Genomic DNA, 57,671 nt, shown 5'->3' on the forward strand with positions numbered 1-57,671 from the left:
AAGGTTGGGCTACTTTGCTCGACTAAGTGACACCGGGCCCGCAACTATTTTGCGATGCCACTAAAAAACGCCAGCATGCTGGCGTTTTTTAGTGCCTGTGTTTTAGTCAGCACTCTCGGCGGGCGGGTTCAACCCGACACGCCGGCTCAATGCCTGGGCATAGCGCTGCCATTCGCCCAGAAGCTTTAGCTGGGCCGGCGTGGCACTGCGCGACAGCTCATCTGCTGCCTGCATAAAGCTGTCCAGGGTCAAAGGCGCACCCATGGCCGGATCCGACAAACGCTGCTGGCAGAAGATATGCCAACGCTGCTGTTCTTGTTCACTCAGGGTATGTGGAAAGTTTCGGGCGCGGTATCGAAACAATAATTCGGGCAAGCGCTCATCATCAAATGGCCATGTATCTTTGGCCAATTGCTCCGGGTCACTGTGCCTGACCTGCTCACACAGTCGACGGTCTCGATCGCCAATAAACCCGTCATACAATTGCTGCTCCGGATCTTCACTGGGGGTAAAGTCTTCGCGGGCATAAATGGCCGACAACTTTTCCTGCCAAACTTGCTGAGCCTCAACAAGGCTCCGGGCTCGCGCGTGATAGAGGTCCATGTCCAGTTGCAATCGCTGTTGGTCCTGGGCACGCACTACATTCAAGGGGGCGACCACCGGGCAACGATTAACTTGAATCAGCTTTAGCCCAATGGGTAATTGACCGTCGGGTAAATCTTCACGCCGGGTATAGAGCATCTTGCGCAACGCTGCGGCGTCCATCTCCAGTAAAGGCTGAGGGTCTAAGTGCAGGTCGTAGACAATCAGAGCATTACGATTCTTTGGGTGCCAACCCAGCGGCAAGACCACACCGGCATAATGTCTGGCCGCGGAAAAACGCCCCGAGATATGCAGCATGGGCTGCAATAGCCGAATTTGATCAAGCACACGTTGTTTGCTGCGCAACTGGAATAACCAGTCATATAACTTGGGTTGTTTGTCACGAATCAGCCGGGCCAGCGCAATGGTTGCCCGCACATCGGACAACGCATCGTGGGCCTGGCCATGATCAATCCCGTTAGCCGCCGTCAACCGTTCAAGCTTGAGCGTCACCCGCCCCTCTTCCTCTGGCCAGACGATGCCTTCAGGCCGCAGGGCATAGGCTGTTCGCACCACATCAATGAGGTCCCAGCGACTGTTGCCACCCTGCCATTCACGCGCATAAGGGTCGAAGAAGTTTCGGTAGAGACTGTAGCGCGTTACCTCATCATCAAAGCGCAACGAGTTGTAGCCCGCCCCGCAAGTGCCGGGCAGTGCCAGCTGGGCATGGGTGCGAGTCATGAACTCGGCTTCGCCCAGGCCCTTGTCTTCGAGACGAGCGGGCGTGATGCCGGTGATCAGGCAGGCCATGGGATGAGGGAGGATATCGTCGCTTGGCTGACAATAGAGGTTGACCGGCTGATCAATCTCGTTGAGTTCAAGGTCGGTGCGGATGCCGGCCACTTGCACCGCCCGGTCGCAGCGCGGGTTGATACCGGTGGTTTCGTAGTCGTACCAGAAGATAGAGGTCACGGGGTGTTCCTGAGCAGTAGACCCGGACAGTCTAGGCGCTCAAACCCGGGCAAGACCAGCCCCGGGGCTATGCAGAGGCTTGCAGGGGCTGGAAGCTGAAGTAGCGCTGCAAGGCACTGATCAAACCGCTGTACTCGGCGGGTGGCTGATACAGGATAAACCCGGAATCGTAATAATGCGGCGTTAGATCCTCACGGCACCACAGGCAACGCGCTGTCAGGTCGATAAACTGCACTTCCCCATCGGCACCGGGAAGCTTGATCCGAAACTCGAAATTGGCGTCGACCAACATCGGTAACTGGCTGATCAGCATCAACCCGCCATCAGACACATTGCCCAGATAGCCAATAGGCTTGTCCGTGAACCGATTGAACACTTTCAGGAAAAACGTCAGTTGGTGCCGCTGGATAAGCCGTTCGATAACCATGTTCAACTTCACTATAGAGAGGCCATTCAGCATGGCCGCGCTGGCGTCTCGAAACGCCCTGTCCCCCACATCCGGGCCAACAGTCACGTGCAGATCTGCCCGCCATCTTCACCTGAAGCTCGACATATCAAGCAGCGACAGAGCGAGCAATCCGTTTGAGTACCAAGAGAAACAAAAAACAGTCGAACGAATTTGATATTAGCCAACCGGGCACAAATGACCAGTTTAAATTTCGCCCATCATGGAATGCTTACAGGCACTGCCTGGGCAGTAGTGCCGGGGCCCGGGATGAACCTGAGAATGCGCAATGTCTCGATCCGAGCCTTGGCCCGGTAGGCGTACTCGCTCTTGGGAAATTCGTTGATGATGTACTGGTAGGTCTGGGACGCATCCAGGTAAAACTTCGTACGCTCAAGACACAGTCCACGGAGCATAGCTGTTTGTGGCCAAATGTACGGGCGACTACGACTGTCGCGATCAACCTCGGACAACTCAAGCATTACCGTTTCACAATTGCCCCGGTCGTAAGCACGATAGGCATTGTTCAAATGATGGTTCATCGACCAACGGGTACAGCCGGTCGCACTGGCGACCAAGATTAAAACGAGCACGATTCGCATGGGGCATCTCCTGTTCATAACAGTGTATCGACCCCACGGCCAGATTCTTCAGACAACAGACCCGATGCACCACAACTTAAGCAGAAAGTAGTGCAGAGGAACAATGACTACAGCCAAAGACCATAGTAGCCTTTGGCAGCGCTTGAACTCAGGAGTCTTTGCATGTCTGTTCGTCGAACCAAAATTGTTGCCACACTTGGCCCTGCCAGCAATTCACCGGAAATGCTGGAACAGCTGATCCTCGCTGGCCTGGACGTTGCCCGTCTGAACTTTTCCCACGGCACCCCCGACGAGCACAAGGCTCGCGCCAAGCTGGTACGTGACATCGCTGCCAAGCACGGTCGTTTCGTAGCCCTGCTGGGTGACCTGCAAGGCCCGAAAATTCGTATCGCCAAATTTGCCAACAAAAAGATCGAGCTGAAGATCGGTGATCAATTCACCTTCTCCACCAGCCATCCGTTGACCGAAGGCAACCAGCAAGTGGTCGGCATCGACTACCCGGACCTGGTTAAAGACTGCGGCGTCGGCGACGAGCTGCTGCTCGATGACGGCCGTGTGGTCATGCGTGTAGACACTGCCACCGACGACGCCCTGCACTGCACCGTGCTGATCGGCGGCCCACTGTCCGACCACAAAGGCATCAACCGTCGCGGTGGTGGCCTGACCGCACCGGCCCTGACGGAAAAAGACAAGGCCGACATCAAGCTGGCTGCCGAAATGCAAGTCGACTACCTGGCCGTGTCGTTCCCGCGTGACGCTGCCGACATGGAATACGCCCGCCAACTGCGCGACGAAGCCGGCGGTACTGCCTGGCTGGTAGCGAAGATTGAACGCGCCGAAGCCGTAGCCGATGACGAAACCCTCGACGGCCTGATCAAGGCCAGCGACGCGGTGATGGTTGCCCGTGGCGACCTCGGTGTTGAAATCGGCGATGCCGAGCTGGTGGGCATCCAGAAGAAAATCATTCTGCACGCACGTCGCCACAATAAAGCGGTGATCGTGGCAACCCAGATGATGGAGTCGATGATCCAGAACCCGATGCCAACTCGTGCCGAAGTGTCCGACGTTGCCAACGCCGTTCTCGACTACACCGACGCCGTGATGCTCTCGGCTGAAAGTGCTGCCGGCGCCTACCCGCTGGAAGCCGTGCAGGCTATGGCGCGCATCTGTGTCGGCGCTGAAAAGCACCCGACCAGCAAAACGTCCAGCCACCGTATCGGTAAAACCTTCGAAAGCTGCGACCAGAGCATTGCGCTGGCGGCCATGTACACCGCCAACCACTTCCCGGGTGTCAAAGCGATCATCGCCCTGACTGAAAGCGGCTACACCCCGCTGATCATGTCGCGCATCCGCTCCTCGGTGCCGATCTACGCCTACTCCCCGCACCGTGAAACCCAGGCGCGCGCGGCAATGTTCCGTGGCGTCTACACCGTACCGTTCGACCCGGCATCGCTGCCGCCAGAACAGGTCAGCCAGGCTGCCATCGACGAGCTGCTCAAGCGTGGCGTTGTGGAAAAAGGCGACTGGGTCATCCTGACCAAGGGCGACAGCTACCACACCATCGGCGGCACCAACGGCATGAAGATCCTGCATGTCGGCGACAAAATGGTTTAAGCCTGCAAGGTTTGAATCCCAAGCCCCGCCTGAGTGATCAGGCGGGGCTTTTTTGTGCGCCTAGCTGCGGGTCAAAAAGGCATCGGCCAACAGCTGATTACGCGGCAAGCCCGCCAGAAACAAACGTTTGGCAAAGGCATCGACCGTATCCGGGTGACCGCAGACCAAGGCACGGGTCTGGCGCGAGACAACCCCCATCTGTAACAGGTAGTCGGGCAACTGAGGGCGTTCAAGGTACTCGACCACAAACCCTGGACAAGCCGCCGACAGGGCCAGCAGTTCGCTCTGGAGGTAATGCTCAGCCTTGTCGCGGGCCACATGCACCAGCCGTATCGGGCCTTGATGATCCTGACGCAAGGCCTCGCGCAATACGCCATACAAAGGCCCCAGGCCGGTACCGGATGCCAGCAGCCAGAGCGGTTGCTCCTGCCAGTCCGGATCATAACGCAGTGCGCCGCCGCGCAACTCGCCCAGCCGTACAACGTCACCGACCTTGAACTGGCGGGCCGCGTCGACAAACTCACCGGGGTGCGCACAATCGAGGTGAAACTCCAGAAAGCGGTCTTCTTCGGGCAGGCTGGCCAACGAATACGGCCGCGCCACATCGCCGGCCCACAGCACCAGATGCTGGCCTGCGCGATAACGCAAAGCCCGCTGCGGCGTGAGGCGCAAGCGCAACACCGTCGGACTGAGCCAGTCGAGCCCTGCCACTTGGGCCGGCACACCGTCGCGCAGCGGGTCAAAGGCTTCAATCTGCAGGTCTTCGACAATCTGACACTGACAGGCAAGGCGCCAGCCCTGCTCATGCTGGTCCCGACTCAATGCCTCGGGCTTGAGATCGGCGGGCTCACCACGCACGCAGCGCACCAGGCAGGCATGGCAACTGCCCGCCCGGCAACTGTAGGGCACCGACACGCCAACCTGATTCAAGGCATCGAGCAGGTTGGTGTTCGGGGCAACTGACCAGTGCTGGTCAGCGACGTGTAACTGGGGCACTGCTGGCCTCCGCAGGGTAAGCCTGTGGGAGCTGGATTGCTCTCGATGCAGGCGGCGCGGTTTTTTTGAATGACCGCGGTGATGCAATCGCGAGCAAGCCCGCTCCCACAGTTGATCTTCATATATTTCGTGGTTTTACAGTTTAACTTATCACCCCTCGTCCACCCCCTACTTTCGTTTGCACCTCTACGGGTGTATCAGTGAGAGTACCGGGTTATACTGCCGCGCCGTTTTTGTACCGGTCATGCGTGTCCGGTATGCCAAGCAAAGATGTTTTCGACAGACCGATGCACCAAGGTCGCAAACACCTTATTGATTGTATGTTCCCGTCTTATAGAGGAGCGCGACCCATGACCGTGATCAAGCAAGACGACCTGATTCAGAGCGTTGCTGACGCCCTGCAATTCATTTCCTACTACCACCCCGTGGACTTCATCCAGGCCATGCACGAAGCCTACCTGCGCGAAGAATCGCCAGCGGCCCGTGACTCGATGGCGCAAATCCTGATCAACTCGCGCATGTGTGCCACCGGCCACCGTCCGATCTGCCAGGACACCGGCATCGTCACCGTATTCGTACGCGTCGGCATGGACGTGCGCTGGGATGGTGCCACCATGGGCCTGGACGACATGATCAACGAAGGCGTGCGTCGCGCTTACAACCTGCCGGAAAACGTCCTGCGTGCTTCGATCCTGGCCGACCCGGCCGGTGCCCGTCGCAACACCAAGGACAACACCCCTGCAGTGATCCACTACTCCATCGTTCCGGGCAACACCGTGGAAGTGGACGTGGCAGCCAAGGGCGGCGGTTCCGAGAACAAGTCGAAAATGGCCATGCTCAACCCGTCCGACTCGATCGTTGACTGGGTGCTCAAGACCGTTCCGACCATGGGCGCGGGCTGGTGCCCACCGGGCATGCTGGGTATCGGCATCGGCGGCACCGCGGAAAAAGCCGCAGTGATGGCCAAGGAAGTGTTGATGGAATCCATCGACATTCACGACCTGATCAAGCGTGGCCCGAGCAACCGTATCGAAGAGATGCGCATCGAGCTGTTCGAGAAGGTCAACCAGCTGGGCATCGGCGCCCAGGGCCTGGGCGGCCTGACTACCGTGCTCGACGTAAAAATCATGGACTACCCGACCCACGCAGCGTCCCTGCCGGTGTGCATGATCCCGAACTGCGCGGCCACCCGTCACGCCCACTTCGTGCTGGACGGCTCCGGCCCGGCAGCCCTCGAAGCGCCACCGCTGGATGCCTACCCGGAAATCGTCTGGGAAGCCGGCCCGTCGGCCCGCCGTGTCAACCTTGACACCCTGACCCCGGAAGACGTGCAGAGCTGGAAGCCGGGCGAGACCGTCCTGCTCAACGGCAAAATGCTCACCGGTCGCGACGCGGCGCACAAGCGCATGGTCGAAATGCTGAACAAGGGTGAAACCTTGCCGGTAGACCTCAAGGGTCGCTTTATCTACTACGTTGGCCCGGTTGATCCGGTGCGTGACGAAGTGGTTGGCCCTGCAGGCCCGACCACCGCTACGCGAATGGACAAGTTCACTCGTCAGATCCTTGATCAGACCGGCTTGCTGGGCATGATCGGCAAGTCCGAGCGCGGCCCTACCGCCATTGAAGCGATCAAGGAACACAAAGCCGTGTATCTGATGGCTGTGGGCGGTGCTGCTTACCTGGTCGCCCAGGCGATCAAAAAGTCCCGTGTAGTGGCCTTTGCCGAACTGGGCATGGAAGCGATCTACGAGTTCGATGTCAAAGACATGCCGGTTACGGTGGCAGTCGACAGTAAAGGCGAGTCGGTGCACATCACCGGCCCGGCGATCTGGCAGAAGAAAATCAGCGACAGCCTGGCTGTAGAAGTGCAATAAGCGCTTTTTAGCCAGAAATAAAAAGGCCGGGTTATTAACCCGGCCTTTTTTATGCCTGTCCAAAAGCCCCCTCACCCTGGCCCTCTCCCGGAGGGAGAGGGTTGGGGTGAGGGCAAGCCGTTAAAACGCGTTACGGAAGATCTCTTCAATCTGCCCCTGATCGGCTTTGCGCGGGTTGGTAAAACCACAGGCATCTTTCAAGGCGTTGGTGGCCAGAATCGGGATGTCATCCAGCTTGGCGCCCAAATCCCGTAGCCCGGCTGGAATCTCAACATCCTTGGCCAGAGTACGAATCGCCGCAATGGCCGCTTGCGCGCCCTCTTCCGGGCTCAAACCGCGCACATCGGCACCCAGTGCATGGGCCACATCGGTCAGGCGGGCTGCACACACACTGGCATTGAACGTCTGCACATGGGGCAACAACACCGCGTTGCATACACCGTGGGGCAAATCATAGAAGCCGCCCAACTGGTGCGCCATCGCATGCACAAAGCCCAGCGAGGCATTGTTGAAGGCCATGCCCGCGAGGAACTGTGCGTAAGCCATATTCTCCCGCGCCGTCAGATTCTTGCCGTCGCTTACCGCCTGACGCAGGTTCTGGCTGATCAGTTCCATCGCCTTGATCGCGCAGGCATCGGTAATGGGGTTGGCCGCCGTGGACACATATGCCTCGATGGCGTGGGTCAACGCGTCCATGCCCGTGGCGGCAGTCAGGCCCTTGGGCATCGCCACCATCAACTCAGGGTCGTTAACCGACAGCAGCGGCGTCACGTTGCGGTCAACAATGGCCATTTTCACATGGCGCTCTTCGTCGGTGATGATACAAAACCGCGTCATCTCACTGGCCGTGCCGGCCGTGGTATTGATCGACACCAGCGGCAACTGCGGCTTGGCCGAGCGATCAACGCCTTCGTAATCACGGATATGCCCGCCATTGGTGGCACACAGCGCTATACCCTTGGCGCAGTCATGGGGCGAGCCGCCACCCAGCGACACAATAAAGTCGCACTGATGCTCCTTGAGCACCTTCAAGCCCGCCTCGACGTTGGCAATGCTCGGGTTCGGCTTGGCGCCGTCGAAAATCACCGAATCAATATCCTGCAACGCGAGCTTCTCGGCGATCAACGTCGCAACCCCCGCCTTGGCCAACCCCGCGTCGGTCACAATCAAGGCCTTGCGAAAACCATAATTGCGAATCGCAGTCATGGCTTCATCCAGGCAACCGTTACCCATAATGTTTACAGCAGGAATAAAGAAAGTGCTGGTCATGTCGAGTCCTCTTCGCGGGTCATTGGCTAATTCGGTCTCCACAGCTTCCTCCAATCACAAAGCAGCAATGTTGATCTGGCTCAACACTTGAGCGTGATAAAGTCCGCTACCGCCCACGCCTTGAGACGATATTTGCGATGACCCCCTTCCAGGAATTTGATGCCCAACTAGAAGACTGGAACCAGTTACGCACCAGCACCCCGTGCAGCGGACTGCTGATTGGCAACGGCGCCAGCATGGCCGTGTGGCATGATTTCTATTACGACTCGCTGTTTGAAAAAGCCAAAAGCGTGGCCGAAAAACCGCTGAGCCAGACCGAACTCAGCGTGTTCGAGGCCCTCGGCACGCGCAATTTCGAACATGTGCTCAGCGCCCTGAAAACCGCAAGCAAGGTCAACAAGGCACTGGCCATCAACTCGGCCTCGCCGCGCAAACGCTACTACGCAATCAAGGAAGCCCTGATCAACTGCACCCAGGACGTGCACATCCCCTGGCGCCTGATGCAGCCCGAAACCCTGGCCTGCTGGAACGAAGAACTGGCGCGCTACGCCACGGTGTACTGCGCCAACTATGACCTGCTGGCACCCTGGGCCGTGATGCACGCACCCAAAGGTTTCAACGACCTGTTCGGTACCCCGCAGGCAACCTTTGAGCCTGCCGCGGCACTGGCCAAAAGCAGGACTACACGTGTGCTGTACCTGCACGGCGCGCTGCACCTGGTGAAAAACCAGGAAGGCAAGGCGCGCAAGCTGGCAGCCAACCAACCCACATTGCTAAGCAACTTTGCGATCAACCACTCCATCAGCGCCCTGGACGACGTACCGCTGTTTGTCAGCGAAACCGGCAGCGAAGACAAGCGAAAATCCATTCGCCAGTCCGATTACCTGTCTTTTTGTCATGAGCAGTTGCTGACCCAGAAAGACGCGCTGTGCATCTTCGGCCACAGCCTGGGTGAGCAGGACCAGCACCTGATCGATGCCTTGCGCCAGGCACCGTTGAAAACCCTGTGCATCTCGATTTACCCGCGCAGCGAAGCCTTTATTCGCTTTCAGAAAAACCACTACACAGCGTTGTTTGCCGACAAGAAGCTTGAACTGCGCTTCTTTGATTCAAAAACCCATCCGTTGGGCGATACCAGGCACTCAGTACCTGTGGAACGGTAAACCTGTAGCCGCTGACGAGCAGCGGCAACAGGAAAAACTGCCACTGTGGGAGCGAGCCTGCTCGCGAAGGTCGTTCGCGAGCAGGCTCGCTCCCACAATAGGGTTTGATCTACAACAGAGTATCTACAGGGTTACAAGAGCACACATTCAGGTATCAAAATTTCTCTTTGATCACCGTGGTCGGGCCATTGTGCTTGACGCTGGCAATGCCCTTGTCCCGCGCGGCCTCCGAGGAGTACAGCTCGCTGGTGCCGATGATCTGGTGATTGGCCGCCTTCAGGTTGAAGTATGGCTTGCCGTCCTTGGCCACTTTCTTCTCGTAGCGCTCATCCAGCGGGCTGTTGACCTGCACCGAGGCGATCCCGCCCTTGGCCGCCGCCAGCGTGGTGTATTGCTCGCTGACCAGAATGGTTTCGGCATTCGCCGCCTTCAGTACAAAACGGAACTGCCCGCTGCTGGTCTTGCTCAACTCATACCAACCCGACATAGCCTTTCTCCCGAAATTAAAGGTTCCTGCACTTATTCAGTAAAGACCCCATGGGCTATTTATCCATTTATCGACCGGAATGAAGGAAACAGGAAATTTCAACGAGACAAATAGCAATGGTTATCGATACCATTCGCAGCTTATTTGCATCGCTGTGTCTATAAGGATCTTCATGTCTGGCCTTAAACCCGATCCGCCCGCGGCCGATCACTTTCGCGAGTTCTATACGCAAATTTTGCACTTTCTGCGCAAGCGTACCGACAACACCAGCGATGCAGCCGACATGACCCAGGATGTTTTCACCCAATGGCTGGGCTATCAGGACCGAGGCAAAATCGAACAGCCCCGGGCGTTTTTGTTCCAGATGGCGCGCAATCTGTTGCGCGATCACTGGCGTCGACAGCAAGTGCGACACGCCGCTCACGGCGAGCACAGTGAAAGTGAGGCCGAGCCCTTGAGCGATGACAGGGATGATCCGATGGTCGCAGCCCTGCGCCTGCAACGCCTTGAACAACTTAAAAGGGTAGTTGCAGAACTCTCGCCCAGGCGTCGAGAAGCCCTTATGCTGCACCGTTTTGAAGGCTTGAGTCAGGCACAGATTGCCGAACGCATGGGGATATCCGTGAGCATGGTTGAAAAGCACATTGCCCAGGCCTTGCTGCACTGCAAGCGACATCTACAGCGGGACAGCGGCAAGGAGCAGACACAATGAGCCCTTTTCACACGGCCGGTGACGACAGCATCGATGAACAGGCCGCCAATTGGTTTGCACGCAACCGCAATACCCGCAACCAAGGCAGCTGCGAACAATTCAACGCCTGGCATGCCAACCCGAGTCATGCCCGGGCCTATACCGAATTTGAATCGTTGTGGGCCGATCTGGGAGAACTTGAACAGATCAACTCGCCGGTCCCCCTCCCTGCCAAGCCCCGGCGCGCACACTTTGCGCTGGCCACTGCTGCCGCCGTGCTCTGCGCCGTCTTTGCACTGAACCTGGGCGCCCCGGTGGCGCTGCATCAACAGCAGGTCAGCACACTGGCCCAAGGCGCCCGCACGATATTGCTACCCGACGGCAGCACCCTGAACGTGAATGCCAACACGCGCCTGAGCCTGGACTTCAGCGCCCACCAGCGTGACATCTATCTGGACCAGGGCCAGCTTTACATCGAGGTCGCGGCCAACAAGGAGCAGCCGTTGGTGGTGCATGCCGGGGAGGCGCGCATACGGGTGGTCGGCACGGGGTTCGATGTACGCCGCAGTTCGCGCCAATTGGTGGTCAGCGTGGCCCACGGCGAGGTTGCGTTCATCCCAGACCCCAGGTCAGCAATGCTGCTGGGTGCACAACAACGCGCCACCTGGGACTACAACAGGGGAGCACTCATAGAACAGACGTTGAGTACGGGCGAAGTGGCGGGCTGGCGCAGCGGCCATCTGTCCTTTCGCAATCGCGAACTGGCCAGCCTGGTGGATGAACTGGACCTCTACCGCCCGGGCCTGATTCAGTTGGCCGACGGCCCGCTGACTGGCTACAAGGTTTCAGGCAACCTGGATGTCAGCGATCCACTGGCACTGGTCAAAGCCCTGCCCGCCCTGATCCCGGTAAAAACCGTGCTGCTGGACAGCGGTAAAATCCGTATCGAACCACGCTAAAAAAACATATGCGAATATTTTCCATTCGCATATGTGGTTTTTTCATTTTGCTGCGTCTTCCTCCGGTCTGCGTTGCTAACGCATGTCTTTTTGGCCTTTGTTGCCACACCGGGGGATTTCATGTTTCGCGCACCACATTGCTTCTCGCATTTGTACACCCGCCCGACACTGCTGGCGGCTTGCCTGGCGATCAGCCTGCAAGCCCACGCGGAGTCGATCCAACTGCAACTGCCAGCACAATCGCTGGCCAGTTCGCTGAGCGAGGTGGCACAGCAGGCAAAAATCCAGCTGCTGTTCGACGAAGCCCTGTTACGCAACGTGAAAGCCCCGGCACTCAGTGGCACCTTCGAGCCACAGGAAGCCATCCAGCGCCTGCTCAAAGACACCGACTTCAGCCTTGTGCAGATCGATCGCACCTACGTCGTGCGGCCCCGGGAGTCCGGCACCACCACCAGCAACAGCCTGGAGCTGGGCGCAGTCAGCGTGGTGGGCAACGGTAGCGAGGTCGACTCCAGCAACGTCGGCAAGTCGACCATGACCCAGGAGCAAATCAACCGCTATCAGGCCAATAACATTCCCAGCCTGCTCGCCACCCTGCCAGGCATCAACCTCGGCGGCTCGCTCAAGCCCGGTGGCCAGACCATCAATATCTGGGGCATGGGAGAAGCCGAAGACGTACAAATGACCGTCGATGGCGCGACCAAAAGCGGCTTTGAACGCTACAAACAGGGCACGATTTTTATCGAACCCGAGCTGATCAAACGCCTGGAAGTCGAAAAAGGCCCCCACGATATCCACACCGGCAATGGCGGTTTTGCCGGTGTTGTGCACATGGAAACCAAGGACGCGACCGACTTGCTCGAAGAGGGCAAGAACACCGGCGCCATGCTCAAATACGGCTACAGCAGCAACGACCATCAACAGGTCTACAGCGGCGCTGTTTACGGTCGCACCGAAGATGGTCGCGCCGACGCCCTGTTTTACTACACCAGACGCGACGGCGACGACATGAAGCTGGCCGGTAAAATGCCCAACCCCGGCAATGTCTACCCGGTTAACCCGCAGCGTCTGCCCAATACGGCCCAGGACCTGGACGGACAACTGCTCAAGCTCAACTTGCACCTCAATGACGAACACAGTGTGGGCATGTCTTACTCGCGCTCGAACAACTATTTGTGGGTGCCCTTCTCGGCCGTCAGTTACCCAGCGCCACCCAGCCAGGCCAACATCGACAAATATGGCTACGACATAGCAGCGCGGCGCTACCTGTCCAACCGCTCGACGATCGACACCACCTGGTCGGCCAAATACAAATACGAACCCCTGGACAACCCGCTGGTGGATCTGGAGGTCAAGTACTCGCACTCCAACACCGAGCAAACCGACAAGCGCGATGCCCAGGCCTTTACCCAGCCCACCAGCGGCGGGCGCAAGATGGAAACCGGCTACACCGATGACATGCTCCAGGTCGAGAACATCAGCCTGTTTGCCAGCGGCCCGCTGGACCATGCAGTGACCACCGGCGTGCAACTTCGCAAGCACCAGCGTGATGTGGACATGTGGATGCCGGGCGGTATCTACGACGTCGAAAAGTACAACTACGGCCACTACCAGCCCAACTTCATGCCCCGGGGCAAGGTCGACACCAACAGCTTCTATATTCAGGACGCCATCACTTGGGGTGACTTCACCCTCACGCCGTCCATGCGCTACGACCACGTACGCAATCGCGGCCAGGAAAACGACGCGCCGTACTATAACCACCCGGAGTTGGGTCACGACTACAGCGACAAAACCTACACCGGCTGGTCGCCTCGCCTGTCGGCCTTCTGGAAAATCACCCCGAAAACCGCCCTGTTCCTGGACTACAGCAAAACCTGGCGTGCCCCGGTGATTGACGAGCAGTACGAAGTACAAGGCGTCGGCAGCCGCACCTCCAGCAGCCTGGGCCTTGATCCGGAGCGCATCACCGGCTGGCGCGGTGGCAACATCACCACCTTCGACCAGATTTTTGGCGACAACGACCACGCCCTGGTGCGTACCACCCTGTTCCGCAACACCGTCGACGACGAGATTTTCAAGGCCACGGGCGTCGGCTGCGCCGCGCAAACCCCTACGGTCAGCATGAGCGATGCGTGCGGGCCCAACATGCCCAATTACCGCAACATTGGCAGCGTGACCATCAAGGGCTTCGAAATTGAGAGCTTCTACGAATCCACCTACGTGTTCGGATCCCTGTCATACGCATGGATGACCGGCAAACACCAAGGCGCCTACACCAACCCTTGGGGTCCCAACGTCTGGGCGCGTGACATACCCGCGCCCAAGTGGATTGCCGTACTGGGTACCAAGATCCCGAGCCTGGATGCCCGGATTGGCTGGAAGGGAGAATTCGTACGCAAGACCGACCGCTTGCCGAGCGACAACTACTACAGCAGCCCGATCAGTGCGCTGGGCGACCGCTACTGGGACCAGTTCCCCAACGACAGCTACAACGTGCAGGGCCTGTTTGCCAACTGGAAGCCGCAGCAGCCGTACCTCAAGGGCACCGAAGTCAACTTCACCCTGGACAACATGTTCAATAAAAACTATCAGCCGATGCTCAGTGGCGAAAACGCCTACAGCCAGGGCCGCAATGCCAAGATCAGCGTGACGCGGTTCTTCTGAGCTGGCTGATCCGGCAAACCCTCTGTGGGAGCGGGCTTGCTCGCGATTCCGCCGGCACGGTGTATCTGGCCGACCGCGCCGACGCCATCGCGGGCAAGCCCGGCTCCCACAGGTGTGTACCGCTCACACCCGCAAGCGCTATTGCGGGAGCGCGCGGCTACTGTGACGTGCTACCACACTCAACTCCGGCGCCTGCACCCGGCGCTGGCTCAAGTAGCGGGTGCAGCTCACGCGCAGGAACGAGGCAAAGTTGACTACTTCGCCGCGATAATCCATCACCTCTTCATAGAGCTTGGCCACCAACTGGTTGGTGGTCATGCCATCTGTTTCGGCGATTTCGCTGAGGATGTCCCAGAACTGGTTTTCCAGGCGCAAAGTGGTGACCACACCGCAAATACGCAACGAGCGCGAACGTGACTCGTAAAGAATCGGGTCGGCTTTTACATACAGTTCACACATGGTCACGCCCTCTGCCTACAAAGTGATTTGGGTACCCAGCAAACCCAGGAATGCCGCCAGCCACGCCGGATGTGCCGGCCACGCAGGGGCTGTGGCCAGGTTGCCTTGCACATGGGCCTTGGTCACATCGATATCGATATAAGTCCCCCCCGCCAGCCGCACTTCCGGTGCACACGCCGGGTAAGCACTGCACTCACGGCCTTCCAGCGTGCCCGCAGCGGCTAGCAGTTGCGCACCATGGCACACTGCTGCAATTGGCTTGGCCGCCTTGTCGAAGTCACGCACTAGCTCCAGCACCTTTTCGTTCAGACGCAGGTATTCCGGCGCACGACCGCCCGGCACCAGCAGTGCGTCGTAATCGCTGGCTTTCACCTTGTCAAAGTCGAAATTCAGGGCAAACAAGTGCCCGGGCTTTTCGCTGTAAGTTTGGTCGCCTTCGAAGTCGTGGATGGCAGTGCGTACGGTCTGGCCTGCGGTTTTTCCCGGGCATACCGCATGAACCTGATGGCCGACCATCAACAGTGCCTGAAACGGCACCATCACTTCATAGTCTTCGACGTAATCGCCAACCAGCATCAGAATTTTTTTCGCTGCCATGGTGCGTGCTCCTGTGGGGTAAGACCTTGGGCCAGTAAGAGTAGCCAAGGTAACCCCTGAGCGCGCGGGCGGGTAATAGCCATGTACTACGTTCCCGCCGGAGCTGCTTACAGGCTTACTTGAGCAAACCGTCTGCCTGAAGCAGGGTTTCGAGGCAGTGTTCCTGAATGTTGTAGAACGCCTTGAGTTCCTGGATTTTCACCAACAACTGCGCCGGATCGGAAGGTCCGGCACGTTTGACCGCGAGGATCATCTTGTTTTTATTGGTATGTTCCAGCGAGATAAACTCGAACACCTTGGTGTCATAGCCGCAGGCTTCGAGGTACAGCGCGCGCAGGCTGTCGGTGACCATTTCGGCCTGCTGGCCCAGGTGCAGGCCGTATTGCAGCATCGGCTTGAGCAGCGCCGGGCTCTGGATTTGCAGGCGGATCTGTTTGTGGCAGCACGGCGAGCACATGATGATTGCCGCCCCGGAGCGAATGCCCATATGAATCGCATAGTCGGTGGCAATATCACAGGCATGCAGGGCGATCATCACATCGATCGGGGTGGGTGCAAAACTGCGCACATCGCCGTGCTGGAAGGTCAGGCCCGGGTGCTCCAGACGCTGGGCGGCGTTATTGCACAGCGTGACCATGTCTTCACGCAGCTCAACCCCGGTCACCAGGCCTTCGGCTTGCAGGCTGTGACGCAGGTAATCGTGAATGGCAAACGTCAGGTAACCCTTGCCCGAACCGAAATCCACCACCTTGACCGGCTGATCGAGCTTGAGCGGTGAGCTGCTCAGGGCGTGGGAAAACACCTCGATAAACTTGTTGATCTGCTTCCACTTGCGCGACATCGCCGGGATCAGTTCTTGCTGCTTGTTGGTCACACCCAGGTCCGCCAGAAACGGCCGGGTCAGATCCAGAAAGCGATTTTTCTCACGATTGTGCTCAGCCGACGGCACTTCGCGCTCTTGCTGGCTTTTGCCTTTGAACAGCGAGCTTTTACCCTTTTTGCTGTATTCAAGCTGCACTTCGTCGGTCAGGGTCAGCAGGTGGGCATTCTTGAACGCTTCGGGCAGCAGGCCGGCAATGATCGCCACGCCTTCGTCCAGCGGGAAATTCTTGGTGATATCGCGGGTTTTATAGCGATATACAAAGGACAGGCAAGGCTGCTCCTTGACTGTTACCTGCTTGATGATCACCCGCTGCAATTCAGCCTCGGGGCCCACGTATTTGGCCAGCACCAGCTTGATAAAGGAATTCTGGGCCAGACCGGTTTCCAGCAGGTTCAAAAATTGCGCACGATGATCCGGCACAGACGCGGCGGTGGTAGCAGTCACTGACATTGAAAAAGGTGCCTCGGGGGTGCAGGAGGGAAAATCAGAAAACGAATGGCAGGTATTTTAGGCGTGTTGGGCGCTCAGGGCACGGGGTAATTTCATACGGGCACGGACAGTGGCGGGTATGCAGACCTTGCCAACAATTATAAATGGTTTGTGATGTGAAAAATAATTGCAGCTCATATGAGTAGAACAGTAAGAATGCCGGCCGACATGTGAAGATCATTAACTTACACAGCACAACATGAACATTTAATAATCTAACCTTTAAAAAACCAACCAAAGTTACCAGCCTAAAAAATCACTTATGATAACTATCCCCCAGATATTTATCCCCTCCCCCATAAATATCACCACCAAATTCAAGACTAATATCCACGCGTCCAGCACCATAACCAGACAACTCGGAAGCAGAAGATCCGAAGGGTATATATGTGCCACCGAGCACCATTTCTCCTCCTCCTCCTCCTCCTCCTCCTCCTCCTCCTATCACGACACTATTACTTTCATTGCTCACAACCACCGAAGAAGGCAACAACTCACCCGTCGTCGCCACCCAATCACAAGAAAAAATCTTATTGGCATAAGCCGTTCTTAGCGTGTTCCGATCTACGATGCGCATATCTGGCGCGCACATATAATCAAGATAACTATCACCTCTATTATTTCTAAAGAAATCGTCAGCAGCAGCCATCACATTCCCGAAAATATCTGAGTGGTAAATTGACAACAAACCTGTCGCAATAGCAGCTACAGCTAAAGACCCAACAAAAAAAGCCCCCGCACCGGACAAAACAACAAATGTTCCAACAACCCCAACTCCATTACCCAGTAGACTATACAGCTCACCCTTTTTAACTTCACGCCCAGCCTTCACATCCATCCCCACCTTCAGGAATGTAATAGTTCCCGCGATAATATTCCCTGGCAGACTAATTATTGGCACGTAGGGGCCCGCCAGTTTAGTCACCGAAGTAACACTCGCCACAACCGCACCTGTCTGGGCTGACTGAGTCAGTAGTGCTGCCCCCTCATTATTGGTTACAAGCTGATCTGATACGGCAACCGCTCCCGAGCCCACGATAACACCATCATCAATAACACCTATTATTATTTCAATTTTACCTGCCATCAGCTATTCCTCAATTATTGTTTTAAATGCCAGGGTCATCCTGACTTGATCACATGTATTTGAAGGTGATCGTGCGGCATGGGGGATTCGCCCGTCGAACACCACCATACGCCTTGGTTTCGGCAATACCGCCTTGATAATATGCTCTTTAGTGTCATTGTAAAAAACCAGTTCACCACCCCAAGAGGTCGGCCAGTGCTCATTACAAAATACAACAATCGTTAATCCGGGATGTACTTTATTGTCTCGATGAATGATCGTATCTTGACCAAACGTCTGTCCGTTCGCATAAACGCCTAACAAAGTAATTTTAAAATCATGCAATGCCAGAAATCGCTCCCACACATGGGTTAAAAAACTCCAAGGCTTATTCCCCCTCAACTCCTCAAGGCTTGACTGAACTAGCGGGCGACCCTTACCTGCAATAAACACGTGCCAGCAGGGCCTCACAGAGGACGAATTTTCATAGCTTGGCCAGTTATAGCGCCACACTTCACCCTTAAGCTGAATAGCGATCGCCTTCTCTTCAGCTTCAGTCAAGAAATCATCAACTACATAAATACCTCCCTCAACCTCCCCTATTGCCATCAACCATACTCCTGCAACAATACCGATTCCAAATACCACACCTGAACATGAAAAAACCGCAATAACTTAAAGCCAGGCACGACAACACAATCGCAAGGTAATTACCACCATTGTTATATCGCACCCACCACTCAATCTGCTTACGACTCACCATCAATCGAAGTTCATCATCATACACAGCCCATACAAATTCACTCTCACCACTAGCATCTACAGCCACCCACAACTTTTTATGCTTCTGAACATCCAACAACCTTGCATCCTCACTGGAGAACTCAACCCTGTACTTATAACCCCCTTCATCTTGCCCCACAGTAAAATACAAAAAAGCTGACGACTTCGACCGATCCAAAGGATGGGTAACATATGCGCTGCGCAGCACCAACTTTTTCGGTTCCGGCGGCACTTCCACCCTCGCATCCCACATCATCACACCAAGCCCCAGCATAAACAGGCAACTCAACGCCATCACAACCAAATCCACACGGGTCGCCACATAATCAAGCGGTATATATAAAGACAGCTTTTTCATCCTCACCTCTTGCGCACTTGATCTAAAAATAAACTTCAACACCTGACATAGCAACCCTACCGATGTAGGGGGCCCGCAAGCCCATATTAACCTTCACCCATACGGCCAATCTCCACTACTAACTCCATACGACTTCCGACACTGTACTTGCGCAGCAATGAAGACACATGATCCCGTACCGTAAAACCACTTATACGTAACTGTTGCGCTATCTTCTTGTTCGTGCGCCCCTGCAAAAGCAAATCAAGCACTTCTTTCTCCCTGTGCGTAAGCTTCAACCCTTTTCTCCCAAACCATTTAATTTCTCACGGAAAAGCACCCAACAAAAACGCTCAAACACAACCTAGCCATCATTCAAAAAAATGACAACACAGTTTTTCACAACAATGAAAATTATAATCAGAAGAAATTTATATCACGACCCAGCAAGAACTTACTTACGGACAGACAAGAATAAAACCATAAAGATAACTTTACAAAAGCCCGACACTTCTCATCAAAGTGTCGGAAATATCAAAGCCACTAAGAAAATGATTACAACATCACCAACCGATTCGGCAGTTGGTTGCGCGCTTGGGTTTTGGGTATGTGCTGTGCGAGCACTTCAGCGCAGGCATCGATGCAAGTGATAAAACCTTCTGCCGTATGCCCCAACGCCACGCGGCGTACGAAATCGCTGACGATAGTGCCCCAGTCACTGTCGTCCAGATGGCGGGATATCCCTTCATCCACCAGTATTTCGACATAACGTTCAGCTTCACTGACAAAAATCAGTACACCCGTGCGCCCAGCAGTGTGGTGCAGTTTTTGTTCGAGAAACTGGCGCCGGGCCAGGTTACTGGCACGCCAATGCCGCACGCGGGGCGGAATCAGGCGCGTGGTTATGGCCGGGATGCGAAAGATCAGGCTAAGAAAGACAAAGCTGGCCCATTGCAGCATCAGCAGAGTGTAAGTCGCCAGGCCGCTGTTCAAGAAGTGCACCACGGCGGGCAGCACCAAGGCAATCAGGCTGGCCCATAGCAAGGGGATGTAGCTGTAGTCATCGGCACGGGGAGCCAGCACGGTGACGATTTCGGCGTCGGTGTGCTGTTCGGCACGGGTAACCGCGTCTTCGACCTGCCGTTGTTGCTCGGGGGTTAATAAAGCCATAAGTCTCGTACTCGTTAAAAAGTGAATTACCAGCCACCAGAGGCTCCGCCGCCGCCGAAGCTGCCACCACCGCCGCGAAAACCGCCACCACCGCCTCCGCCGAACCCGCCACCGCCAAAACCACCGGAGCGCGAACCGCCACTGCCACCCGAATTGCAGATGCCATAGAACTGACAGGCGGCAACCACCAGTACAAACAGGATAAATAGCAGCATCACCCCCCCGGGGTGCTCGGCCATAAAGTCGCTGCCGTCACCCTGGCTGCTGGCGTAGGCCGGTTCGGCCAGGGGCGTGCCGCCCAATACTTGCAGGATGGCACCCACACCGTCGCTGATACCTTGGTTGTAGTCCCCGGTTTTAAAGGCCGGGGTGATGATCTGGTTGATAATCACCGAGGCCTGGGCATCGGTGAGGCGATCCTCAAGGCCATAGCCGACCTCGATGCGCAACTTGCGGTCGTCGCGGGCCACGATCAGCAAGGCGCCGTTATTTTTGTCCTTTTGCCCGATACCCCAGGCACGGCCCAGTTGGTAGCCGTAGTCTTCGATGGGCATGCCCTGCAGGTCAGGCACGGTGACCACCACCACTTGCTCGCCGGTGGCCTTTTCGTGAGCCTGCAGGCTTTGCGTCAATTGCTCGCGGGTGGCGGGCGTGAGCATTTGCCCCTCGTCCACTACCCGCCCGCTGAGCGCGGGAAAGGTCAGCGCCTGGGCCGTGGCTATAAATAGCCACAGCAACAGGCCCAACCCCAGTCTTGATACGCGCATCGCTACCTCGAACGTTTGTTATCCATTGTGGGAGCGGGCTTGCTCGCGATGCATGCGGCGCGGTCTGTCAGGCAAATCGCGTTGATTCCATCGCGAGCAAGCCCGCTCCCACAACAAGCTCGCTCCCACAGGGGGGGGAACGGTATAAGGCCGTTAAAACTTCACTTCCGGCGCTTTGTCGGCGTCCGGGGTGGTGGCTTCGAATGTGGAGCGCACCGGCAGGTCGCTGTACATCACCGCATGCCACAAACGCCCCGGGAAGGTACGGATCTCGGTGTTGTAGCGTTCAACCGCGAGGATAAAGTCGCGCCGCGCCACGCTGATGCGGTTTTCCGTGCCTTCCAGCTGTGATTGCAACGCCAGAAAGTTCTGGTTGGATTTAAGGTCAGGGTAGCGCTCGGACACCACCATCAACCGGCTCAATGCTCCGGTCAGCTGGTTCTGCGCGTCCTGGAACTGCTTGAGTTTTTCCGGGTTGTTCAGCGTGCTGGCATCAACCTGGATCGAGGTGGCCTTGGCCCGCGCTTCAATCACCGCGGTCAGGGTGGCCTGCTCCTGCTTGGCTGCACCCTTGACCGTTTCGACCAGATTGGGGATCAAGTCAGAACGACGCTGATACTGGTTCTGCACCTGGGACCAGGCCGCCTTGACCTGTTCGTCGAGGGTGGGAATGGTGTTGATCCCGCACCCCGCCAGCAGACTGCTCAAGGCCAGAAGGGCGAGGGCTTTCCAGCCCGCTGCTTTAAAACTTTGTATGCCCATGCTTGCAACGCTCCGAAATAACAACATTGGGTTTATTGACCACACACCACGCCTAATAACTCCCGGCAATACTGGATTGCTCGCGGCGAATCAGCTAAAAGACTGCCTGCCATGCAGGAATACTCCGTTCTAAAGGTAGGTCAAATCTTTGATTCGAGTACTCCTGATACCTCCCCAGAACAATATCGCTGCACGAGCGTGGGTCTCCCTCGCTTCAAGTGAGCGGCTGCGCAGAAGAATCCAATGAGAAATATGTGTTTGCTGGGCATCGTCATCAGCCTGGCCAGTCACACCGCCTGGGCTCAAACCCCGGCCGCCCCGCTCCCCCCCAAAGACGTGTTCGTCGCTGAGCTGCTGAAAAAGATGAGCGTCGATGAAAAGATCGGCCAACTGCGCCTCATCAGTATCGGCCCGGAAATGCCCCGCGAGATGATCCGCAAGGAAATCGCTGCGGGCCGCATCGGCGGTACGTTCAACTCCATCAGCCGCGACGAAAACCGCCCGATGCAAGACGCCGCCATGCGCAGTCGCTTGCAGATTCCGATGTTTTTCGCGTACGACGTGATCCACGGCCACCGAACGATTTTCCCGATCAGCCTGGCCCTGGCCTCCAGCTGGGACATGGACGCCATCGGCCTGAGCGGCCGCATCGCCGCCAGGGAGGCCAGCGCCGACAGTATCGACCTGACCTTCGCGCCGATGGTCGACATCGCCCGTGACCCGCGCTGGGGCCGTACCTCCGAGGGCTTTGGCGAAGACACCTACCTGGTCTCGCGCATCGCCAAGGTGATGGTGCAGGCCTATCAGGGCGCATCCCCGGCCCTGCCCGGCAATATCATGGCCAGCGTCAAGCACTTCGCCCTGTATGGCGCGGTGGAAGGCGGCCGGGACTACAACACTGTGGACATGAGCCCGACACGCATGTTTCAGGACTATCTGCCGCCTTACCACGCCGCTATTGAGGCAGGCGCGGGCAGCGTGATGGTGGCCCTTAACTCGATCAATGGCGTGCCGGCCACTTCGAACATGTGGCTGATGCAGGATTTGCTGCGCAAGGACTGGGGCTTCAAAGGCGTGGCAGTCAGCGACCACGGCGCGATTAACGAGCTGATCAAACACGGCGTGGCCAAGGACAGCCGCGAGGCCGCCAAGCTGGCGATCAAGGCCGGTATCGACATGAGCATGAACGACAAGGCCTACGGTGAAGAGCTGCCCGGCCTGCTCAAGTCCGGCGAAGTGCCGCAGAGCGATCTGGACAATGCCGTACGTGAAGTGCTCGGAGCCAAATACGACATGGGCCTGTTTGCCGACCCGTACCTGCGTATCGGCAAGGCCGAAGATGACCCGGCCGACACCAAGGCCGACAGCCGCCTGCATCGTGCCGAAGCCCGTGAAGTGGCACGCAAGAGCCTGGTATTGCTGAAAAACCAGAACGATACCCTGCCCCTCAACAAGCAGGCGCGCATTGCCCTGGTTGGCCCGCTGGCCAAAGCCCCGATTGATATTATGGGCAGCTGGGCCGCAGCCGGTCAGCCTGCGCAATCGGTGACCGTATTTGACGGCATGCGCAATGCCATCGCCCAACAGGACAACCTGATCTACGCCCGTGGTGCCAATATCACGGACGATCAAAGCGTCGTCGACTACCTCAACTTCCTCAATTTTGATGCACCCGAAGTGGTCAACGACCCGCGCCCGGCGCAGGTCATGATCGACGAAGCCGTCAAGGCTGCGCAGCAGGCCGACGTGGTGGTTGCTGTGGTAGGTGAGTCGCGGGGCATGTCCCACGAGTCGTCGAGCCGCACCAATCTGGACATTCCTGCCAGCCAGCGCGCCCTGATTACGGCCCTCAAAGCCACCGGCAAGCCGTTGGTGCTGGTATTGATGAACGGCCGCCCGTTGTCGATCGATGTGCAACAGCAGCAGGCCGATGCCGTGCTGGAAACCTGGTTCAGCGGCACCGAAGGCGGCAACGCCATTGCCGACGTGCTATTTGGCGACTACAACCCCTCCGGCAAGTTGCCGATCACTTTCCCACGCTCCGTTGGCCAGATCCCGACCTACTACAGCCATCTGAGCATTGGCCGTCCCTTCACGCCGGGCAAACCGGGCAACTACACCTCGCAGTACTTTGATGAGGGCGACAGCCCGCTGTACCCGTTTGGCTATGGTTTGAGCTACACCGACTTCAGCCTTTCAGATGTCCGCCTGTCGGCCAAAACCCTGAAGCCGGGCGCAACCCTGACGGCCAGCGTCACCGTAACAAACACCGGCAAGCGTGCTGGCGCAACGGTGGTTCAGCTGTATATCCAGGACGTTACTGCGTCCATGAGCCGAGCGGTTAAAGAGCTGAAGAACTTCGAGAAGGTCATGCTCAACCCCGGCGAGCAGAAAGTCGTGCAGTTCACCCTCAGCGAGAACGACCTGAAGTTCTACAACGCGCAGTTACAGCATGTCGCCGAACCTGGCGAATTCAACGTACAAATTGGCCTGGACTCGCAAAACGTCCAGCAAAACAGCTTCCAGTTGCAGTAATTTCGCGTAATTGCCGGGAAGGCTCCACGCCGCCTTCCCGGCCCTTCCCCGCAACAATCCGTGCTTGACCTTTCCTATCTTTGCACCCGCCTGAAAATGCGTTCGGACAGCGCTGTTTTTTGTGGTAGGGTTCGCGCCCTCAAAATCCGGCACACAGGATTTGTCCCGGCTAAATCCGGTGACAAACGGCTAAATGCCGGTGCAGTGCGGCCTACGTGGATCTCCAAGCTTTCACACACAATTTACACACAGGGTTATCCACAGGCAGTACGTTGCACAACCCCTATAAAACGCATATCTTGTATCAGCTTCGCCAAAAAACCCCATATGTAGGGTTTTAGGCCAAAAACCCAACACAACTCAGACGAGAATTTCAAGCCCTTTTCTCGCGCCTGTCGGGTTAAACCAAACGCAGCTTTCAAAGTCCAAACCGCTTATGCGGATGGCAACCGTTTTCCAGCCCAAAGGTCGGAAAGCGGCCCGGGTGTTGCAGTAAAAATACTGTCATCCAACAGGAATACGGTTTCACGCGGTCTGCGTGAATCAAGACTTCGGCACGGAAGCGGCTTAACCCCCCCTTCTGTACGTCCCGAAGTTGTTATGCCCGGTTCATTACCGGTTGTAGTGCTTCAGGACGGAACGGTGGGCACCCAAAAGGCGCCCAAACAAACATAGAGAATGTGGAGACACCCCCATGCAAACCGATACAACTCGCGAGAACTCGCAGGGTACCGATTCAAATCTGGATCTGTCTGCGACCGCGCCAGGCCAGCTGCGCGTGATCAAACGTAACGGGGCTGTGGTTCCTTACACCGATGACAAGATCACCGTTGCCATCACCAAGGCGTTTCTCGCAGTTGAAGGCGGCAATGCTGCCGCTTCGTCGCGCATTCACGACACCGTTGCGCGCCTGACCGAACAGGTCACCGCAACTTTCAAGCGTCGCATGCCATCGGGTGGCACCATCCACATCGAAGAAATCCAGGACCAGGTAGAACTGGCCCTGATGCGCGCCGGCGAGCAAAAAGTGGCCCGCGACTATGTGATCTACCGTGACGCACGCTCCAAGGAACGCGCCAACCGCGCACCGGCCGAAGACGCCGTGCAGGCTCACCCGTCGATCCGCATCACCCGTGCCGACGGCACCTTCGCCCCTCTGGACATGGGTCGCCTGAACACCATCGTTTCCGAGGCCTGCGAAGGTCTGGAAGAAGTGGACGGCGAGCTGATTCAGCGCGAAACCCTGAAAAACCTCTACGACGGCGTAGCGCTGAGCGACGTCAACACCGCCCTGGTGATGACCGCCCGCACCCTGGTAGAGCGTGAGCCGAACTACTCGTTCGTGACCGCGCGCCTGCTGATGGACACCCTGCGCGCCGAAGGCCTGAGCTTCCTGAAAGTAGCTGACAGCGCCACCCACCACGAGATGGCTGACCTGTACGCCAAGGCCCTGCCTGCCTACATCGCCAAGGGTATCGAGTTCGACCTGCTGAACCCGGTGCTGGCCACCTTCGACCTGGAAAAACTGGGCAAGGCGATCAACCACGAGCGCGATCAGCAGTTCACCTACCTGGGCCTGCAAACCCTGTACGACCGTTACTTCATCCACCACGATGGCGTGCGTTTCGAACTGCCGCAGATCTTCTTCATGCGCGTGGCCATGGGCCTGGCGATCGAAGAGAAGCAAAAAGAAGACCGTGCCATCGAGTTCTACAACCTGTTGTCGTCTTTCGACTACATGGCCTCGACACCGACCCTGTTCAACGCCGGTACCCAGCGTCCGCAGCTCTCCAGCTGCTACCTGACTACCGTGCCGGACGACCTGTCGGGCATCTACCACGCGATCCACGACAACGCCATGTTGTCGAAATTCGCCGGCGGCCTGGGCAACGACTGGACTCCGGTACGTGCATTGGGTTCGTGGATCAAGGGCACCAACGGCAAATCCCAGGGCGTTGTACCGTTCCTGAAAGTGGTGAACGACACCGCCGTAGCCGTTAACCAGGGTGGCAAGCGCAAAGGCGCTGTATGTGCCTACCTGGAAACCTGGCACATGGACATCGAAGAGTTCATCGAGCTGCGCAAGAACACCGGTGATGACCGTCGTCGTACCCACGACATGAACACCGCCAACTGGATCCCTGACCTGTTCATGAAGCGCGTCTTCGATGACGGCCCGTGGACCCTGTTCTCGCCGTCCGAAGTACCGGACCTGCACGACCTGACCGGCAAGGCCTTCGAAGAGCGCTACGAGTACTACGAAGCACTGTCCCAGTACCCGGGCAAGATCAAGCTGTTCAAGACCATCCAGGCCAAAGACCTGTGGCGCAAAATGCTGTCCATGCTGTTTGAAACCGGCCACCCTTGGCTGACCTTCAAAGACCCGTGCAACCTGCGCAGCCCGCAGCAGCACGTGGGCGTGGTTCACAGCTCGAACCTGTGCACCGAAATCACCTTGAACACCAACAAGGACGAAATCGCGGTTTGCAACCTGGGCTCGATCAACCTGCCGAACCACATCGTCAACGGCAAGCTGGACACCGACAAGCTCAAGCGCACCATCGACGTCGCCGTTCGCATGCTCGATAACGTGATCGACATCAACTACTACTCGGTACCGCAAGCGCGCAACTCGAACTTCAAGCACCGTCCGGTTGGTCTGGGGATCATGGGTTTCCAGGACGCCCTGTACCTGCAGCACATTCCTTACGCTTCGCAAGCCGCCGTGGAATTTGCCGACAAGTCGATGGAAGCGGTCAGCTACTACGCGATCCAGGCGTCCTGCGACCTGGCTGACGAGCGTGGCGCTTACGAGACGTTCCAGGGTTCGCTGTGGTCCAAAGGCATCCTGCCGCTGGATTCGCAACAGATTCTGATCGAGCAGCGCGGCCAGAAGTACATCGACGTTGACCTGAACGAATCCCTGGACTGGGCACCGGTTCGCGCCCGTGTACAAAAAGGCATTCGCAACTCCAACATCATGGCCATCGCACCGACCGCCACCATCGCCAACATCACCGGCGTGTCGCAGTCGATCGAACCGACCTACCAGAACCTGTATGTGAAATCGAACCTGTCGGGCGAATTCACCGTGATCAACCCGTACCTGGTTCGCGATCTCAAGGCTCGCGATCTGTGGGACTCGGTCATGATCAACGACCTGAAGTACTACGACGGTTCCGTGCAGCAGATCGAACGCATCCCGCAAGAGCTCAAAGAGCTGTATGCCACTGCGTTCGAAGTGGACACCAAGTGGATTGTTGACGCCGCCAGCCGTCGTCAGAAGTGGATCGACCAGGCGCAGTCGCTGAACCTGTACATCGCTGGCGCTTCGGGCAAGAAGCTGGACGTGACCTACCGCATGGCCTGGTACCGTGGTCTGAAAACCACCTACTACCTCCGTGCCCTGGCTGCGACCAGCACCGAGAAGTCCACCGTCAACACCGGCAAGCTCAACGCAGTATCGAGCGGCAAAAACAGTGAAGACGTTGCTGCGGCCCCAGCCGGCCCGGCACCGGTGCCAAAGGCTTGCGCCATTGACGAGCCGGATTGCGAAGCTTGCCAATAAGCTGAGCAGGCAGGCGGGTCAAACCGCCTGACCCAAAACCCCCGTTAAACCCTGGCAACAGTTGGGTTTGGCGGGGTTTTTTGTTTTTTGGGGGGAGCGAACCAACCCGACTGTGCCTTACCAGTCATTCAGCATGTGAAAACAAGCAGATTCATAAATAAATTTTATTCCGAAGCCTTTGTGTTGAACCAGACAAGTAATTTGTAGGATTTATCCTTCGCAACAAGCAGAACGTTGATAGACCTCGTGGGAAAACACCTATTAACTCCTCAAAGCAGATGGCAAATACTCACCTTATCGTGAAATAGTTAAAGCGCTAAGGGGATCGCCATGAACAATAAAGTGCAACTCAAGTCACTAACAAGCTACCTGAGCAAAACATTTTCTGCGTGCAAAACGCTCGATGATTTATGGACTGCCTGCATCAGCACAACAAAACAAGTTAACTTCGAACACTTTTCCTTCCGCATTCAATACCCAACACCTTTTACAAATCCAAAAAACCACACCTATGGAAATTACCCATTCAATCCAGCCCCGCTACTTAGCACAAAGCGTGCAAACATCACATCAGGTTTCTTTAGAATTTGTACAGAACACTTAGACACATTAAGTCATCTCGAGGCACACAACACTGCCCCCTTATTCAACTTGGATGACAATATTTATTACATAACGCAATCAATACCAAAGCAGGATGGCGTGTTCGAGCACTTACTACTGGCACGAGCCCATCAAAAAATCGAACATAGAGAGATGAAAATACTGCACTTTGTGATAGAACAAATGACAACGGAAATTCATAACTGGATGAGTAAAATAAATAGCCCTACTTCTTTGGCTGTAACACTGTCGACACGAGAGAAAGAGATTTTACGTTGGGGCGCAGACGGGAAAACGTCTGAAGAAATCGCAATAATACTTGGGCTCTCGCAAGACGCCATAAACTTTCACTACAAAACAATACAAAATAAAATAGGCACTACCAATAGAGCACAAGCCATTGCCTATGCAATTATCAAAGACTATATATAACATATTAAATAATGCCAATTGGAATACGCCCACAAGGCAAAGCAACTACAATATTTGGACCCTCTATTGACTTCAGCATTCTCGCAGGCGTATCCATGAGTACTGAAAAGCCTTCGACTCACTTTGATGCTTTCGCCTCCTGTAACTACCCCATTCATCCCCACTACAATAAGTGCATATCCCCGCCACCTCAACTTGCATACGGCCCACCCCCAAATCCTCTAGCAAATAAAGGCCATAAAGAGTGAGATCAACCCACGCTTCGTTATGACTGACAGGTGCACGACGGAGAGTAACGCCAAACTCTGATTCTGTACGAACTCTAGACCATGGCGCCTGGCGCCCCCGCCAAAGATGTCCATGCGCCTGTTCAATTGTATCAACAAGCTCCTTTCCAACCTCATAGCAACATGAATGTATGGCAGGACCTATTGCAACTTGCAAATGTTCTAACGAGATATTTTCTCGTATGAACGCAAGAAAGGAATTTTCGATTATACCTGCCGCTAATCCTTGCCAGCCGCCATGAATGGCAGCAACGAACTTATCTTTTTTTGAACCTACAAGAATAGGTAGACAGTCTGCTGTCACGATTCCTATGGGACGGGTTGTACGTGTGAAAATCGCGTCCCCAGCGATGGCACCAGACTCATCTGCATCGCCCACTTGAATGACGTTTGCACCATGCTTCTGAGCACAACAAAATAAGTTTGTGGGTTTATGGAAATTGCTGGCCGAGCCGAATGCGTGTTCCAGCCCGGGTAGAGCATTCAAATTATCAGCAAAAAAAGACATTTGAACCTCACTTAAAAGTAATAGCACACACCTTTATGGCAACACAGGGTCTATGTATTCAATAGTAGGTGCATGGCTAGCTACCTAGACAAAGCAAAGTTAACAATTTGATTTAGTTGAGATTTCAACCTCTTGCACAACCCGCGCCACTCACAACTACCAAATCTTGTAGATGTAAATCTATCAGCCAACGTCTATAAAAACAAATATCGCCCCTACAAATCTCTACCGGGCCAATACTCGACGATGATTAGGATAGGATATGAAACGGCTAATCGAAGACTTTATGGTGCGCTGCGGAACGGCACACTTACGAGGACAACGCTGGCACTGCAACTCCCCTAAGAGAACAGTCTTGCTTATGCACGGTGCTGGCACATCCAGCTGCAAAGGTTTTTACAGTCTTCAAACATACTTAAACTCTCATAGCGTCGAAACGATTGCATTTGATTTTCTTGGGCATGGGCACACCGGCGGAAACTTGCAACATTCCAGCTTGGAAAGAAGAACCGAGCAAGCATTAGCTGTGATCCACAAACTCGACCTACAGGAAGGTCTTAATATAATGGGCTTCAGCATGGGGGCGCATAATGCACTCCATATAGCTTCACAAATCTCGGTTGCTCGCCTAGGGCTGGCGATACCCGCGATTTATTCAGAAAAGGCTGAAACCTTAAAATTTGGCCCCTCATTTTCATCCTGCATACGCCAATACCGAAGTTGGGAACACAGCAAATGCTTTTCCATCATCCAACACTTCAAGGGGAAACTGCTTATTATTTCTGCAGAAAAAGACATGATCATTCCCGCTGAAATCCCTTGCAAACTGATTGAATACGCACAAAATTGCCTCGCTGCTGAGCACCATTGTATTCGTCAAGCTGGCCACGATCTAGAAACACACTTCAGTGAATACCCACACAGTAGACATCTGGCTTTGAACAGCATTTTAAGATGGATTACATAAGACGTTGACTGGAATTCATAATGAAAAATACGTTTGATTATCTTTATATTTATTTTTCAGAAAATTATCTTACCCATGAGAGGACGAAGAAAGAATGCACTCTTATTGAACATCTTTGCAGCCTTGAAAAAGGTGACCACGTACTGGATATCGGCTGCGGCCATGGTCGAATTTCCAATGAGCTTGCTCACAGGGGCTATCGTGTAACGGGCATTGACTGGAGCCAGAACGCACTTGACTTGGCTATCCTTAACGCTCGTAAAAGCAACCTTGATATTTGCTACAAAAACAAAAACTTCCTTGACACGCTCTGGAGGGAAAAATTCGACTGTGCGCTTAGTTGGTACACATCTTTTGGATACTCTAATGACGAAATTTGCAAATTGCAATTAAGCAAAATTTACGATTCATTGAAGAAAGGAGGCCGTTTTTTGATTGATCATATTAATCGTGATCGCTGCCTTAAATACCTTCCCACCTCAAGTGTTCTAGAAAGAGAAGGGAACTTTATGATCGACCACTTCGACTACAAGCCTGCTCAAGGAATACTTCATGTTAGACGCCAATTTATTAAAGATGGAGAACTGAGTGAAACACCTTACAATATCCGACTATTGACATTCACAGAAATCAAGGAGTGGATGCTACACGCAGGATTTAAAAATATAGAGGGCTATAATAATAAGGGACAACCTTTTAGCGTTGACAGCGAAAGAATGATCCTAACAGGCGTGAAATAACTTATGAGAATTATATTTTCGGAGTCAAACCCTGACTACAAAAACTATACATTTCCTTACGCTGTTTGGGCCATACCTGAATCACAGGAAGAAATCGTTGAACTCTATGACCGCGGCTTTTTACCTTCACGCAAACCGAGATTCTATTTAACCCGAAGCACAAGAATTACCCTGAAAAGATTTGAACTTACCTATAGAGCTCGACGAACGCTCAAAGCCTGTCAAGATATAGAAATGACGCTTATTAATATCAGCGATTTCGTTATCGACAAGAGCATCCGTGAATTATGCCTACAGTGTGCGGAACAGCGATTTGGGGAAGGAGTGATTAATGAACAGCGACTTAACCGAATCATCAATCCGGAAAATGCGACGCACATCATGCACTTCACCAGGAAAGAGAAAACTGTCGGCCTAGTAACAATTAACACAGCTCCTAAAATAGCACACTATAACTTTGCCTTCTATGACATTACCGAACCAAAAAAATCGCTAGGCACGTTCATGCTGACCGCAACAATTAATTACTTTCACAACCGTGACTGCAACTACCTTTACATGGGCACATGTTACGGGAAAAAATTCTTGTATAAAGCACACTTTGAAGGGTTCGAGTTTTTTAACGGCGCTCAATGGTCATCTGACATGAACGAACTGAGCTTTTTGATGGAGCGCCCTCACCAACCGAATCACTTATTTGAGTCATCCGATTATCTGAATACATTCCATCCAATAACGCTGGATATTGACGTACACGAGACAGGCTTCCGTTACATTACTCAGGCGCATAGCGCCTGACGATTAAAGGCGCACTGAGTAATGAGTCAAATATCAGTCCCCGCATATGCCACTGTTATATTTTTCTCGAGGGCTGGAACCGGTATATTTTTTTTATAAATACTTGGATTGTGATTGACTTAACAGGGTACGCCACAAGTGCGGCAATAAGCTTGTTGATTGCAACACTGCCCAGCCTATTTCTTTCAATGATAATCGGAAGTATGGCTGACAAATATCCAGCTATAAAGCTTGTGCTATATTCTGAATGCACGCGCTGCCTGACACTACTGGTATATGCATCGTTATTTGTCATGGATCGAGCATCCCCTGCATTCGCTTACTCCGTCAGCTTCTTAATGTCCATTTGCGCAGAAATACAACTATTGTCTTGGCGTGTCATTTTGGCAACGTTCGCAACTCATGAAAAAAACTTCAAACTCAATGCACTTTCTGTTACCAGTGGGCAGGCAGGTGTCATAATTGGAGCAACAGGCTCCGGCATGTTATTCGTAACTCTTGGGCCGACCTTTACTATCGCTATCGCCAGTACTATTTTCTGGGCATCCAGCTGCTGCATTGCTTATATGGCAAAGGCGCTTCACTCGCCGTGTGCGAGTGCGATCACCAAGATAAGCACGCTAAACCATTTGGTCGCTCACCTGAGATCCATACTTGAAGGCTTTCAATATATCACCCAGCAACCCCGCCTCATCGGATACTATCTGCTGATACTGCTAAACACAAACATACTATATATGTCAAATGCATTACTTGCCCCCTTCGTAAAAGGACCTCTCAATCTGAATGCAAATGCATATGGACAGATTGACGCCGCCTATTCTATTGGAGCAATCATTGGCGGACTGATTATAGTAAAACTCACCCAACGACTCGGCACTTTGAAAATCACCCTATTGGGCCTGACCACCCTAGCGTTATCACTATTCATCTTCGCTCAATCTGAAGCTTTCCTTCTGGCCTTTTTTTCATATATTGGAATTGGCCTGGGATGCCAAACATCCATTGTAAGTCTCAGCCATGCACAAAGAATTACTGATCCGACACTACACGGGAGAGCCTACGCAACCTTAAACACTTTAACCGGATGTTTCGGCGTACTTATTTTCATATTAAGTACACAGTTCACTTCACATGAAGAGCTACGAAACATGTTCGAATACCAAGCTATTGCAGTGACGACTGTTCTATTAATTATCGGTGCTAGCAAAAAAATTAAAGACTCTCTATAAACCGGATACCACATATGAGTCCAAAAGCACGCGCCGGATTGCGAAGCTTGCCAATAAGCTGAGCTGGCAGGCGGGTCAAACCGCCTGACCCAAAACCCCCGTTAAACCCTGGCAACAGGTGGGTTTGACGGGGGTTTTGTTTTTTGGAGGGGTGGGGAGTTACGCGGTCATTTGCGCCAATCGGCTATCTGCTGCGCAGTGGCGTAGAAATCAACGCCAGCACCCAAGGCTTGCTGCCCATCCGGCTGATTGTGACGTAACCCCTCAAGCACTTGAGCATGACTGCGACGGAATTGCCCAAGCTGTTTTGCACCTTGCGGGCTGGCCGTTTGCGCTGCTGTCTCGATGCGTTGATACAAGTCCATCTGATTGGTAGCCGCCAGGTTGGTGGGGACATAGGGGCGATTAGCCGCAACGGCCTCTGCAATCGGGAATGTTTCGGCAAAGGTATGGTAGCCGCCAAAGTTCATGAAGGCGGCAATACCCAGCCCGGCCGCCAGCACCATGTGTTCATTGCCATAGATTCTATCCGGGTTCAACGTGTTGAGCGCCAGCAGCACGTCACAGGTACTGCCGGATTGCGCCCCCGCAGATGGCAGACCCTTGAGGTTGGACTCCATTGCGAATGTGCCAAAGGGCTGCCAGCGATTGATACCCACGCCATGCAGCATTGAAAAATGCTCCAGCATGCCGGTCAGGCCTTGCTGGGAATAGGCTGGCGGCACGTTCTCCATTTCAGCCTCTGACATGGTGAAAGGCCGGGTCAGGTCTGCAATCGGCGCACCTTGACGGGGAATTGCATTGAGATTCTGATTGCGATCACCCAGCGCTTTGCGCAAGGCGGCCTGCTCAGTGCTGTGCGGGTCGACCGTGTTCTGTACCACCAGCCCAAACCCCATCTTGAGCTTGGCCGCATCTTCATAAACTCCCTTCACCGGCCGCAACTCCCCGCCGACTTCCACCATAGGCATCCGTTCACTGCGGGCACGACTGAGCGGATTGTCAAAGGCCGGCGTACGCGTCTTGCTTGAAAACTCCTTGAAACGATCAGCGAACTGATCTGCCTGCGCATCAAGACCAGCCTCACGCAGCAAGGCCACGCAAGCCGCGGTATTGGCTTGTTTGTGCTGCGCATAGAGCCCGGGTTGACTCTCGTCTTCTACGGGGGCCATCAACTGGCACATCGTGCTGCCAAAAGCGCTCGACGCACGGATTTTAGTCAGCAGGTCAACATGGTTTTGCTTGTCGAACCCTTCTGTACATCCGGCCAGAGGAGTCTGCAGCGTGTTGATCAACCACGGTTGCAGCGCCTGCCCGGGTTTCATCTGCCGACCAATCTGGTCGGACTGTGCTGCCAAAGGCTCGATGGTGGCCTGCAGAACATCGCGCAACGGCTGCTCCCGTCCCTTGTAATGGACGGCAAGCCCACCCGCCACGCTTTGCTCGCTCAACCCCTGACGCAACACCGTTGCCAGTTGTGCGGCGTGCTGGTCGAACACTTCACCTATCCTGCCTGGCTGGTTCAACAAGGCCATGCTGGCGCCCGCTTCAAAAAACTTGCTGTTGGTGATCATCTGTCTTTGTACATCCGTCAGGGCAACACCATGGGGACTGCTTTGAGCAACGGCATCTGGCTTACCTTGACTGTCGATGCCATATACCGCATCGAGCGATGTACCTGACCTGGAAATAAACATGATGCTCACCTCATTAATAGTGCACTTGGATAGATGGGGCATGGAGAAGGCACGCACAGGCTCGCAAACCAGTAGCAAACCTGGCGACGCAACAGCCATTGGGCCGCAAACTTTGCCCTTGAACTAAAAACAAAACAAATATCAAAGTGTAAGAAAATAACAAGGAAAGACGAACAGCCCTCTTAATTATTAGCGTACTGAACCGAATACATACTCACATCCAATAAACACTTTCACGGCAATAAAGACATGATGCCTTATCAATAACACTTGCGATCTTTGTACCTGTTAACCCCCGGTAACAGTTCGCTTGCACGTTGTGGAACCCGCCCTGCAGCCCGGGCCACAGACTGCGAGACATGTAATGGACTGCACGGTCGCCGATACCCTCCCTGCTCCCGGAGTGTGTTGCTTGACCGTTCACATGTTGTTTCCCACGAAGGATGACCACCATTCGATCGAACGAACGAAAACACATGAAAGATCTCAGCTCGATTTCCCCCTTCAGGTTTACCCCCAGGGACAGCGTTGCCCGGGGGACTTCACACATCAGCGCCGGCGCCATTCCCGCCGCCCCACCTTGCTGTACACCCAAAGAAATATACGATCGTGTCCACCAGGAAATATCCCGGCGCTATCTGTCATTCGATCAAGGTAAGGAAATGGGATTTGCCGGCAAGGCCGGAGTAACCGGTGATATCGACTTCATTACCAAAAAAGATTTGATTGGCATACTGCGACACTTGAAAGAGGATGAAAGCGCACTGCAGGAGAGCAAAAAAGACTCTGCTCGGACTCAACTTTTCGACAAGATTTATTTGATGTCCGGGGACAAGGAGACAGGCAGAAACTGGAATTTAAGACTCCACAATTACAGTGTGCGCGGCACAGGGCTTGGAGGCGAAGACATCCCCCACCGTCATCGCTGGACGCTGGCCAGCAATGTGCTTACTGGTGGTTACAACAACGTCAATTACGAAGAACGCAGTGTCTCGCAGCCCCATGACCCCAAAGACAAATTCAACAAATACGTGCTTGGCGCATCGAGTGCGCAAACAACCCAGGGCGCCAGGGGGGCAACGCTTGTAAACGAAGCCGTGATGGTTCCCTTCAAAAATGAAATTTATGCCAAGGGTGACATCAATCATTTCCCGATTGCCCTGCCGCACAGTGTTGATACAGCCCCTGCCTATATGGGGACTACATTGACCCTGGCCCACACGGGCGTGCCGACGACAGATACGTCCATTGCTTATTACAAAGAAGCGTTCACCAGCTTGCCTTCACTGCACTTTGAAAGTGTCGAGGCCTTCAAGGCGTCCATTGACCTGCGCATCGCGCAACTTCAGGTGCTGGACTTGCAGGACAACCTGAGTACGTTCCTCAACGCCAGGCAACAGAACAACCAGCCGTTAACCCCCGACGAAACCCGGCACCTGAGGGATACCCACGAGTACAACTATGTAGAAACATCGTTGCTGCCGGCCCTGGCCATTTACAACATGGAAAAAATCAATGGCATCGAGCACCGGGAGTTCTCGGCCGACACGGCGAAATTTCTCGATAGCCAACTTTCACAGATCAATCAACGTGTACTTAACACCCTGATCGAAGGTAACCAGACGGACCTGATGGACCAGCGCCTTTCCCTGGTACTGGAGCCCGGCGCTTTCGCCCAGGCCATGGCTGAAAGACAGGGGCAATAAACCTCGATTCGCGGATCCGCAGCGATAGCATTGCGTTCTAACTGTTGGGCACTGTGGGAGCGGGCTTGCCCGCGATTGTCCTGTTACACCGCAGCGATCCCGTCGCGAGCAAGCCCGCTCCCACAGAACGTGTAACCATCACCCCGAAACAGTGCGCCCGCGCCACAAAATGAATCACTCTGCACATTCTTCAGCCTGATATTCGCTCGCCAATAGGCACTCTGCACACCCGCCCATATGCCGTGTGCCCGCTTTTCTCCGGTTTACCCGCCCTGACAAAACAGGCCCGCTTATTGCTCTGGCTCCTGTGTGCTACCGATATCGGCGCACCCATTCGAGGCGGAGAAATAGACCATGAGTTCACCCGGCGATTTTCCTTTGAGCGAAGCCCCGCGTTCAGCGCGCAAGGGGTTGTTGTCGATTTCGATGGTGCTGTTCAGCTTTACCTTCTTTACCGGCACCATGTTCGCCGGTGCCAAGCTGGGCATGGCCTTCAACTTTGTCGATATGCTGTGGATTGCGGCCATCGGCAATACCCTGCTGGCGCTGTATGCCGCCGCCCTGGCCCTGATCGCTTCGCGCAGCGGCCTGAACACGGTGCTGATGGGACGCTTCTGCTTTGGTGAGGCCGGTAGCCGCCTCTCGGACTTCCTGCTCGGTTTTGCCGAGCTCGGCTGGTACGCCTGGGGCACGGCAACGGTGGCCATCGTGCTGGTGAAGATGCTCGGCCTGGCCGAAGGCTTCACTCTGCCCTTGATGGTGTTTTTCGGCATGGGCTTCAGCATCACGGCGATCATCGGCTACAAAGGCCTGGATGTGCTGTCGCGGGTTTCGGTGCCGCTGATGTTTGTCCTGCTGATCGTCTCCATGTATATCGCCACGCAGCATGTCGGCGGGTTTTCCGGGCTGGCAGCGGTGATCCCGGAGCAGACCATGACCGTCTCGGCAGCCATTACCATGGTCTTTGGCACCTTCGCCAGCGGTGCCACCCAGGCCACCAACTGGACGCGACTGTCGCGCAGCGGACGCATCGCCGTGACCGCCAGCGTGGTCAGTTTTCTGCTGGGCAATGGCCTGATGATCGTGGCCGGCGCCTGGTGCGCCATGGTTTATCAACAGGCCGACATCGTCGAAGTGATGATGCTGCAAGGTCTGTCGTTTGCCGCCGTAGTCATGCTGTGCCTGAACCTGTGGACGATCCAGGGCCCGACCATCTACAACGTGGCCGCTGCCACCTGCCATCTGGTGCGCAGCGAACGCCGGCGCACCATGACCCTGCTCGCCGCCGCCGTGGGCGTGCTGCTGGCGATGGGCGGCATGTATGAAATGCTGATTCCGTTTCTGGTGCTGCTGGGTTCGGTCATCCCGCCCATTGGCGGCGTGATCATGGCCGACTTCTGGTTTCGCCATCGCGGCAAATACCCGGCCCTGGCCAGCGTCCAGTTACCTCGCTACAACCTGGCAGGGCTGACCGCCTATGCCGTGGGCGCCTTGCTGGCCTATTTGTCGCCATGGATTGCGCCCCTGGTAGGCATTGGCGCATCGGCCATCGTCTATATCGTGCTGCTGAAACTCAGCCGTCAACCGGCGGTGCTGCCCACCGCCCAGGAGCCCCTTTGAGCCTGACCGTTGAAGAGATCCTGGCCCTGCCCGGCCTCGAAGAGATGACCCTGCGGGCCGGCGCACGCAACCGCCAGCGCAGCGTGCGCTGGTCCTATGTGGCCGAGAACGAAGGCATCGCCGGCTGGGTCATGGGCGGTGAGCTGGTGTTTGTCACCGGGATCAACCACCCCCGTGACGAGGCCAACTTGCTGCGCCTGATCGACGAAGGCAGTGACTGTGCGATTGCCGGACTGGTGATCCTGACCGGCGAGACCTTCATCCACAGCATTCCCCCATCGGTGATTGCACTGGCCGAAGCCCGCGGCGTGCCCCTGATCGAGCAACCGTACTTGCTGAGAATGGTCATCGTCACCCATTTGATTGGTACTGCACTGGTACAAATGGCCCAGACCAAACGCTCGCGCCACGACATTCTGGCGCAACTGCTCAGTGGCGATTACCCCAGCCTGGCCACCCTCCGCCAGCGCGCAACGCACTTGCAGCTGGCGCTGGACCAACCGTGCCGCCTGGTTGCGCTACGCTTGTCAGCAGTCAGTGTACTGTTTGCCAGTCACGCACCCGAGGAGGCAGAACGCCTGTTGCAACACACCCGCCAGACCGTACAGGATCACCTCGACGTGTGGAGCCGTGCCCTGCCCCGCGCGTTGCCGGTGATCGTGCAGGGTGATCTGTTCATCCTGTTGCTCGCTGAAGACAACAACCTGCGCACAGAACTGGCGAGCCTGTATCGAGACTTGCAGGCCATCATCGGTAATCTGGCGCTGTTTATGGGGCTGGCAGGCAAGGTCGAGGATTGCGCCCATTATCACCGGGCCCTCAACGAGGCACGCCAGGCGCTGGATGTTGCAGAAAACCTGCGCCCGGCCACCGGCCTCTGCGATTTCAGCGAACTGGGCGTGTTGCGTCTGCTGCAGGCCGTGGGCGAACGCTCGGTGATCGAGGCTTTCGTACAGCAAACCCTGGGGCCGCTGATCGAACCCAACCGCAAGCAACCCCATACCTTGATCGATACCCTGGATGCCCTGCTCCAGGAGAACGGTAACGCACTCAAGGCCGCGCAACGCCTGAGCATCCATCGAAATACCATCAATCAACGCATGCAACGCATCGAGCAAAACAGCGCTCAGTCGATCGATGACCCCCTATTCAGAATGAATGCTTCGGTGGCCCTGCTGGTGTGGCGCATGTCCGAAGCTCAACGACAGGAACGACCATGAAGATCATCAATGCCACACTGCGTAAAACCTCGGGTCTGCACACGGTCACCTGTGAAGGTGCGCTGATCAGTGCCATCACCCTGCAGGCAGGCAGCGTGCCGGCGCAAGCCGGCGATATCGACGCCCGCGGTCAGTTGCTGATTGCGCCTTTTGTAGAACCGCATATCCATCTGGACGCGGCCCTGACCGCCGGCCAGCCCGAGTGGAACCTCAGCGGCACCCTGTTCGAAGGCATCGAACGCTGGGCGCAGCGCAAGGAAACCATCACCCATGAAGACACCAAGCAGCGTGCCCACGCCACTGTCCGCATGCTGGCCGAACACGGCATCCAGCATGTGCGCACCCATGTCGACGTCACCGATCCAACCCTAGCTGCCTTGCGGGCGATGATTGAAGTGCGCGATGAAACCCGCCACCTGATCGACCTGCAAATCGTGGCATTCCCCCAGGAAGGCATCGAGTCCTATGCCGGTGGCCGTGAGCTGATGACCCTGGCCGTGGAGCTGGGCGCCGATGTGGTGGGTGGCATCCCGCACTTTGAAAACACCCGCGAGCAGGGAGTCAGTTCGATCAAGTTCCTGATGGATCTGGCCGAGCGCACGGGGTGCCTGGTGGACGTGCATTGCGACGAAACCGACGATCCCCACTCGCGCTTTCTTGAAGTGCTGGCCGAAGAGGCCCGGGTACGCGGCATGGGCAGCCGGGTGACCGCCAGTCACACCACAGCGATGGGTTCGTATGACAATGCCTACTGCTCCAAACTGTTCCGCTTGCTCAAGGCATCAAAGATCAACTTTGTCTCGTGCCCGACCGAAAGCATCCATTTGCAGGGTCGTTTTGATACCTTCCCGAAACGCCGTGGCGTGACCCGGGTGGCCGAAATCGACCGTGCCGGCATGAACGTGTGCTTTGGTCAGGACTCGATCAAGGACCCGTGGTATCCGCTGGGTAATGGCAATATTTTGCGGGTGCTGGATGCAGGGCTGCATATCTGCCACATGATGGGTTTTGAAGACCTGGCGCGCAGCCTGGACCTGGTCACCGACAACAGTGCACGGACGCTGAATCTGGGTGAGGGATACGGCATTGCAGTGGGTCGCCCGGCGAACCTGGTGGTGCTGGATGCCGACAGTGATTACGAAGCGGTGCGCCGCCAGGCCAAGGCGCGGGTATCGATCCGCGCTGGCAAGGTGCTGATGACGCGGGTACCGGAGCAGGTGGAGTTCAGCTGAGACCCGCGACGAACATGGTGGGAGCGGGCTTGCTCGCGATGGCATCAGCCCGGTTTGCCTGACATGCCGCAGCGTCTGCATCGCAGGCAAACCAGCTCCCGCAGGTTATATATTGCTCACGCACCCGATGCCCGCAGGATCATGATCGCAGCGCTATCACGTCATCTGAATGATGGTCTGCATGATGGTGCTTTGGGTCGAGATGGTTTTGGCGTTGGCCTGGTAGTTGCTCTGGGCCTTGATCAGGTCCACCAGCTCACTGGTCAGGTTAACGTTGGAATCTTCCAGCGAGTTGGACTGGATGGCGCCCAGGCTGCCGACCTTCGGTGCGTCGTAGCCCGCCACGCCCGAGGCGTAGGTCTCTTTCCAGGCCGTGCCGCCCACTGGTTGCAGACCCTGCTCATTGGTAAAGCTGGCCAGGGAAATCTGGCCAATGGCACGGCTCTGGTTGTTGCTGAAGTTGGCGAACATCACACCCGAACCGTCGATGGTCAGGTTGTTGATCTGGCCGGTAGCGTAGCCGTCCTGGGTCGGCGGGTTGCGCGAGGTGTCGGTGTTGTACTGAGTGGTTTTGGCCATGTCGATGGCAATCCCGGTGTCCTTGGCTGCCGCGCCGTTGGACGCCCACTTGCCATTGACCATGGCGCCCGGCATCCAGGTGCTGACGGTCAGGGTGTTGCTGACGATATCGGGTTCGCCGGCCACCGGGTTGGGCGTCGTCACACTGGTCAGCCCGCCGGCTGAGTCGAATTGCATGATCGAAGCCACCGGCGCCTTTGCGCCGTCTCCGCTCACTGCGCTGCCATCGGGGTTGCGACCGTCAATCAGGGTGTAGGCCTTCCAGGTATTGGCACCGGTCTTGACCATGTACTGGTCCATCGGGTGTGGATTGCCCTGGGTATCGTAGACCGTAGTACTGAAGCTTTTCGTATAGGATTCGGCTTTGCTCGGGTCGAACGGGTTGGCGGTCTGATCAATCACCGCAGCGTTGGAATTGAGGTTGATCGTCGAGTCCACCGAGCCCGTCGCCTTGGGCGCCAGGTTGGAAGTATCGATGCGCAGGTCGGTCAATACGCCATTAACGATATTGCCATTGGCATCCACGCCATAGCCCTGCAAACGCGCAGTGCCGTCGGAGCTGGTCACGAAGCCGTCCTTGTCGGCCTTGAACGTACCGGCGCGGGTGTAGCTCAGGGCGCCGTTGTCGCTGAGCACGAAAAAGCCGCTGCCCTGAATGCCCATGTCCAGCAGGTTGCCGGTGTTGTTGACCGCACCTTGACCAAAGTTTTGCGAAACCGCTGCCAGGTTTACGCCACTGCCGATGGTCTTGCTGCCGGTACCCAGCTTGCTGGCCGAGTAGATATCGGCGAATTCCGCACGCGAGGCCTTGAAGCCGGTGGTCGCAGAGTTGGCGATGTTGTTGCCGGTCACGTCCAGCTGCTTGTTCGCCGCATAGAGGCCGCTAAGGCCGATATTGAATGACATGTTTCTCTCCTTGAGGCGTATGAGTCGGCTTACAAGCCAATGGTCTGGACTTTGGACATGCCAATGCTGCCCAGGCCTGCGAGGTTGAGCATGATTTCACCGCCGGTCTTGCTCAGGGTCACGCTGTTGACCGTGGCTGGCAGATAGGTGGTGAGCGCCGTGGTACCGGCGTCGGTTTTGCTGGATGCGGTGAAGGTGTAGGAGCCCTTTTCCAGCAGCACACCCTCGTCGTCCTTGCCATCCCAGGTGAACTCCGCGTTGCCGGCTTTCTGGGTGCCCATGTCGATGGTGCGAACCACCTCACCGTCGGCATTGGTGATGGTGATAACGGGTTTGGAGTCAGCATCCTTGACCACCACGGTGCCGTTGAAGGGCTTGTCGCTGGCCGGATCCACATAGGCTTCGCCGGTCTGCACGATCACCGAACGCCCCACCAGCGACGAGGCCTGCAACGCCTGCGAAGACTGGAAGTTGCCGGAGATCGAATTGACCGTATCGTTGAGCGTGGTGATGCCTTCCAGGCTGCTGAACTGCGCCAGTTGCGCAACGAACGCCGTGTTGTCCTGCGGGTCCAGCGGGTTCTGGTTTTTCAGCTGGGTGACCAGCAGTTGCAGGAACGCATCCTTGCCCAGCGCCGTGTTGCCGGATACCGCCTTGGAGGCCGCCGCCAGGCTGGTGTCAGTGGTCTTGGCCTGGGCGGAGTTGGCGAGTACCTGGTTAAGGGTCAAGCCGCTGGTGGAATCGGTCACACTCATTTGCGTCGCCCCTTATCACTGACCGAGGGTCAGGACCTTCTGCATCATGGTTTTGGCGGTATTCATCAGCTCGGCGTTGGTCTGGAACGAACGACTGGCGGAAATCATGTCGGCCATTTCTTCAACCACATTGACGTTGGGGTAATACACATAGCCCTTGGCGTCGGCAGAAGGATGGTTGGGCTCGTAGCGGGCCTGCAACTCGCTCTGGTCTTCAACCACACCCAACACCTGCACGCCCTGGCCGGCGGCGTCCTGGTTCTGGAACAGCGAGTCGCCGCCGCTGCTGCCTTGCGCACCTTGAAACATAGTGGCAAACACCGGGTGGCGGGCGCGGTAGGTCTGGTCGATGCTCGACGACACCGTATCGGCGTTGGCGATGTTGCTGGCCACGGTGTTCAGGCGCGTGGTCTGGGCGCTCATGCCGCTACCGGCAATATTGAAGACACTGGATAGAGACATGGATCACTCCCCGCGCAGGGCCGACATCAGCCCTTTGAATTTGCTGTTGAGCAGGGTGAAGCTGGCCTGGAAGTTGACCGCATTCTCTGCATAGTTCGACTGCTCAAGCTGAGCGTCCACGGTGTTCTGATCGATCGACGGCTGCATCGGCGTGCGGTACAGCAGCGACTCGTCGCCGCTGCTCAGGCCCTGGGCTTCGATATGGCGGGTGTTGGTCTTGTTCAACGCAAATGTGCCGTTCTGGTTTTTGTCGTTCTGGGCGGCGAGCACAGAGGCGAAATCCAGATCCCGAGCCTTGTAGTTCGGGGTATCGGCGTTGGCGATGTTGTTGGCCAGTACTTCAGCGCGCTGGGCACGAAAGCCCAGGGCCTGTTCATGGATACCAAGCGCTTTATCGAAGCTGATGCTCATCTCGAAAAACCTTTGTGGGCTGACCTGAGAATGTGGTTCAGGTTTTACATGACAGGGATAGAGCAAACCCCGTGCCAGTTTTTACAGCCCCGTAACACAAGGGTTTGCCGGGAGGCGGGAGATGGCAATGGCAAAAAAGCGGCAATGCTTGACCGCTGACTGCCGGTTTTCTGCCGCTTTGCTTTGGATTCGTCGTAGCAGTTGCCGAAGGAACGAGGCTGCGTTCGGCGACGAAGTCGTCGTAAAAACCCTGGTAGCCGGGTTTGACTGTTACACCGCAGCCCCTAATTTTGCGACTGCTTCGCAGCCGAACGCAGCCTCGTTCCTACGGCAGCTACAGGAACACTGCAACTGTGGGAGCGAGCCTGCTCGCGAAGGTCGTTCGCGAGCAGGCTCGCTCCCACAATAGGGCTTGACCGGCAACAGAGTATCTACGGGGTTTTCCCAGCCTATTTCGCCTGGTAAATGATCCCCGGACTGCATTGCACCATCTGGTAGTGGTCCGGCAAGCCGTTGAGGGCTTCAGAGGCGCCCAGAAACAAATACCCGCCCGGCTTCAAGGTGCTGTGAATGCGCAGCAGGATGTCTTTTTTCACTTCGGCCGAGAAGTAGATCAGCACGTTGCGGCAAAACACGATGTCGAACTTGCCGAAGCTGGCGTAGCTGTCCAGCAGGTTGAACGGGCGAAACTCCACGCGGTTTTTGATCGGCGCCTTGATCACCCAACGCCCCGGTCCCTTGGGATCGAAATAACGTTGCAGGCGCTCCGGTGACAGGCCCCGGCCAATGGCCAGGTTGTCGTATTCGCCGGCGCGGCAGGTGTTGAGCATCTGCGCTGACAGATCGGTGGCAAAAATCTGCACGCCGGCTTTGAGCTGCCCAAGGTTGCTGCGCTCGAATTCGTCAATCGCCATCGACAGCGAGAACGGCTCCTGCCCCGAAGAGCAGGCCGCCGACCAGATACGCAGGCGCTGGCCGGGGCTGGCCTTGATTTGCTCCGGCAACACCTTGTTTTTCAGCACTTCAAAGGGATAGGTATCGCGAAACCACAGGGTTTCGTTGGTGGTCATGGCATCGACCACCTGCTCGCGCAACCCGCTGCGCGGCTGAGCCTGGATGCGTTGAATCAGCTCGCCCAACGACTTGATGCCCTGCTGCTCCATCAATTTGTTGAGGCGGCTGGAGACGAGGTACTGCTTGTTCTCACCCAGCAAAATGCCACAGGCTTTTTCCAGGAATACCCGGAACTGTTCAAAATCCAAATTAGCCGTCGACAAATGATCCTGCCTCTTAAATCGTTTTGACCGCCAAGGGCTGCGCCCCTAGCTGTGGTCTGCTGCTTTGATCCGGTCAACTACCCGGGTTGCCAGGTCATCAGGGCGGAACTTGGCCAAAAAGTCATCGGCACCGACTTTTTTGACCATCGCCTGATTGAATACCCCGGACAACGAAGTATGCAGAATGATGTGCAAGTTTTGCATCCGCGGGTCGTTGCGGATTTCAGCTGTCAGGGTGTAGCCGTCCATTTCCGGCATCTCGATATCCGAGATCATCATCAGAAACTCTTCAGACGGGTTCTTGCCCTCGTCCACCAGCTTGCGCAGGTAGTCGAGCGCCTGGCGCCCGTCGTTCAACGACACCACTTCAACACCCACCGATTGCAGGCAACGGGCAACCTGCTTGCGCGCCACCGACGAATCGTCAACGGTCAGCACCCGCAATGACAGCGCCTTGCTTTGGGTTTCAACATCCACCACGCCCTGGCTGATGGTTTCAGACGATGGCGAGACTTCTGCCAGCACCTTTTCCACGTCGATGATTTCGACCAGTTGCTCGTCCATACGGGTCACGGCCGTCAGGTAATGGTCGTGACCGGTGCCCTTGGGCGGCGGATGAATGTCTTCCCAGTTCATATTGACGATACGCTCCACTGAACGCACCAGAAAGCCCTGGGTCTTGGTGTTGTACTCGGTGATGATCACAAACGGGTTACTTTGATCCTTCAAGGCTCCCGCGCCGGTGGCCATCGCCAGGTCGAGAATCGGTATGGTCGCGCCGCGAATGCTCGCCACACCGCATACCACGGGGTGGGACTTGGGGATCAGGGTCAGCTTGGGGCATTGCAGCACCTCGCGGACCTTGAACACATTGATCCCGTAAAGCTGTGGCCCATCCAGGCGAAACAGCAACAGCTCCAGGCGGTTTTGCCCCACCAGTTGAGTGCGCTGGTTAACCGCATCCATCACTCCGGCCATACTCAGCTCCTCTTAAAAACTTCAAGTTTCAACCCGCATATTCCGAAAACGGCACGGGGCTTGCTTTTTATCGGTCATGAACGCAAAAACGACAAAATCCTGCCACCGACCTTTCCTGCCGAGTCTGCGCCGCTGTGGTCTGAGCGCGCTGGCGGCGGGCACCTTGCTTGCACTCAGCACTTATAGCAGGGCTGACGCGTTTACATCGCCTGAACAGCTTATCGGCGTGACCCAGGGCTTTCTTGAATTCACGGTTGAAGACTACCTGGCCACCAGCCAGACCGAGGGTCGATATCAGATCCAGGTCAACAATCTTGACCCGCGCCTGCGCCTGGCCCAGTGCGACAAGGATTTGACAGCTTCCCTCGAAAGCCCGGCGCAACCCATGGGCCGGGTAATCGTGCGCGTACGCTGCGAAGGGCTGTCGCCGTGGACCATCTTTGTGCCGGCCCAGGTCAAACTGTTCCGCGACGTAGTCACCGTCAATCACCCGCTCAAGCGCGGCATGGTTATCGACTACCCCGACGTGACCCTGCGCGAGCGCGATGTCAGCCTGATCAGCCAGGGCTACCTGACCGCCACCGAGCTGGCCGTGGGGCAAAAATTGCTCAGGCCCATGGTCACCGACCAGGTGCTGACCCTCACCCACCTGGAGCAGGCCGCAGCCGTGCGCAAGGGCGATCATGTGGTGATCAGCGCGCGCAGCGGCACATTAAGTGTCAAGATGCCCGGCGAAGCCCTGTCAGACGGTGGCCTTAGCGAGCAAATACGGGTAAAAAACCTGAACTCCAAGCGTGTTATCCGCGCCAGGGTGACAGCACCCGGGCAAGTAGAAGTGGTATTATAGGAAAGTTGGCATCAGTCTCGCGACTTTCCTACACTGTCATTTGACGCAGATCAGTACAGCTCTGTGTGAAGCCATGATTAATCGAGCCTAAAGTTTTTCCGGGTATGGCCGAAAACATGGCAAGCGTCCAAATACCCCGAGGTTTAACGTTATGGTCATCGACTTCAGTCGTCTCAACAGCGCCCCGCCCCTGACCGGCAGTACACGCAGTAACGCCAGCCAGGAAACCGGCAGCGCCACGCAAGCGGCCCCGGCAATAAACCCTGAGCAAAACGGCGTCAGCGCCCCAAGCGGGGAATCTGTTCACCTCAGCCAAGAGGCTCAACAGTTGCAGAAGATCAGCGACTCGTTGCGTGACCAACCTGTAGTCGACAAAAATCGGGTGGCAGAGCTTAAACAAGCCATCGCGGACGGCAGCTACAAAGTCGACAGCGACCGGATCGCCAGCAAACTGCTTGACATGGAAGCCCAGCGCTAGGCCAACGGCCAGTGCCGCGCTTTTGGACGCTTAACTCCCAGAGCCCGCCATGCACGACGAAAATTTAATGCAACTGATCAACGATGACCTCGCTCCTGCCGAGCAATTGCTCGGCCTGTTACAGGACGAATCCATCGCCCTCAAAGGCCGCGACATGCAGGTGCTGGAAAACATTCTGGCGCGCAAACAGTCGCTGATCATTTTGCTTGAGCAACATGGCCGCAGACGCAGCGAAATTCTCGCCAGCCTTGGCCTGGCCACCAACCGCAGCGGCCTCGAAAGCCTGGCCAGCCATTCCAGCGTGGGAACACAACTGCTCGCCCAGAGCGATGCACTGAACCAGCTGCTAGCGAAATGCCAGGCCGCCAACCTGCTCAATGGTCAGTCGATCCAGACCCAGCAGGCGATCACCGCCAACCAGTTGCGCATCCTCCATGGCGGCGAAGCCCCGTCTCTGTATGACGCACGCGGCACCACCTCGATGCTCAACAAGCACCGCGCCTACAGCCAGGCTTGAGCCCGCGCAACCACCGCATGTAGCGAGACACACAACATGATGGCAGAATGCCCATCTTTTGCGTGTCGCTGTATTTTGTCTGGAGATTGATCAAACGTGTTCGACGCCCAAGATGCTCCGCAACCGCCAAAGGTGCTCACCACGCCGTTGGAAATTGCCTCCAACTTGCGGATGCTGCAAGAGAGCCATGACCCGCTGATCATTACTTTCCAGGACCGCACCCAGCGCTTCCAGAGCTATGTGGTGGATGTTAATCGCGAGAGCAACACCATGGCCCTGGACGAAATGATCCCCCGTGACGGTGAGCGTTTTCTTGAAGCGGGGGTGCCGTTCAAGGTTGAGGGCTTCCATGATGGCGTGCGTATCGCCTGGGAGTGCACCACGGCGCTGACCATTGATGACCGTCATGAGCACCGCTGTTATCGCGGCGCGATGCCCCACGAAGTGGTGTACCACCAGCGCCGCAATGCGTTCCGTGCGGCCCTGCGGCTGGCCAATCTGGTCAATGTGCAAGTGGCGGGTGACAAGCTCAAGGCGCCGATCAAGGGCAAGTTGCTGGACGTTTCGGCAACCGGCTGCAAATTGCGTTTTGAGGGGGATATCAGCCAGGGCATGCAACTGGGCCAGGTGTATGAGCGCTTCAGCGCCGACCTGCCGTTTGGCCTGATGTCTACACCGGTGGAGTTGCGCTACCTGCATTTTGAAGAGCGGCTGAACATCACCTTTGCCGGGATGCGCTTTCACAACATCAGCGGCGCGGTGCAGCGCCAGGTCGAGCGGTTTGTCTATCAACTGCAGCGCGAGGCGCGCCAGTTTGATAAAGACGATGATTATTGAAACAGTGGTCGCTGGCTTGCCTGCGATGCACAGGGCGCGGTCTGGCTGAAAAACCGCGCTGAAGCCATCGCGAGCAAGCCCGCTCCCACAGGGGTATTGCCTATGTTTTGGACTCTGGTTCCGGTTCTGGCTCCTGCTCCTCCACCACCGGTTCCTGCACCATTTGCTCCTGGACCACCTGCTCATCCACCCGCGGGTCAAGGGCGGCGACCAGCGGCGAGCTGGACATGCTGTCGGGCATGGCCACGTGATGCAGCGGCGCATCATCGACCTGGTGCAGGTTGGTCACCGCATTCGGGCGAATCCGCCATACCAGGATCAACCCTGCCACGCTGAAAAACCCATAGAGCATCTGGCTGCCAAACAGTTTCATCAGCACCCCCGCCACCAACGGCCCCACGCTTGCGCCCACGCCATAAGTCACCAGCAGCATGGCCGTCAGCGACACACGACGCTCCGGCTCGATATGGTCGTTGGCAAAGGCCACAGCCAGCGGATAGATGCAAAATTGCAGCAAAGCCGCCAGGCAACCGGCAATGAACAGTACCTGCATGGGCACCGCCGGCAAGATCGCCAACGGCAACGCAGCCACCGCCAGCAAGCCGGCGAAGATACGGATCAGCAACGGCCGGTCATAACGGTCGGACAACCAGCCCAACGGCCACTGCACCAGCAAGCCGGCAAAAATGCAGCTACCCATATACAAGCCGACCAGTTCGGTAGACAGCCCTTGCTGCGATGCGTAGAGCGGTGCCAGACCGTAAAACGAGCCCACCAGCAAACCCGCGCCCATCACCGCAATCAACGACTGCGGCACACGCTTGATAAAAAATTTCGGGTCCATCGGCGCCGGGTGCAAAGGCGCCGGGTGAATACGCCGGGTCATGGCCACAGGCACCAGGCACAAGGCAAAACACAAGGCCACCACCATCAACAACTCGAGACCGAGCTGCGGGTGAACCGCCAGGATCAATTGCCCAAGCACCAACCCCAGATAGGAGGCGATCATGTAGAGGCTGAACACCACGCCGCGCTGCCTGGCCTCGGCCTGCTCGTTAAGCCAGCTTTCGATGACCATGTACTGGCACATCATGCCCAGACCGACAATCACCCGCAGCAACAGCCAGATCGGCAACCAGTCCGTCAGCCCGTGGCACAGCACCGCCGCACCGACAATACCGGCGCACGTGGCGTAGGCACGAATATGCCCGACCCTGGCAATCAGCCGGTGGCCGATCTTGCCACCCAGCACCAGGCCAAAATAGTTGGCCGCCATCAGCGCGCCGATCCACAGGCCGTCGACATTGTCCGCTGCCAGGCGCAGCGCCAGATAAGTACTCAACAGGCCGGAACCGATCAACATCATCAGCGAGGCAAAATACAACGCTCTAAAGGACTTCCAGATCTGGTGCATTGGCTTTCCCTACGGCTCCTTGTGTCTGCCACCGGGAACAGGCCCGGCGCCACAGATTTAAACGGTCAAGCCTGAGCCGCCAGAACGCGACGTTCCCAGGGCGTGATTTCGTCATGGAAGCTGGTCAGTTCCAGCGTCTTGGACGCAACGTAACCTTCGATGAACTCAGTGCCGAACAGTTCAATCGCCATTTCACTACGGGCCAGGCGTGCCAGTGCCGCGTGCAAGGTGCAGGGCAATGTCAGCGCCTCGGGCACCTGGAACTCACCCTGGATCGCAGCACTCGGTTCAAGCCCACGCTCGATGCCATATAACCCTGCCGCGAGGCTGGCGGCAATTGCCAGGTAGGGGTTGGCGTCCGCCCCCGGCAAACGGTTTTCAACCCGCCGCGCCGCAGGTGAGCTGGCTGGAATGCGTAAACCCGCACTCCGGTTGTCATGGGACCAGCACGCGTTGTTCGGCGACGCATAGGGGTGGAACAAGCGCTGATAGGAATTTACGTTCGGCGCAAACAACGCGGTAAAGTCCGCCATGCCCGCCTGCTGCCCGCCGATAAAATGGCGGAAGGTGGCTGTCGGCTGCCCCGCTTCGTCGCTGAACACGTTTCGCCCGCTGGCCGCCTCGACCACGCTCTGGTGAATATGCATCGAACTGCCGGCCGTGTGCGCCAGCGGCTTGGCCATGCACACCACGTTAAGGCCATGCTTGAGGGCAACTTCCTTGAGCAGGTGCTTGAACAGAAAAGTCTGGTCGGCCAGCAGCATCGGATCACCGTGCAGCAGGTTGATCTCGAACTGGCTGACGCCCATCTCGTGCATAAAGGTGTCACGGGGCAAGCCCAGTGCCGCCATGCACAGGTACACCTCATTGAAAAAAGGCCGCAAGCCGTTGTTGGAGCTGATGCTGAACGCCGAAAATCCGTCTTCACGGCGCCCGTCCAGGCCCACGGGCGGGCGGAACGGCTGGGCCGGATCGGGGTTGTGCGCAAACACAAAGAACTCCAGCTCGGTCGCTACCACCGGCGCCAGTCCCCGCGCCGCGTAGCGGGCGATCACCGCTTTCAACTGGCCACGGGTCGACAGACGCGAGCTTTCACCGCTGAGCTCATCGGCATCGCAAATGGCCAGGGCACGGGTTGGCTGGCTCCAGGGCAGGCGATGAAGCTGGGTGAGGTCTGGCACCAAGGCAAGATCACCGTCCTCGCCGCCATAAAAGCGTGACTCCGGGTAGCCACCCATGATGCATTGCAGCAGCACGCCACGGGCCATCTGCAAGCGCCGCCCTTCTATAAACCCCGCAGCAGTCATCACCTTGCCACGGGGCACGCCATTGAGGTCGGGGGTGACGCATTCAATCTCATCAATACCCGCCAATCGCTGTGCGAGCAAACCCTGGCCATCGCTATTCATGCCACTATCCTTGTTGTTAAGCAGGCCGCGCTGGGCAATGGCTACAAAATACGCACTGCCTGTTCGGAATTTCAAGCGAGCACCGCACAAATCTCGCGAAAACAGTGAACCTTCCTTCGGCAGCTGCTACGGAGCTCGGCATTTGTCTTATTTGCCGACTAGACTCTTCGCCCACTGTGTCAGGAAGACCCAAAGGAAGATCGATGAAGACGCTGCCCCCGCTTTATACCGGCCTGTTGCTGGCCAGCCTGTTCAGCCCCGCAGCCTTGGCCCAGATACCCAGCAGCGATGGCTATGTGCTGGATAAAGTCGTGCAGGTCAGCCGCCACGGAGTGCGCCCGCCTACCGAATCCAATGAAAAACTGCTGACCTCGGTCACCCAGCGCAAATGGCCAACCTGGCTGGTGCCCTTCGGTAACCTGACCGGCCACGGCTATACCGGCGCGGTGGAAATGGGCCGCTACCGTGGTGAAGTGCTGCGCGACGCCGGGCTGATCCCCCGGGGCTGCCCGGATGCCAGCCAGTTGCTGGTACACGCCAGCCCCCTGCAACGCACCAAGGCCACGGCCCAGGCCTTGCTCGATGGCATGTTCCCCGGCTGCGGCCTGCAACCGGGCTATGTCCACGGCAAGCAGGATGCCCTGTTCCAGGCCAATGAAATGCCCTTTGCCGCGCTCGATCCGGCCAAGGCCAAAGCCGAAATCCTCAAGGCTCTGGGCGGCAGCGTCGAAGCCGCACAGGCACGCTACAAACCCTTTGAAGAAAAACTCAGGGAGGTCGTCTGCCTGCCTGCCACCGATTGCCCGTATGGCAAACAGGACTGGACACTGGAACAAAACGCCAAGGGCCGTTTCGCGATCAAGGGCCTGAGCGCAGGTGCCAATATGGGCGAAGTGTTCCGTCTGGAATATAGCCAGGGCCTGCCACTGGACAAGGTCGCCTTCGGCAACGGCCGCACCGCCGCCGAGGTATCCAGCCTGATGGTGCTGACCAAGGCCAAGTACGACTACCTCAACGACATCCCCTATATCGCCAGCCGCGGCGCTTCCGAGCTGATGAACCAGATTGCCCTGGAACTCAAGCAGGGCACCCCGCTGGAGCAGAAAGACGCGCCGGATAGCCCGCCCGATGTACCGCTGATGCTGCTGGTGGCTCACGACACCAATATCTCTTACCTGCGCACCATGCTCGGCTTCGGCTGGAAGCAGGGAGATTACATCGCCAACAACATCCCGCCCGTGGGTACGTTGCAGTTCGAACGTTACAAGGAAGTCAAAACCGGCGAGTACTTTTTGCGCATCGCCTTTGAGGCCCAGTCAATGGACCAGATTCGTAACCTGACCCAACTGACCGCCACGCAAAAACCCCTCAGGAGCGATTTCCAAAGCGCCGGGGACTGCCGCAAAACCAGCGCAGGCCTGCTCTGCCCGCTCAAGGATGCGATGGTCAAAGTCGAGCAGAACATCGACCCCACCGCGCTGACGCCCTATACCTTCAACTAGCGGTGGTTAAGGCAGGGCTTGCTTCACGTTGCTGCAACCAGCACAGCAAGTCCTGCCCGCTCATGGGCCGCGCAAACCAGTAACCCTGCCCTTCAACACAGCCCATGGCCAGCAAACGCTGGGACTGTGCCTCGGTTTCAATCCCTTCAATAACCACCGACATACCCAAGGCTTTACCCAGGGCCAGGGTGCTGGCGATCACGGCGGCGCAACGCGGTTCATGCTCCAGGTTGCCCACAAATTCACCGTCCAGCTTGATTTCGGTGAATGGCAACTGGCACAGCCGCTGCAATGACGAAAAACCGGCACCAAAATCGTCAATTGATAACCGGCAGCCCATCATGCGCAGGCGCACCAGATTCTCCAGGCTGGCGACCGGAGCTTGCAGCAAACCGGTTTCAGTCAATTCGAAGGTCAACCTGGAGCCCGGCGTGACATGACGGGTCAGAACCCCCTTGAGGGTATAAGTCAGCTGACTGTTAGCCAGTTGCGACGCTTGCAGGTTGAACGCCATGTTCAAGGGATAACCCCGTGTCCGTGCTTGCTCTTGCAGGCTCAACGCCTGATCGAGTTGGGCAAACAGCAACTCGTCCATCAAGCCGCAGCGCTCCAGCACCGGGATAAATACCGCCGGCGGTAGCACGCCCTTATCGGGGTGCAGCCAACGGCAAAGCACTTCGACACCGGTCACATCGCCGGTTTGCAGATTGAACTTGGGTTGATACCAGGCCTGCAATTGCTGCAGGGCCAGAGCCTGACGTACTTCGTCCTCGCAAGCCAGTGACAGCGTGCTGCCCGGTACAGGTTCGAGCGTGCAGATAGTGCTTTGATACTTGAGTAACAGAGGTTGCAGCACAGCGGCATACAACGGTTTGCCGGCATCGCCAAGCAACTCGAGCCCCAACAGGGCAATGAGCTGATGCGCGGCACAACGCAAATCGGCCGACAGCGCACTGCTGACAATAATCGACCGGACTTGCCCCGTCCTGCCCACGCGACGCAAAAACGCCAGGCCGTCCATGCCATCCATCTGCAAATCGCACACGGCGATATCCACCGGCCCCACTTGCTGAAGAACCGTCAACGCCTGGCTGCCGTCACTGGCCTCAAACACGTCATGGCAACCCAGGGAGCGAAACATGCTTACCGCAACGGCACGCTGGAAACTGTCATCTTCCAGGATCAGGACACGCAGGGGATTTCCAGGCATTAAGATGAACCATCGAGAAACGGTGTAGGTTAATTATCTCGAATGCTGAAAGATTTTTACCTAGGAAAAGTCCCAATAAATGTAGGACTAATGCCAACCCTCCCGACTGGCGATTGAATGTCAGCGCGCGCTGCGACTGAATATACGGATCACTTCATCCAGGTGCTCGGCCATTGCCTGCCGTGCGGCGGGCGCATCGTGCTGCTCGAGCGCCAGCAGGATACGGCGGTGCTCATCTTCCGAGCGATGGGTCATATCCTGTGGGGTGTAGTGGTTTTGCAGGCGCTGGAACATGCTGCCGTAACGATGGCCCAATAGATGCTGGATCATCAGGGCATAGGCCGGGTTGTCCGAGGCCTGGGCAATGCGGATATGGAACAGACGATCGCCGGGGTGGGTGTGGGACCCTTCGCGGTTGTCCTGAACGTTGCGTTCAAAAGCTTCGCGGATGCCCGCCAACTCCTCGTCACTGGCATTGATCGCCGCCAGCGCCGCCGCTTCGGGCTCAATCAGGCGACGGGCCTGCAACAGCGCGAACGGTGGAATTTCGGCATTGAAGTCGATTTCAAGGTTCAGCTCGGGGTCCAGTTCTTTCCACTGGTTGCGCGTAGCCTGGGCCATAACCGGTTCATCTGACACCGCCTGCACCGGCGGCTCACAGACCAGTACCCCGTTACCGACGCGTACATCCACCAGCCCTATCACTTCAAGCGCAATCATCGCCTCACGTACCGAGGCACGACTTACACCCAGCAACTTGGCCAGTTCACGCTCGGCTGGCAAACGGCTGCCCGGCGGAAATTCACCGCTGTCGATCAAGGCGCGTAGCTGATCAGCGATTTGCCGATAAAGCCGTTGGTTATCAATAACTTGAAATGGCATCAGGAAATAAGCTCTGGTTTGGACAGCATTCGACAAGCACTTGGAGCTGAAAAAGACGCTTGTTGAAGCTTGAGGTGCATGCTACAAAAGGCCCAATGGCCTGACCATTGGATGGATATCGTAAAGCGATCATAGCAAACCTTATCCTTGTACTTGTGTCGTTTTGCCATTTGCTACGCCCCCAATGGCCTGACCATTGGGCCAACTATAAAAACAATGACATCGTAACGGAGCACCCATGGATCTTTCCGGCAAACGTGTGCTGATCACTGCCGCTGCGCAGGGGATTGGCCAGGCCACCGTCCAGGCATACCTCGCCGCCGGTGCCGAAGTCTTCGCCGCCGATATCAATGCCGGCGCCCTCGACGCCCTTGAGGGCGCGCACAAACATGTTCTGGACGTCACCGATGCTGCTGCCATCGAGCGCCTGGCCAAACAGCTGGGCCCACTGGATGTGCTGTTCAACTGCGCGGGCGTGGTGCACAGCGGCACTATCCTGGAATGCGAAGAGAAGGACTGGAACTTCGCCCTGGACCTCAACGTGACAGCCATGTACCGCATGATCCGCGCTTTTTTGCCGGGCATGCTGGGCAGCGGCGGCGGCTCGATCATCAACATGGCCTCGGTCGCCTCCAGCGTCAAAGGCGTGCCCAACCGTTTTGCCTACTGCGCCAGCAAAGGCGCGGTGATTGGCCTGACCCGTTCTGTAGCGGCTGACTTTGTGAGCCAGAACATCCGCTGCAATGCCATCTGCCCCGGCACCGTCGACTCCCCTTCCCTGCGCCAGCGTATTCGCGAACAGGCCGAGCGCGAAGGCCGCAGCGTGGACGAGGTGTATGCCGCCTTTGCCGCGCGCCAGCCCATGGGCCGCATTGGCACCGCCGAGGAAATCGCCCAGTTGGCGCTGTACCTGGGCTCAAGTGCCAGCGGCTTTACCACCGGCACGGCACAAATCATTGATGGCGGCTGGAGTAACTAGCCGCAAGCTTTTGACCTTGTGGGAGCGGGCTTGCTCCCACTGGGCCCTGCCCCTCCCCCAAAAAGGATTGTTTATGAAATTGCTGCGTTACGGTGAAAAAGGCCAGGAGCGTCCCGCCCTGCTCGACAACGACGGCCAACTGCGCGATTTGTCGGCAGTGGTCGCGGATATCGCAGGCCAGACCCTGAGCCCCGAAAGCATTGCCCGCCTGCAAGATATCGACCCGTCCACCCTGCCACTGGTTGAGGGCTCCCCCCGTATCGGCGCCTGCGTCGGCCAGGTCGGAAAATTTATCTGCATCGGCCTGAACTACGCCGACCATGCTGCCGAAACCGGTGCCACAATCCCCGCCGAACCGGTGGTGTTCAGCAAATGGACCAGCGCCATCGTCGGCCCCAACGACAACGTCGAAATCCCGCGCAATTCGCGCAAAACCGACTGGGAAGTCGAGCTGGGTGTGGTGATCGGTAAAGGCGGTCGCTATATCAGCGAAAACCAGGCCATGGAACACGTGGCCGGTTACTGCGTGATCAACGACATCTCCGAGCGCGAGTTCCAGCTGGAGCTGGGCGGTACCTGGGACAAAGGCAAAGGCTGCGACACTTTCGGCCCGCTGGGCCCGTGGCTGGTGACCCGCGACGAAATCGCCGATCCGCACCAGCTCGACCTGTGGCTGGAAGTGGATGGCCACCGCTACCAGAACGGCAACACCCGCACGATGATCTTCCAGATCCCGAAAATCATCAGCTACCTCAGCCAGTTCATGAGCCTGCAACCGGGGGATGTGATTTCCACCGGCACCCCGCCAGGCGTCGGCCTGGGTATCAAACCCGAGCCTGTCTACCTGCGTGCCGGCCAGACCATGCGCCTGGGCATCAGCGGGCTGGGCGAACAACAGCAACGCACCGTGAACGCCGACTGACAGGGAGCCATACCATGACCACAATTACTGCCGTACGGGTTGAAGACATCCGCTTCCCCACCTCGCAATCCCTCGACGGTTCTGACGCGATGAACCCGGACCCTGACTACTCGGCGGCCTATGTCATCCTCGAAACCGACACCCCCGGCCTTGAAGGCCATGGCCTGACCTTCACCATCGGCCGCGGCAACGAAATCTGCTGTGCCTCGATCAAGGCCCTGGCCAGCCTGCTGGTGGGTTTGAAGCTGGAGTGGATCGCCGAAAACATGGGCCGTTTCTGGCACCACGTGACCAGCGACAGCCAGTTGCGCTGGATCGGCCCGGACAAGGGCGCCATCCACCTGGCCACCGGTGCGGTGGTCAACGCCGCCTGGGACCTGTGGGCCAAGGCCGAAGGCAAGCCGGTGTGGCGTCTGGTGGCAGACATGAGCCCCGAAGAACTGGTGCGCTGTATCGACTTTCGTTATATCACCGACTGCATCACCCCGGCAGAAGCTCTGACCCTGCTGCGCGAGCGCGCCAATGGC

The 57,671-nt window shown here is 56.7% G+C and carries 54 protein-coding genes (2 of these 54 cut by a window edge); 26 read left to right on the forward strand and 28 right to left on the reverse strand.

What is annotated here, in order from left to right; translation table 11 throughout:
- A protein-coding gene (gene mvaT / locus GHO42_RS21015; protein ID WP_048363549.1) for a histone-like nucleoid-structuring protein MvaT crosses the window boundary here: on the forward strand, positions 1–26 show its 3' portion. Its footprint begins 352 nt before the window's first position; 26 of the gene's 378 nt are visible here — the last part of the coding sequence; the start codon falls outside the window, past its left edge; its stop codon occupies positions 24–26.
- Between the two features lie 76 nt (positions 27–102).
- On the opposite strand, the gene sbcB is transcribed toward mvaT, so the two are convergent.
- From sbcB to GHO42_RS21030, 3 genes are all read right to left on the reverse strand, one after another.
- Positions 103–1,554 (reverse strand): exodeoxyribonuclease I, encoded by a 1,452-nt coding sequence (sbcB, locus tag GHO42_RS21020; RefSeq protein WP_178126946.1) that lies wholly within the window; start codon positions 1,552–1,554, stop codon positions 103–105.
- Positions 1,555–1,621: 67 nt separating this feature from the next.
- Complete coding sequence (locus tag GHO42_RS21025; RefSeq protein WP_095001797.1) at positions 1,622–1,981, reverse strand: PilZ domain-containing protein; 360 nt, start codon at positions 1,979–1,981, stop codon at positions 1,622–1,624.
- Between the two features lie 239 nt (positions 1,982–2,220).
- Positions 2,221–2,601: a tol-pal system YbgF family protein gene (locus tag GHO42_RS21030; protein ID WP_095001798.1), complete on the reverse strand. Its 381-nt coding sequence runs from the start codon at positions 2,599–2,601 to the stop codon at positions 2,221–2,223.
- Positions 2,602–2,763: 162 nt separating this feature from the next.
- Here GHO42_RS21030 and pyk point away from each other — a divergent pair, with 162 nt between their 5' ends.
- A complete protein-coding gene (gene pyk, locus GHO42_RS21035; protein WP_088377893.1) occupies positions 2,764–4,215 on the forward strand; it encodes a pyruvate kinase in 1,452 nt (483 codons plus the stop codon).
- 60 nt (positions 4,216–4,275) lie between these two features.
- Here pyk and GHO42_RS21040 read toward each other — a convergent pair whose 3' ends face one another.
- Positions 4,276–5,211, reverse strand: a complete 936-nt coding sequence (locus tag GHO42_RS21040) for an iron-sulfur-binding ferredoxin reductase (protein WP_095021324.1) — start codon at positions 5,209–5,211, stop codon at positions 4,276–4,278.
- Between the two features lie 350 nt (positions 5,212–5,561).
- Here GHO42_RS21040 and GHO42_RS21045 point away from each other — a divergent pair, with 350 nt between their 5' ends.
- A complete protein-coding gene (locus tag GHO42_RS21045; protein ID WP_095001801.1) occupies positions 5,562–7,085 on the forward strand; it encodes a fumarate hydratase in 1,524 nt (507 codons plus the stop codon).
- Between the two features lie 120 nt (positions 7,086–7,205).
- Here GHO42_RS21045 and yiaY read toward each other — a convergent pair whose 3' ends face one another.
- A complete protein-coding gene (yiaY, locus tag GHO42_RS21050; protein WP_095001802.1) occupies positions 7,206–8,354 on the reverse strand; it encodes an L-threonine dehydrogenase in 1,149 nt (382 codons plus the stop codon).
- A gap of 137 nt (positions 8,355–8,491) precedes the next feature.
- Here yiaY and GHO42_RS21055 point away from each other — a divergent pair, with 137 nt between their 5' ends.
- Positions 8,492–9,517, forward strand: coding sequence for a DUF4917 family protein (locus tag GHO42_RS21055; RefSeq protein WP_095019258.1), 1,026 nt, complete (start codon positions 8,492–8,494; stop codon positions 9,515–9,517).
- A gap of 154 nt (positions 9,518–9,671) precedes the next feature.
- On the opposite strand, the gene GHO42_RS21060 is transcribed toward GHO42_RS21055, so the two are convergent.
- Positions 9,672–10,004 carry a YegP family protein gene (locus tag GHO42_RS21060; RefSeq protein ID WP_095001804.1) on the reverse strand — a complete coding sequence of 111 codons (333 nt, stop codon included), beginning with the start codon at positions 10,002–10,004 and terminating at the stop codon, positions 9,672–9,674.
- Positions 10,005–10,176: 172 nt separating this feature from the next.
- Between GHO42_RS21060 and GHO42_RS21065 the strand changes: the two genes are divergently transcribed.
- From GHO42_RS21065 to GHO42_RS21075, 3 genes are all read left to right on the forward strand, one after another.
- Positions 10,177–10,716: an RNA polymerase sigma factor gene (locus GHO42_RS21065; protein ID WP_153326800.1), complete on the forward strand. Its 540-nt coding sequence runs from the start codon at positions 10,177–10,179 to the stop codon at positions 10,714–10,716.
- Positions 10,713–11,654 (forward strand): FecR family protein, encoded by a 942-nt coding sequence (locus GHO42_RS21070; protein ID WP_153326802.1) that lies wholly within the window; start codon positions 10,713–10,715, stop codon positions 11,652–11,654. Before GHO42_RS21065 ends, GHO42_RS21070 begins: the two co-directional genes overlap by 4 nt.
- 120 nt (positions 11,655–11,774) lie before the next feature.
- Positions 11,775–14,321, forward strand: coding sequence for a TonB-dependent receptor (locus GHO42_RS21075; RefSeq protein ID WP_095001807.1), 2,547 nt, complete (start codon positions 11,775–11,777; stop codon positions 14,319–14,321).
- 138 nt (positions 14,322–14,459) lie between these two features.
- Here the strand turns inward: GHO42_RS21075 and GHO42_RS21080 are convergent, their stop codons facing one another.
- The 10 genes from GHO42_RS21080 to GHO42_RS21125 form a co-directional block, all read right to left on the reverse strand.
- The gene (locus GHO42_RS21080; protein ID WP_095026575.1) at positions 14,460–14,780 is read right to left on the reverse strand and encodes a ribbon-helix-helix domain-containing protein; all 321 of its coding nucleotides are present in this window, start codon (positions 14,778–14,780) and stop codon (positions 14,460–14,462) included.
- 15 nt (positions 14,781–14,795) lie between these two features.
- Positions 14,796–15,377, reverse strand: a complete 582-nt coding sequence (locus GHO42_RS21085) for a DJ-1/PfpI family protein (RefSeq protein WP_153326804.1) — start codon at positions 15,375–15,377, stop codon at positions 14,796–14,798.
- A gap of 115 nt (positions 15,378–15,492) precedes the next feature.
- Positions 15,493–16,710: an SAM-dependent methyltransferase gene (locus GHO42_RS21090; protein WP_095038648.1), complete on the reverse strand. Its 1,218-nt coding sequence runs from the start codon at positions 16,708–16,710 to the stop codon at positions 15,493–15,495.
- Between the two features lie 295 nt (positions 16,711–17,005).
- Positions 17,006–17,836 carry a hypothetical protein gene (locus GHO42_RS21095; RefSeq protein ID WP_153384179.1) on the reverse strand — a complete coding sequence of 277 codons (831 nt, stop codon included), beginning with the start codon at positions 17,834–17,836 and terminating at the stop codon, positions 17,006–17,008.
- A gap of 3 nt (positions 17,837–17,839) precedes the next feature.
- Positions 17,840–18,424, reverse strand: a complete 585-nt coding sequence (locus GHO42_RS21100) for a 2OG-Fe(II) oxygenase (protein ID WP_095019253.1) — start codon at positions 18,422–18,424, stop codon at positions 17,840–17,842.
- Complete coding sequence (locus GHO42_RS21105) at positions 18,405–18,956, reverse strand: hypothetical protein (RefSeq protein WP_153326807.1); 552 nt, start codon at positions 18,954–18,956, stop codon at positions 18,405–18,407. The genes GHO42_RS21100 and GHO42_RS21105 overlap by 20 nt, the downstream gene beginning before the upstream one ends.
- 86 nt (positions 18,957–19,042) lie before the next feature.
- Positions 19,043–19,234 (reverse strand): LuxR C-terminal-related transcriptional regulator, encoded by a 192-nt coding sequence (locus GHO42_RS21110; RefSeq protein WP_095001812.1) that lies wholly within the window; start codon positions 19,232–19,234, stop codon positions 19,043–19,045.
- Between the two features lie 256 nt (positions 19,235–19,490).
- Complete coding sequence (locus tag GHO42_RS21115; RefSeq protein WP_095001813.1) at positions 19,491–20,105, reverse strand: TPM domain-containing protein; 615 nt, start codon at positions 20,103–20,105, stop codon at positions 19,491–19,493.
- Between the two features lie 26 nt (positions 20,106–20,131).
- On the reverse strand, positions 20,132–20,872 hold the full coding sequence (locus GHO42_RS26330; RefSeq protein WP_095022961.1) for a YgcG family protein: 741 nt from the start codon (positions 20,870–20,872) through the stop codon (positions 20,132–20,134).
- A 153-nt stretch (positions 20,873–21,025) separates the two neighbouring features.
- Complete coding sequence (locus GHO42_RS21125; RefSeq protein WP_095001815.1) at positions 21,026–21,634, reverse strand: LemA family protein; 609 nt, start codon at positions 21,632–21,634, stop codon at positions 21,026–21,028.
- A gap of 243 nt (positions 21,635–21,877) precedes the next feature.
- Here GHO42_RS21125 and bglX point away from each other — a divergent pair, with 243 nt between their 5' ends.
- The 3 genes from bglX to GHO42_RS21140 all read left to right on the forward strand — a co-directional run bounded on the left by bglX (position 21,878) and on the right by GHO42_RS21140 (position 28,772).
- Entirely contained in the window at positions 21,878–24,169 is a 2,292-nt protein-coding gene (gene bglX / locus GHO42_RS21130; protein ID WP_153326809.1) for a beta-glucosidase BglX, read from the forward strand.
- Between the two features lie 694 nt (positions 24,170–24,863).
- Positions 24,864–27,737, forward strand: coding sequence for a ribonucleoside-diphosphate reductase subunit alpha (locus tag GHO42_RS21135; protein WP_095001817.1), 2,874 nt, complete (start codon positions 24,864–24,866; stop codon positions 27,735–27,737).
- 330 nt (positions 27,738–28,067) lie between these two features.
- On the forward strand, positions 28,068–28,772 hold the full coding sequence (locus tag GHO42_RS21140) for a LuxR C-terminal-related transcriptional regulator (protein ID WP_153326811.1): 705 nt from the start codon (positions 28,068–28,070) through the stop codon (positions 28,770–28,772).
- A 72-nt stretch (positions 28,773–28,844) separates the two neighbouring features.
- Here the strand turns inward: GHO42_RS21140 and GHO42_RS21145 are convergent, their stop codons facing one another.
- On the reverse strand, positions 28,845–29,567 hold the full coding sequence (locus GHO42_RS21145; protein WP_095032399.1) for a polyphenol oxidase family protein: 723 nt from the start codon (positions 29,565–29,567) through the stop codon (positions 28,845–28,847).
- Positions 29,568–29,829: 262 nt separating this feature from the next.
- Here GHO42_RS21145 and GHO42_RS21150 point away from each other — a divergent pair, with 262 nt between their 5' ends.
- The 4 genes from GHO42_RS21150 to GHO42_RS21165 all read left to right on the forward strand — a co-directional run bounded on the left by GHO42_RS21150 (position 29,830) and on the right by GHO42_RS21165 (position 33,304).
- Positions 29,830–30,534, forward strand: coding sequence for an alpha/beta hydrolase (locus GHO42_RS21150; RefSeq protein ID WP_130872067.1), 705 nt, complete (start codon positions 29,830–29,832; stop codon positions 30,532–30,534).
- A 20-nt stretch (positions 30,535–30,554) separates the two neighbouring features.
- Positions 30,555–31,274, forward strand: coding sequence for a bifunctional 2-polyprenyl-6-hydroxyphenol methylase/3-demethylubiquinol 3-O-methyltransferase UbiG (locus GHO42_RS21155; protein WP_153326813.1), 720 nt, complete (start codon positions 30,555–30,557; stop codon positions 31,272–31,274).
- A 3-nt stretch (positions 31,275–31,277) separates the two neighbouring features.
- Entirely contained in the window at positions 31,278–32,072 is a 795-nt protein-coding gene (locus GHO42_RS21160) for a hypothetical protein (RefSeq protein ID WP_095021379.1), read from the forward strand.
- A 110-nt stretch (positions 32,073–32,182) separates the two neighbouring features.
- The gene (locus GHO42_RS21165; protein ID WP_368668037.1) at positions 32,183–33,304 is read left to right on the forward strand and encodes an MFS transporter; all 1,122 of its coding nucleotides are present in this window, start codon (positions 32,183–32,185) and stop codon (positions 33,302–33,304) included.
- A gap of 167 nt (positions 33,305–33,471) precedes the next feature.
- Here GHO42_RS21165 and GHO42_RS21170 read toward each other — a convergent pair whose 3' ends face one another.
- Entirely contained in the window at positions 33,472–35,001 is a 1,530-nt protein-coding gene (locus tag GHO42_RS21170; protein ID WP_095019242.1) for a hypothetical protein, read from the reverse strand.
- A 476-nt stretch (positions 35,002–35,477) separates the two neighbouring features.
- On the opposite strand from GHO42_RS21170, the gene GHO42_RS21175 reads away from it, so the two are divergent.
- The 4 genes from GHO42_RS21175 to codA all read left to right on the forward strand — a co-directional run bounded on the left by GHO42_RS21175 (position 35,478) and on the right by codA (position 40,779).
- Entirely contained in the window at positions 35,478–36,707 is a 1,230-nt protein-coding gene (locus GHO42_RS21175) for a hypothetical protein (protein ID WP_153326817.1), read from the forward strand.
- Between the two features lie 354 nt (positions 36,708–37,061).
- Positions 37,062–38,327 carry a cytosine permease gene (codB, locus tag GHO42_RS21180; RefSeq protein ID WP_153326819.1) on the forward strand — a complete coding sequence of 422 codons (1,266 nt, stop codon included), beginning with the start codon at positions 37,062–37,064 and terminating at the stop codon, positions 38,325–38,327.
- Entirely contained in the window at positions 38,324–39,547 is a 1,224-nt protein-coding gene (locus GHO42_RS21185; RefSeq protein WP_095025893.1) for a PucR family transcriptional regulator, read from the forward strand. The genes codB and GHO42_RS21185 overlap by 4 nt, the downstream gene beginning before the upstream one ends.
- Positions 39,544–40,779 (forward strand): cytosine deaminase, encoded by a 1,236-nt coding sequence (gene codA / locus GHO42_RS21190; RefSeq protein WP_095019237.1) that lies wholly within the window; start codon positions 39,544–39,546, stop codon positions 40,777–40,779. The genes GHO42_RS21185 and codA overlap by 4 nt, the downstream gene beginning before the upstream one ends.
- 156 nt (positions 40,780–40,935) lie before the next feature.
- On the opposite strand, the gene flgE is transcribed toward codA, so the two are convergent.
- From flgE to GHO42_RS21220, 6 genes are all read right to left on the reverse strand, one after another.
- Complete coding sequence (flgE, locus tag GHO42_RS21195) at positions 40,936–42,264, reverse strand: flagellar hook protein FlgE (RefSeq protein WP_153326822.1); 1,329 nt, start codon at positions 42,262–42,264, stop codon at positions 40,936–40,938.
- Positions 42,265–42,293: 29 nt separating this feature from the next.
- Positions 42,294–43,019, reverse strand: a complete 726-nt coding sequence (gene flgD / locus GHO42_RS21200; protein WP_095001822.1) for a flagellar hook assembly protein FlgD — start codon at positions 43,017–43,019, stop codon at positions 42,294–42,296.
- Between the two features lie 15 nt (positions 43,020–43,034).
- A complete protein-coding gene (flgC, locus tag GHO42_RS21205; RefSeq protein ID WP_095021373.1) occupies positions 43,035–43,481 on the reverse strand; it encodes a flagellar basal body rod protein FlgC in 447 nt (148 codons plus the stop codon).
- Between the two features lie 3 nt (positions 43,482–43,484).
- Positions 43,485–43,892 carry a flagellar basal body rod protein FlgB gene (gene flgB / locus GHO42_RS21210; protein WP_016782175.1) on the reverse strand — a complete coding sequence of 136 codons (408 nt, stop codon included), beginning with the start codon at positions 43,890–43,892 and terminating at the stop codon, positions 43,485–43,487.
- A gap of 449 nt (positions 43,893–44,341) precedes the next feature.
- Positions 44,342–45,169 (reverse strand): protein-glutamate O-methyltransferase CheR, encoded by an 828-nt coding sequence (cheR, locus tag GHO42_RS21215; RefSeq protein ID WP_153326825.1) that lies wholly within the window; start codon positions 45,167–45,169, stop codon positions 44,342–44,344.
- Between the two features lie 45 nt (positions 45,170–45,214).
- Positions 45,215–46,147, reverse strand: coding sequence for a chemotaxis protein CheV (locus GHO42_RS21220; RefSeq protein ID WP_095001825.1), 933 nt, complete (start codon positions 46,145–46,147; stop codon positions 45,215–45,217).
- Positions 46,148–46,223: 76 nt separating this feature from the next.
- Here GHO42_RS21220 and flgA point away from each other — a divergent pair, with 76 nt between their 5' ends.
- The 4 genes from flgA (at position 46,224) to GHO42_RS21240 (ending at position 48,826) form a co-directional block, all read left to right on the forward strand.
- A complete protein-coding gene (gene flgA / locus GHO42_RS21225; RefSeq protein WP_153326827.1) occupies positions 46,224–46,994 on the forward strand; it encodes a flagellar basal body P-ring formation chaperone FlgA in 771 nt (256 codons plus the stop codon).
- A 151-nt stretch (positions 46,995–47,145) separates the two neighbouring features.
- Complete coding sequence (gene flgM / locus GHO42_RS21230; protein WP_095001827.1) at positions 47,146–47,472, forward strand: flagellar biosynthesis anti-sigma factor FlgM; 327 nt, start codon at positions 47,146–47,148, stop codon at positions 47,470–47,472.
- Positions 47,473–47,521: 49 nt separating this feature from the next.
- Positions 47,522–47,989 (forward strand): flagella synthesis protein FlgN, encoded by a 468-nt coding sequence (locus GHO42_RS21235; protein WP_153326829.1) that lies wholly within the window; start codon positions 47,522–47,524, stop codon positions 47,987–47,989.
- 96 nt (positions 47,990–48,085) lie between these two features.
- Positions 48,086–48,826 carry a flagellar brake protein gene (locus tag GHO42_RS21240; RefSeq protein ID WP_095001829.1) on the forward strand — a complete coding sequence of 247 codons (741 nt, stop codon included), beginning with the start codon at positions 48,086–48,088 and terminating at the stop codon, positions 48,824–48,826.
- A 100-nt stretch (positions 48,827–48,926) separates the two neighbouring features.
- On the opposite strand, the gene GHO42_RS21245 is transcribed toward GHO42_RS21240, so the two are convergent.
- Positions 48,927–50,240, reverse strand: coding sequence for an MFS transporter (locus GHO42_RS21245; RefSeq protein ID WP_095001830.1), 1,314 nt, complete (start codon positions 50,238–50,240; stop codon positions 48,927–48,929).
- A 65-nt stretch (positions 50,241–50,305) separates the two neighbouring features.
- On the reverse strand, positions 50,306–51,547 hold the full coding sequence (locus GHO42_RS21250; protein WP_165446524.1) for a glutamine synthetase family protein: 1,242 nt from the start codon (positions 51,545–51,547) through the stop codon (positions 50,306–50,308).
- A gap of 305 nt (positions 51,548–51,852) precedes the next feature.
- Between GHO42_RS21250 and GHO42_RS21255 the strand changes: the two genes are divergently transcribed.
- A complete protein-coding gene (locus GHO42_RS21255) occupies positions 51,853–53,151 on the forward strand; it encodes a histidine-type phosphatase (protein ID WP_095021370.1) in 1,299 nt (432 codons plus the stop codon).
- Here the strand turns inward: GHO42_RS21255 and GHO42_RS21260 are convergent.
- Positions 53,144–54,361 (reverse strand): EAL domain-containing protein, encoded by a 1,218-nt coding sequence (locus GHO42_RS21260; RefSeq protein WP_153326831.1) that lies wholly within the window; start codon positions 54,359–54,361, stop codon positions 53,144–53,146. The two genes, GHO42_RS21255 and GHO42_RS21260, sit on opposite strands and share 8 nt — an antisense overlap.
- Before the next feature lie 120 nt (positions 54,362–54,481).
- A complete protein-coding gene (locus GHO42_RS21265; protein WP_095001834.1) occupies positions 54,482–55,243 on the reverse strand; it encodes a FadR/GntR family transcriptional regulator in 762 nt (253 codons plus the stop codon).
- A 238-nt stretch (positions 55,244–55,481) separates the two neighbouring features.
- Here GHO42_RS21265 and GHO42_RS21270 point away from each other — a divergent pair, with 238 nt between their 5' ends.
- The 3 genes from GHO42_RS21270 to GHO42_RS21280 all read left to right on the forward strand — a co-directional run.
- Positions 55,482–56,222 carry an SDR family oxidoreductase gene (locus GHO42_RS21270; protein ID WP_095019233.1) on the forward strand — a complete coding sequence of 247 codons (741 nt, stop codon included), beginning with the start codon at positions 55,482–55,484 and terminating at the stop codon, positions 56,220–56,222.
- A gap of 73 nt (positions 56,223–56,295) precedes the next feature.
- Complete coding sequence (locus GHO42_RS21275; RefSeq protein ID WP_153326832.1) at positions 56,296–57,144, forward strand: fumarylacetoacetate hydrolase family protein; 849 nt, start codon at positions 56,296–56,298, stop codon at positions 57,142–57,144.
- 14 nt (positions 57,145–57,158) lie between these two features.
- Positions 57,159–57,671, forward strand: partial view of an L-fuconate dehydratase gene (locus GHO42_RS21280; RefSeq protein WP_153326835.1) — the 5' end (the start) only. 765 nt of this gene lie beyond the right edge of the window; 513 of the gene's 1,278 nt are visible here — the first part of the coding sequence; the start codon lies at positions 57,159–57,161; the stop codon falls past the right edge of the window.

The organism is Pseudomonas sp. FSL R10-0056, from assembly GCF_009600105.1.
In the GTDB taxonomy this organism is placed as follows: domain Bacteria; phylum Pseudomonadota; class Gammaproteobacteria; order Pseudomonadales; family Pseudomonadaceae; genus Aquipseudomonas; species Aquipseudomonas bubulae.

What these genes read in the sequence shown, in the direction of transcription:
- GHO42_RS21220 (WP_095001825.1), bottom strand. Translation starts at nt 46,147, where the DNA reads ATGGCCGGAGTGATGGATGCGGTTAACCAGCGCACTCAACTGGTGGGG.
- GHO42_RS21265 (WP_095001834.1), bottom strand. Translation starts at nt 55,243, where the DNA reads ATGCCATTTCAAGTTATTGATAACCAACGGCTTTATCGGCAAATCGCT.
- GHO42_RS21145 (WP_095032399.1), bottom strand. Translation starts at nt 29,567, where the DNA reads ATGTCTTTTTTTGCTGATAATTTGAATGCTCTACCCGGGCTGGAACAC.
- GHO42_RS21065 (WP_153326800.1), top strand. Translation starts at nt 10,177, where the DNA reads ATGTCTGGCCTTAAACCCGATCCGCCCGCGGCCGATCACTTTCGCGAG.
- flgE (WP_153326822.1), bottom strand. Translation starts at nt 42,264, where the DNA reads ATGTCATTCAATATCGGCCTTAGCGGCCTCTATGCGGCGAACAAGCAG.
- pyk (WP_088377893.1), top strand. Translation starts at nt 2,764, where the DNA reads ATGTCTGTTCGTCGAACCAAAATTGTTGCCACACTTGGCCCTGCCAGC.
- GHO42_RS21125 (WP_095001815.1), bottom strand. Translation starts at nt 21,634, where the DNA reads ATGGGCATACAAAGTTTTAAAGCAGCGGGCTGGAAAGCCCTCGCCCTT.
- GHO42_RS21175 (WP_153326817.1), top strand. Translation starts at nt 35,478, where the DNA reads ATGAAAGATCTCAGCTCGATTTCCCCCTTCAGGTTTACCCCCAGGGAC.
- flgB (WP_016782175.1), bottom strand. Translation starts at nt 43,892, where the DNA reads ATGAGCATCAGCTTCGATAAAGCGCTTGGTATCCATGAACAGGCCCTG.
- GHO42_RS21275 (WP_153326832.1), top strand. Translation starts at nt 56,296, where the DNA reads ATGAAATTGCTGCGTTACGGTGAAAAAGGCCAGGAGCGTCCCGCCCTG.
- GHO42_RS21260 (WP_153326831.1), bottom strand. Translation starts at nt 54,361, where the DNA reads ATGCCTGGAAATCCCCTGCGTGTCCTGATCCTGGAAGATGACAGTTTC.
- GHO42_RS21155 (WP_153326813.1), top strand. Translation starts at nt 30,555, where the DNA reads ATGAAAAATACGTTTGATTATCTTTATATTTATTTTTCAGAAAATTAT.
- yiaY (WP_095001802.1), bottom strand. Translation starts at nt 8,354, where the DNA reads ATGACCAGCACTTTCTTTATTCCTGCTGTAAACATTATGGGTAACGGT.
- GHO42_RS21160 (WP_095021379.1), top strand. Translation starts at nt 31,278, where the DNA reads ATGAGAATTATATTTTCGGAGTCAAACCCTGACTACAAAAACTATACA.
- GHO42_RS21235 (WP_153326829.1), top strand. Translation starts at nt 47,522, where the DNA reads ATGCACGACGAAAATTTAATGCAACTGATCAACGATGACCTCGCTCCT.
- GHO42_RS21105 (WP_153326807.1), bottom strand. Translation starts at nt 18,956, where the DNA reads ATGAAAAAGCTGTCTTTATATATACCGCTTGATTATGTGGCGACCCGT.
- flgC (WP_095021373.1), bottom strand. Translation starts at nt 43,481, where the DNA reads ATGTCTCTATCCAGTGTCTTCAATATTGCCGGTAGCGGCATGAGCGCC.
- GHO42_RS21270 (WP_095019233.1), top strand. Translation starts at nt 55,482, where the DNA reads ATGGATCTTTCCGGCAAACGTGTGCTGATCACTGCCGCTGCGCAGGGG.
- GHO42_RS21170 (WP_095019242.1), bottom strand. Translation starts at nt 35,001, where the DNA reads ATGTTTATTTCCAGGTCAGGTACATCGCTCGATGCGGTATATGGCATC.
- GHO42_RS21135 (WP_095001817.1), top strand. Translation starts at nt 24,864, where the DNA reads ATGCAAACCGATACAACTCGCGAGAACTCGCAGGGTACCGATTCAAAT.
- GHO42_RS21090 (WP_095038648.1), bottom strand. Translation starts at nt 16,710, where the DNA reads ATGTCAGTGACTGCTACCACCGCCGCGTCTGTGCCGGATCATCGTGCG.
- flgM (WP_095001827.1), top strand. Translation starts at nt 47,146, where the DNA reads ATGGTCATCGACTTCAGTCGTCTCAACAGCGCCCCGCCCCTGACCGGC.
- flgD (WP_095001822.1), bottom strand. Translation starts at nt 43,019, where the DNA reads ATGAGTGTGACCGATTCCACCAGCGGCTTGACCCTTAACCAGGTACTC.
- flgA (WP_153326827.1), top strand. Translation starts at nt 46,224, where the DNA reads ATGAACGCAAAAACGACAAAATCCTGCCACCGACCTTTCCTGCCGAGT.
- GHO42_RS21045 (WP_095001801.1), top strand. Translation starts at nt 5,562, where the DNA reads ATGACCGTGATCAAGCAAGACGACCTGATTCAGAGCGTTGCTGACGCC.
- GHO42_RS26330 (WP_095022961.1), bottom strand. Translation starts at nt 20,872, where the DNA reads ATGCGCGTATCAAGACTGGGGTTGGGCCTGTTGCTGTGGCTATTTATA.
- GHO42_RS21085 (WP_153326804.1), bottom strand. Translation starts at nt 15,377, where the DNA reads ATGGCAGCGAAAAAAATTCTGATGCTGGTTGGCGATTACGTCGAAGAC.
- GHO42_RS21055 (WP_095019258.1), top strand. Translation starts at nt 8,492, where the DNA reads ATGACCCCCTTCCAGGAATTTGATGCCCAACTAGAAGACTGGAACCAG.
- bglX (WP_153326809.1), top strand. Translation starts at nt 21,878, where the DNA reads ATGAGAAATATGTGTTTGCTGGGCATCGTCATCAGCCTGGCCAGTCAC.
- GHO42_RS21150 (WP_130872067.1), top strand. Translation starts at nt 29,830, where the DNA reads ATGAAACGGCTAATCGAAGACTTTATGGTGCGCTGCGGAACGGCACAC.
- GHO42_RS21140 (WP_153326811.1), top strand. Translation starts at nt 28,068, where the DNA reads ATGAACAATAAAGTGCAACTCAAGTCACTAACAAGCTACCTGAGCAAA.
- GHO42_RS21095 (WP_153384179.1), bottom strand. Translation starts at nt 17,836, where the DNA reads ATGGCAGGTAAAATTGAAATAATAATAGGTGTTATTGATGATGGTGTT.
- GHO42_RS21060 (WP_095001804.1), bottom strand. Translation starts at nt 10,004, where the DNA reads ATGTCGGGTTGGTATGAGTTGAGCAAGACCAGCAGCGGGCAGTTCCGT.
- codB (WP_153326819.1), top strand. Translation starts at nt 37,062, where the DNA reads ATGAGTTCACCCGGCGATTTTCCTTTGAGCGAAGCCCCGCGTTCAGCG.
- GHO42_RS21245 (WP_095001830.1), bottom strand. Translation starts at nt 50,240, where the DNA reads ATGCACCAGATCTGGAAGTCCTTTAGAGCGTTGTATTTTGCCTCGCTG.
- GHO42_RS21075 (WP_095001807.1), top strand. Translation starts at nt 11,775, where the DNA reads ATGTTTCGCGCACCACATTGCTTCTCGCATTTGTACACCCGCCCGACA.
- GHO42_RS21030 (WP_095001798.1), bottom strand. Translation starts at nt 2,601, where the DNA reads ATGCGAATCGTGCTCGTTTTAATCTTGGTCGCCAGTGCGACCGGCTGT.
- GHO42_RS21025 (WP_095001797.1), bottom strand. Translation starts at nt 1,981, where the DNA reads ATGGTTATCGAACGGCTTATCCAGCGGCACCAACTGACGTTTTTCCTG.
- codA (WP_095019237.1), top strand. Translation starts at nt 39,544, where the DNA reads ATGAAGATCATCAATGCCACACTGCGTAAAACCTCGGGTCTGCACACG.
- GHO42_RS21080 (WP_095026575.1), bottom strand. Translation starts at nt 14,780, where the DNA reads ATGTGTGAACTGTATGTAAAAGCCGACCCGATTCTTTACGAGTCACGT.
- GHO42_RS21250 (WP_165446524.1), bottom strand. Translation starts at nt 51,547, where the DNA reads ATGACTGCTGCGGGGTTTATAGAAGGGCGGCGCTTGCAGATGGCCCGT.
- GHO42_RS21115 (WP_095001813.1), bottom strand. Translation starts at nt 20,105, where the DNA reads ATGGCTTTATTAACCCCCGAGCAACAACGGCAGGTCGAAGACGCGGTT.
- GHO42_RS21100 (WP_095019253.1), bottom strand. Translation starts at nt 18,424, where the DNA reads ATGGCAATAGGGGAGGTTGAGGGAGGTATTTATGTAGTTGATGATTTC.
- GHO42_RS21070 (WP_153326802.1), top strand. Translation starts at nt 10,713, where the DNA reads ATGAGCCCTTTTCACACGGCCGGTGACGACAGCATCGATGAACAGGCC.
- GHO42_RS21255 (WP_095021370.1), top strand. Translation starts at nt 51,853, where the DNA reads ATGAAGACGCTGCCCCCGCTTTATACCGGCCTGTTGCTGGCCAGCCTG.